General features: G+C 63.3%; 50 protein-coding genes and 1 pseudogene (1 of these 51 cut by a window edge). 17 read left to right on the forward strand and 34 right to left on the reverse strand.

Translation table 11 applies throughout. The features are described from left to right. Positions 1-172 precede the first annotated feature (172 nt). The 4 genes from AC0YKC_RS28400 to AC0YKC_RS28415 all read right to left on the reverse strand — a co-directional run bounded on the left by AC0YKC_RS28400 (position 173) and on the right by AC0YKC_RS28415 (position 2,698). Positions 173-664, reverse strand: coding sequence for an Lrp/AsnC family transcriptional regulator (locus tag AC0YKC_RS28400; RefSeq protein WP_006205209.1), 492 nt, complete (start codon positions 662-664; stop codon positions 173-175). Between the two features lie 108 nt (positions 665-772). Next, positions 773-1,390, reverse strand: a complete 618-nt coding sequence (locus AC0YKC_RS28405) for a uracil-DNA glycosylase family protein (RefSeq protein WP_488513483.1) — start codon at positions 1,388-1,390, stop codon at positions 773-775. Positions 1,391-1,418: 28 nt separating this feature from the next. Further along, complete coding sequence (locus AC0YKC_RS28410; RefSeq protein ID WP_320295664.1) at positions 1,419-2,030, reverse strand: glutathione S-transferase; 612 nt, start codon at positions 2,028-2,030, stop codon at positions 1,419-1,421. A 44-nt stretch (positions 2,031-2,074) separates the two neighbouring features. Further along, the gene (locus AC0YKC_RS28415; RefSeq protein WP_488513484.1) at positions 2,075-2,698 is read right to left on the reverse strand and encodes a thermonuclease family protein; all 624 of its coding nucleotides are present in this window, start codon (positions 2,696-2,698) and stop codon (positions 2,075-2,077) included. A 76-nt stretch (positions 2,699-2,774) separates the two neighbouring features. On the opposite strand from AC0YKC_RS28415, the gene AC0YKC_RS28420 reads away from it, so the two are divergent. Next, complete coding sequence (locus AC0YKC_RS28420; protein WP_488513485.1) at positions 2,775-4,298, forward strand: sensor histidine kinase; 1,524 nt, start codon at positions 2,775-2,777, stop codon at positions 4,296-4,298. Between the two features lie 17 nt (positions 4,299-4,315). On the opposite strand, the gene AC0YKC_RS28425 is transcribed toward AC0YKC_RS28420, so the two are convergent. Beyond that, positions 4,316-5,311: a nicotinate-nucleotide--dimethylbenzimidazole phosphoribosyltransferase gene (locus AC0YKC_RS28425; protein ID WP_488513486.1), complete on the reverse strand. Its 996-nt coding sequence runs from the start codon at positions 5,309-5,311 to the stop codon at positions 4,316-4,318. A 165-nt stretch (positions 5,312-5,476) separates the two neighbouring features. Here AC0YKC_RS28425 and AC0YKC_RS28430 point away from each other — a divergent pair, with 165 nt between their 5' ends. Together AC0YKC_RS28430 and AC0YKC_RS28435 are read left to right on the forward strand one after the other, a co-directional pair. Further along, entirely contained in the window at positions 5,477-5,707 is a 231-nt protein-coding gene (locus AC0YKC_RS28430; RefSeq protein ID WP_224667767.1) for a DUF1289 domain-containing protein, read from the forward strand. 10 nt (positions 5,708-5,717) lie between these two features. After that, positions 5,718-6,422 carry a TIGR02281 family clan AA aspartic protease gene (locus tag AC0YKC_RS28435; protein ID WP_320295668.1) on the forward strand — a complete coding sequence of 235 codons (705 nt, stop codon included), beginning with the start codon at positions 5,718-5,720 and terminating at the stop codon, positions 6,420-6,422. A gap of 89 nt (positions 6,423-6,511) precedes the next feature. Here the strand turns inward: AC0YKC_RS28435 and dusA are convergent, their stop codons facing one another. Then, positions 6,512-7,510, reverse strand: a complete 999-nt coding sequence (gene dusA / locus AC0YKC_RS28440; protein WP_488513487.1) for a tRNA dihydrouridine(20/20a) synthase DusA — start codon at positions 7,508-7,510, stop codon at positions 6,512-6,514. 116 nt (positions 7,511-7,626) lie between these two features. Here dusA and AC0YKC_RS28445 point away from each other — a divergent pair, with 116 nt between their 5' ends. Beyond that, positions 7,627-8,265: a tyrosine-type recombinase/integrase gene (locus AC0YKC_RS28445; RefSeq protein ID WP_488513488.1), complete on the forward strand. Its 639-nt coding sequence runs from the start codon at positions 7,627-7,629 to the stop codon at positions 8,263-8,265. A 248-nt stretch (positions 8,266-8,513) separates the two neighbouring features. Here AC0YKC_RS28445 and AC0YKC_RS28450 read toward each other — a convergent pair whose 3' ends face one another. Then, complete coding sequence (locus AC0YKC_RS28450) at positions 8,514-12,950, reverse strand: beta strand repeat-containing protein (RefSeq protein ID WP_488513489.1); 4,437 nt, start codon at positions 12,948-12,950, stop codon at positions 8,514-8,516. Positions 12,951-13,300: 350 nt separating this feature from the next. Between AC0YKC_RS28450 and AC0YKC_RS28455 the strand changes: the two genes are divergently transcribed. Together AC0YKC_RS28455 and AC0YKC_RS28460 are read left to right on the forward strand one after the other, a co-directional pair. Beyond that, on the forward strand, positions 13,301-14,392 hold the full coding sequence (locus AC0YKC_RS28455) for a helix-turn-helix transcriptional regulator (RefSeq protein ID WP_320295672.1): 1,092 nt from the start codon (positions 13,301-13,303) through the stop codon (positions 14,390-14,392). Between the two features lie 79 nt (positions 14,393-14,471). After that, positions 14,472-14,783, forward strand: a complete 312-nt coding sequence (locus AC0YKC_RS28460) for a DUF3303 domain-containing protein (RefSeq protein ID WP_320295673.1) — start codon at positions 14,472-14,474, stop codon at positions 14,781-14,783. Positions 14,784-15,336: 553 nt separating this feature from the next. On the opposite strand, the gene AC0YKC_RS28465 is transcribed toward AC0YKC_RS28460, so the two are convergent. Next, positions 15,337-15,639, reverse strand: a complete 303-nt coding sequence (locus AC0YKC_RS28465; RefSeq protein ID WP_320295674.1) for a DUF982 domain-containing protein — start codon at positions 15,637-15,639, stop codon at positions 15,337-15,339. A gap of 308 nt (positions 15,640-15,947) precedes the next feature. On the opposite strand from AC0YKC_RS28465, the gene AC0YKC_RS28470 reads away from it, so the two are divergent. Continuing rightward, the gene (locus AC0YKC_RS28470) at positions 15,948-17,405 is read left to right on the forward strand and encodes an NCS1 family nucleobase:cation symporter-1 (RefSeq protein WP_488513490.1); all 1,458 of its coding nucleotides are present in this window, start codon (positions 15,948-15,950) and stop codon (positions 17,403-17,405) included. Between the two features lie 79 nt (positions 17,406-17,484). On the opposite strand, the gene AC0YKC_RS28475 is transcribed toward AC0YKC_RS28470, so the two are convergent. The 5 genes from AC0YKC_RS28475 to tpiA all read right to left on the reverse strand — a co-directional run bounded on the left by AC0YKC_RS28475 (position 17,485) and on the right by tpiA (position 22,643). Continuing rightward, positions 17,485-18,030, reverse strand: coding sequence for a DUF1697 domain-containing protein (locus AC0YKC_RS28475; protein ID WP_488513491.1), 546 nt, complete (start codon positions 18,028-18,030; stop codon positions 17,485-17,487). Then, on the reverse strand, positions 18,030-19,667 hold the full coding sequence (gene pyrG, locus AC0YKC_RS28480) for a CTP synthase (RefSeq protein WP_140642644.1): 1,638 nt from the start codon (positions 19,665-19,667) through the stop codon (positions 18,030-18,032). Before pyrG ends, AC0YKC_RS28475 begins: the two co-directional genes overlap by 1 nt. Before the next feature lie 206 nt (positions 19,668-19,873). After that, on the reverse strand, positions 19,874-21,004 hold the full coding sequence (locus AC0YKC_RS28485; protein ID WP_434722674.1) for a L,D-transpeptidase: 1,131 nt from the start codon (positions 21,002-21,004) through the stop codon (positions 19,874-19,876). Positions 21,005-21,218: 214 nt separating this feature from the next. Further along, positions 21,219-21,713: a preprotein translocase subunit SecG gene (gene secG / locus AC0YKC_RS28490; protein ID WP_488513492.1), complete on the reverse strand. Its 495-nt coding sequence runs from the start codon at positions 21,711-21,713 to the stop codon at positions 21,219-21,221. A gap of 162 nt (positions 21,714-21,875) precedes the next feature. Then, positions 21,876-22,643, reverse strand: a complete 768-nt coding sequence (gene tpiA / locus AC0YKC_RS28495) for a triose-phosphate isomerase (RefSeq protein WP_320295679.1) — start codon at positions 22,641-22,643, stop codon at positions 21,876-21,878. 143 nt (positions 22,644-22,786) lie between these two features. Here tpiA and AC0YKC_RS28500 point away from each other — a divergent pair, with 143 nt between their 5' ends. Genes AC0YKC_RS28500 through AC0YKC_RS28520 form a run of 5 tightly spaced genes read left to right on the forward strand, consistent with a single transcriptional unit; the run spans position 22,787 to position 28,194 of the window. After that, positions 22,787-24,682, forward strand: a complete 1,896-nt coding sequence (locus AC0YKC_RS28500) for a peptidylprolyl isomerase (protein ID WP_488513493.1) — start codon at positions 22,787-22,789, stop codon at positions 24,680-24,682. Continuing rightward, positions 24,679-25,689: an anthranilate phosphoribosyltransferase gene (gene trpD / locus AC0YKC_RS28505; protein ID WP_488513494.1), complete on the forward strand. Its 1,011-nt coding sequence runs from the start codon at positions 24,679-24,681 to the stop codon at positions 25,687-25,689. Before AC0YKC_RS28500 ends, trpD begins: the two co-directional genes overlap by 4 nt. Before the next feature lie 5 nt (positions 25,690-25,694). Beyond that, the gene (trpC, locus tag AC0YKC_RS28510) at positions 25,695-26,507 is read left to right on the forward strand and encodes an indole-3-glycerol phosphate synthase TrpC (protein WP_488513495.1); all 813 of its coding nucleotides are present in this window, start codon (positions 25,695-25,697) and stop codon (positions 26,505-26,507) included. A gap of 2 nt (positions 26,508-26,509) precedes the next feature. Next, positions 26,510-26,989 carry a cyclic pyranopterin monophosphate synthase MoaC gene (gene moaC / locus AC0YKC_RS28515; protein WP_320295683.1) on the forward strand — a complete coding sequence of 160 codons (480 nt, stop codon included), beginning with the start codon at positions 26,510-26,512 and terminating at the stop codon, positions 26,987-26,989. Beyond that, a complete protein-coding gene (locus AC0YKC_RS28520) occupies positions 26,989-28,194 on the forward strand; it encodes a molybdopterin molybdotransferase MoeA (RefSeq protein WP_488513496.1) in 1,206 nt (401 codons plus the stop codon). Before moaC ends, AC0YKC_RS28520 begins: the two co-directional genes overlap by 1 nt. A 120-nt stretch (positions 28,195-28,314) precedes the next feature. Here AC0YKC_RS28520 and AC0YKC_RS28525 read toward each other — a convergent pair whose 3' ends face one another. Then, positions 28,315-29,145 (reverse strand): alpha/beta hydrolase, encoded by an 831-nt coding sequence (locus tag AC0YKC_RS28525; protein ID WP_320295685.1) that lies wholly within the window; start codon positions 29,143-29,145, stop codon positions 28,315-28,317. Between the two features lie 248 nt (positions 29,146-29,393). Here AC0YKC_RS28525 and AC0YKC_RS28530 point away from each other — a divergent pair, with 248 nt between their 5' ends. Then, on the forward strand, positions 29,394-31,019 hold the full coding sequence (locus tag AC0YKC_RS28530) for a benzoate-CoA ligase family protein (RefSeq protein WP_488513497.1): 1,626 nt from the start codon (positions 29,394-29,396) through the stop codon (positions 31,017-31,019). Between the two features lie 15 nt (positions 31,020-31,034). Here the strand turns inward: AC0YKC_RS28530 and kynU are convergent, their stop codons facing one another. After that, positions 31,035-32,282: a kynureninase gene (gene kynU, locus AC0YKC_RS28535; RefSeq protein ID WP_488513498.1), complete on the reverse strand. Its 1,248-nt coding sequence runs from the start codon at positions 32,280-32,282 to the stop codon at positions 31,035-31,037. A 456-nt stretch (positions 32,283-32,738) separates the two neighbouring features. Here kynU and lexA point away from each other — a divergent pair, with 456 nt between their 5' ends. Further along, entirely contained in the window at positions 32,739-33,473 is a 735-nt protein-coding gene (lexA, locus tag AC0YKC_RS28540) for a transcriptional repressor LexA (protein ID WP_320295688.1), read from the forward strand. Positions 33,474-33,513: 40 nt separating this feature from the next. Here the strand turns inward: lexA and AC0YKC_RS28545 are convergent. Beyond that, positions 33,514-35,969: pseudogene (locus AC0YKC_RS28545) on the reverse strand (ComEC/Rec2 family competence protein). 102 nt (positions 35,970-36,071) lie between these two features. On the opposite strand from AC0YKC_RS28545, the gene gltX reads away from it, so the two are divergent. Both gltX and gltA read left to right on the forward strand, forming a co-directional pair. Next, entirely contained in the window at positions 36,072-37,496 is a 1,425-nt protein-coding gene (gene gltX / locus AC0YKC_RS28550; RefSeq protein WP_488513499.1) for a glutamate--tRNA ligase, read from the forward strand. A gap of 183 nt (positions 37,497-37,679) precedes the next feature. Continuing rightward, positions 37,680-39,008, forward strand: a complete 1,329-nt coding sequence (gltA, locus tag AC0YKC_RS28555; RefSeq protein ID WP_320295691.1) for a citrate synthase — start codon at positions 37,680-37,682, stop codon at positions 39,006-39,008. Between the two features lie 66 nt (positions 39,009-39,074). Here gltA and lpxB read toward each other — a convergent pair whose 3' ends face one another. From lpxB to AC0YKC_RS28620, 13 genes are all read right to left on the reverse strand, one after another. Then, complete coding sequence (gene lpxB, locus AC0YKC_RS28560) at positions 39,075-40,262, reverse strand: lipid-A-disaccharide synthase (RefSeq protein ID WP_488513500.1); 1,188 nt, start codon at positions 40,260-40,262, stop codon at positions 39,075-39,077. Then, a complete protein-coding gene (locus AC0YKC_RS28565; RefSeq protein WP_488513501.1) occupies positions 40,252-41,169 on the reverse strand; it encodes an LpxI family protein in 918 nt (305 codons plus the stop codon). The genes lpxB and AC0YKC_RS28565 overlap by 11 nt, the downstream gene beginning before the upstream one ends. Next, complete coding sequence (lpxA, locus tag AC0YKC_RS28570) at positions 41,156-41,986, reverse strand: acyl-ACP--UDP-N-acetylglucosamine O-acyltransferase (protein WP_488513502.1); 831 nt, start codon at positions 41,984-41,986, stop codon at positions 41,156-41,158. The genes AC0YKC_RS28565 and lpxA overlap by 14 nt, the downstream gene beginning before the upstream one ends. Before the next feature lie 15 nt (positions 41,987-42,001). Beyond that, on the reverse strand, positions 42,002-42,463 hold the full coding sequence (gene fabZ, locus AC0YKC_RS28575; RefSeq protein WP_140642679.1) for a 3-hydroxyacyl-ACP dehydratase FabZ: 462 nt from the start codon (positions 42,461-42,463) through the stop codon (positions 42,002-42,004). Beyond that, a complete protein-coding gene (gene lpxD, locus AC0YKC_RS28580) occupies positions 42,456-43,511 on the reverse strand; it encodes a UDP-3-O-(3-hydroxymyristoyl)glucosamine N-acyltransferase (protein WP_320295696.1) in 1,056 nt (351 codons plus the stop codon). Before lpxD ends, fabZ begins: the two co-directional genes overlap by 8 nt. A gap of 79 nt (positions 43,512-43,590) precedes the next feature. Further along, on the reverse strand, positions 43,591-45,957 hold the full coding sequence (gene bamA, locus AC0YKC_RS28585; RefSeq protein ID WP_320295697.1) for an outer membrane protein assembly factor BamA: 2,367 nt from the start codon (positions 45,955-45,957) through the stop codon (positions 43,591-43,593). A gap of 218 nt (positions 45,958-46,175) precedes the next feature. Continuing rightward, a complete protein-coding gene (gene rseP / locus AC0YKC_RS28590; RefSeq protein ID WP_434722689.1) occupies positions 46,176-47,318 on the reverse strand; it encodes an RIP metalloprotease RseP in 1,143 nt (380 codons plus the stop codon). 101 nt (positions 47,319-47,419) lie between these two features. After that, complete coding sequence (locus AC0YKC_RS28595; RefSeq protein WP_434722690.1) at positions 47,420-48,235, reverse strand: phosphatidate cytidylyltransferase; 816 nt, start codon at positions 48,233-48,235, stop codon at positions 47,420-47,422. A gap of 12 nt (positions 48,236-48,247) precedes the next feature. After that, on the reverse strand, positions 48,248-48,967 hold the full coding sequence (locus AC0YKC_RS28600; RefSeq protein WP_320295700.1) for an isoprenyl transferase: 720 nt from the start codon (positions 48,965-48,967) through the stop codon (positions 48,248-48,250). Positions 48,968-48,998: 31 nt separating this feature from the next. Continuing rightward, complete coding sequence (frr, locus tag AC0YKC_RS28605) at positions 48,999-49,553, reverse strand: ribosome recycling factor (RefSeq protein ID WP_140642694.1); 555 nt, start codon at positions 49,551-49,553, stop codon at positions 48,999-49,001. A 90-nt stretch (positions 49,554-49,643) separates the two neighbouring features. Then, positions 49,644-50,366: a UMP kinase gene (gene pyrH / locus AC0YKC_RS28610; RefSeq protein WP_040987265.1), complete on the reverse strand. Its 723-nt coding sequence runs from the start codon at positions 50,364-50,366 to the stop codon at positions 49,644-49,646. Between the two features lie 166 nt (positions 50,367-50,532). Then, a complete protein-coding gene (locus AC0YKC_RS28615; RefSeq protein WP_488513503.1) occupies positions 50,533-51,642 on the reverse strand; it encodes an aldo/keto reductase in 1,110 nt (369 codons plus the stop codon). A 32-nt stretch (positions 51,643-51,674) separates the two neighbouring features. Then, positions 51,675-52,202, reverse strand: coding sequence for a nuclear transport factor 2 family protein (locus AC0YKC_RS28620; protein WP_488513504.1), 528 nt, complete (start codon positions 52,200-52,202; stop codon positions 51,675-51,677). Between the two features lie 114 nt (positions 52,203-52,316). On the opposite strand from AC0YKC_RS28620, the gene AC0YKC_RS28625 reads away from it, so the two are divergent. Continuing rightward, the gene (locus AC0YKC_RS28625; protein ID WP_488513505.1) at positions 52,317-53,243 is read left to right on the forward strand and encodes a LysR family transcriptional regulator; all 927 of its coding nucleotides are present in this window, start codon (positions 52,317-52,319) and stop codon (positions 53,241-53,243) included. Between the two features lie 54 nt (positions 53,244-53,297). Here AC0YKC_RS28625 and tsf read toward each other — a convergent pair whose 3' ends face one another. The 5 genes from tsf to AC0YKC_RS28650 form a co-directional block, all read right to left on the reverse strand. Further along, the gene (tsf, locus tag AC0YKC_RS28630; protein ID WP_320295704.1) at positions 53,298-54,218 is read right to left on the reverse strand and encodes a translation elongation factor Ts; all 921 of its coding nucleotides are present in this window, start codon (positions 54,216-54,218) and stop codon (positions 53,298-53,300) included. 121 nt (positions 54,219-54,339) lie between these two features. Continuing rightward, entirely contained in the window at positions 54,340-55,119 is a 780-nt protein-coding gene (rpsB, locus tag AC0YKC_RS28635; RefSeq protein ID WP_040994986.1) for a 30S ribosomal protein S2, read from the reverse strand. A gap of 175 nt (positions 55,120-55,294) precedes the next feature. Beyond that, positions 55,295-55,909, reverse strand: coding sequence for a LysE family translocator (locus tag AC0YKC_RS28640; protein ID WP_488513506.1), 615 nt, complete (start codon positions 55,907-55,909; stop codon positions 55,295-55,297). Continuing rightward, the gene (locus tag AC0YKC_RS28645) at positions 55,906-56,184 is read right to left on the reverse strand and encodes a DUF4031 domain-containing protein (protein WP_320295706.1); all 279 of its coding nucleotides are present in this window, start codon (positions 56,182-56,184) and stop codon (positions 55,906-55,908) included. Before AC0YKC_RS28645 ends, AC0YKC_RS28640 begins: the two co-directional genes overlap by 4 nt. 68 nt (positions 56,185-56,252) lie before the next feature. Then, a protein-coding gene (locus tag AC0YKC_RS28650) for a cell envelope integrity EipB family protein (protein ID WP_488513507.1) crosses the window boundary here: on the reverse strand, positions 56,253-56,839 show its 3' portion. It continues 244 nt past the right edge of the window; 587 of the gene's 831 nt are visible here — the last part of the coding sequence; the start codon falls outside the window, past its right edge; it ends in the stop codon at positions 56,253-56,255.

The raw sequence follows: 56,839 nt of genomic DNA on the forward strand, positions 1-56,839 counted from the left end.
CCTTCAACCTTGACCGCCGCGACAACCCGCTCGCGCAAATCCATCGAATATCCAGCCATCGATGCTGGCCTCCTGCCCAGCATCGATGTTGAATCAGATCATTGCTGATTTGGGAATCCAACGACTCCTACAAATCTCATCCCGCTCTAAGGCCTGTGATCGGGCACGGCGCTCACGCAGCGTTCGCGCCCGATTCCTTGTCCAGCACCATATAGTCGAGCGGGATCTCGGTCGTGTACTTGATCTGCTCCATGGCGAAGGACGAGGACACGTCGCGGATCTCGATCTTGGCGATCAGCCGCTTGTAGAAAGCGTCGTAAGCGGCGATGTCCGGCACCACCACGCGCAGCAGGTAGTCGACGTCGCCGCTCATGCGGTAGAATTCGACCACTTCCGGGAATTCCTGGATGACCTCGGAGAAGCGCCGCAGCCATTCATGGCTGTGCGAATTGGTGCGGATCGACACGAAGACGGTGACGCGCACATTGACCTTCTCATGATCGAGGATGGCAACACGCCGCTTGATGACGCCCTCCTCCTCGAGCTTCTGGATACGCCGCCAGCACGGTGTGGTCGACAGGCCGACTTTCTTGGCGACATCGGCGACCGCGAGCGTCGCGTCCTCCTGCAGGAGGCGGAGAATTTTTCTGTCGAGGCGATCCATGGGGAAGCTCCAGGGGAATAGTTTCGCTATAATCCCTTTTATCGAAGCCTTTCACAAGAAAGAAATTCTGCCGATGGCGGCAAAAGCGAGTGATTTCTTGCAGGATGCCTAATCGATGCGATAGCGGATTTCCGACCTCAGGAAGGGCAGCAAATCCATTTCAAACCAGGGATTCTTCTTCAGCCAGCCGGTGTTCCGCCAGGATGGATGCGGCAGCGGCAGCACTTTCGGCGTGGCCGGTCCGTCCCATATGGCGCGCCAGTTCCTGACCGTCTCGGTCAACGACGGTAGGCGTGTCGTGCCCATATGCCATGCCTGCGCATAACCGCCGATGGTCAGAACCAGTTCGATCCGCGGCATCAGCGCCATCAATTGAGCGCGCCAGGCCGGCGCGCATTCGCGGCGCGGCGGCAGGTCGCCGCCCTTTGCGTCCTGGCCGGGAAAGCAAAAGCCCATCGGAACGATGGCGAATTTTTCGGTGTCGTAGAACTCATCGCTGCTGACGCCGAGCCAGTTTCTCAGCCGGTCCCCCGAGGCGTCGGTGAAGGGCATGCCCGACACATGCACTTTTGTGCCCGGCGCCTGGCCGGCAAGCAGGATCCGCGCGGTGGAGGACGGCTGCAGCACCGGCCGCGGCTCATGTGGCAAAGGCCGGCCGAGCGGCTCCTCGACGCAGATGCGGCAGGTCCGCACCCTCGCGGTGAGGCGCTCCAGCGCATCTGTCATATCAGGCGGACTATCCAATCGTTGTCGCTCAGGCTGTCGCGCTCGGCCGGCTCGTCAGCGCCGCGTACCAGCGCGACACGTTCGTGCACTCCTCCGGCACCTTGATGCGGGCCGGCTTCATGAAATCGATGGCAATCATGCCGGTGATGTCGGCAACCGAATAGGCATCGCCGGCGGCGAATTCCCGCTCCGCCAACTCGCGGTCGAGGAGGTGCAGGAATTCGATCGCCTTCGGTTTGTTGGCCTCGCCCCATTCCGGGATTTGCGGCACTTCCCATTCCTTCATCGCCGGATGGATATGCCGGAACGCGGCGGCGACGCTGGCCATCAGGTTCAGTTCCATGCGTCGCTGCCACATCTCGACTTTTGCCTTGCCGAGCGCGCCCGTGCCGAACAGCGCGGGCTCGGGGTGCAATTCCTCGAAATAGCGGCAAATGGCGATCGATTCGGTGATGACGGTACCGTCGTCGAGCTCGAGCACCGGCAGGCGCCGCAGCGGATTGCGCTGCGCGACCTGCTCGCCGCGATGCTCCAGCGCACCCATGTCAACGGGCACCAGCGGAACCGTCAGCCCCTTCTCGGCAAGGAAGACGCGCACGCGCCGGGGGTTGGGCGCACGGCCGCCATCGAACAACTTCATTCCATCCTCCAGCTTCTCCACCGGATCATAGGCGGCTCCGCCCATCACCAGAAGCGAACAAATTCGCGCAACGCGTCCCCGAACGAGGCCAGCGTGCCGTGCTTTCTCTCGACCGGCGCATCGTGATGGCTGTCGCGCCATTGCCGCGGCTCCTCGAAGGTGCCAGCCCAGATGCCGGCCTTGGCTGCTCTCGCCACCGCCTCCTCGGTCTCGAAGTCGCCGAACGCAACCGCCCATCCGGCCTGCACCTGGGTCCGGTTCAGGTCGGTGTCGCCTGCCCTGCAATCGCCGAGCAGACGGCCGTAGCGGTCGCGTTGCCAGCCGCTGCAGGAAACAGGCCTGCCGGCGATCAGGCGCACCAGCGACTGCCGCGCCAGCTTGCCGCAGGGATAGTCGGCGCCGGCCTTCTGGCAGGCCTGCTGATACTCCGGAGCGTCGATGCCGCGCATGCGAATGCGCTCGGCCCCGAGCGTGATCGAATCGCCGTCATTGACGATCGCCGTGCCTTGCTCCTTGCGTGTCTCGAAGCGGTCGAGGCGCGCCGCCACCAGGATGAGCAACCCAAGCAAAAGGATGGCGAGCCCGTAGTCCAGCAGCTTGCGCAAGAGGCTTCGCGGCGCACTTGCCGCATAGCGTCGGCGCGGTCCTCGCGGCCCGAAACGGCTCATATGGCAAACAGTCTCTTAATCATTCGAACGTAGCTTAACGAACTGACAGTCGCTGCGCGCAGAAATTGAAGTCTGTATGCCTTTGCAACGCTCGAACACAGCGGATAAATTTATTGTGGACCGCCGTAAACCGCACCGCAACAGCGATGTGGCGCGCGCGGTGCGCAAGACGCGCGACCGCCTTTCGCAGCAGGCGGGCAGCCTCGATTTCGACCGTGAACTGCTGAAGCTGCATGCGCGCGCCATGGTGGTCAGCGCGGTTGCGATCCCGTTGCTCGTGCTTGCCGTGGCCGCCGTCGGCCGGCTGGCGGGACTTGGCAACCAGATCACCATCTGGGCCTTGGCGATGCTGCTTTGCTACGCGATCGTCGCTTTCATGTCGCGCCGCGTCGAGCGAACGGAAGCGGCCGAACTCGACCCGGCGCAGACGCGCCGCGATTTCCTGATCGGCCATTTCTTGTGCGGCCTTGGCTGGGCTTGGTTCGCCTGGATCGGCTGCGACACCTGCCAGATCGACCAGTTCCATGTGGCCAAGGCCATGGTGCTGCTGATCGCCATGGCGACGACCGCCGTGATGGCCTCCTCGCTTGGCGGCGCCTTGTTCGCGACCTTTGCCATTCCCGTTGCCGTCTACGTCTACACCATCCTGCGCCTGTGGACGCCGATCGAAGCCACGATGGCGGCCTTGCTTATCGCCGCACTGCCCTTCTTCGGCTACGTCGCGCGTCATCTCAATCAGGCGTCCTTGATGCTGCTCTCCTTCCGCTCCGAGAAGGATGCGCTGATTGCCGAGGTGGAGACGGCGAAATCGATGTCGGACGAAGCAAGGCGGCGCGCCGAGGACGCCAATCTGGCGAAGTCACGCTTTCTCGCTTCCATGAGCCACGAGCTCAGGACGCCGCTCAACGCTATCCTTGGCTTCTCCGAGGTGATGGCCAATGAAGTGCTGGGGCCGATGAACAATCCGACCTACCGCGACTATGCCCATGACGTGCACGAGTCCGGACAGCACCTGCTCGACCTGATCAACGAGATCCTCGATTTGTCGCGCATCGAGGCCGGCCGCTACCAGCTCAACGAGGAGCCGGTCGTGCTGGTGACCATCGTCGAAGACTGCTGCCACATGATGGAGCTGCGCGCCCGCAACAAGGACATCCGTGTCATCCAGGAGTTCGAGGAAACCCTGCCGCGTCTCTTCGCCGATGAACGCGCCGTCAGGCAGATCACGCTCAACCTCCTGTCCAATTCGATCAAATTCACCCCGTCCGGTGGCGAAGTGCGCGTGCGTGTCGGCTGGACCGCTGGCGGCGGCCAGTACATTTCGGTCAAGGACAACGGCCCAGGCATACCGGAAGAGGAAATCCCGGTGGTGCTTTCCGCTTTCGGCCAAGGCTCGATCGCCATCAAGAGCGCCGAACAGGGAACCGGCCTCGGCCTGCCGATCGTGCAGGGCCTGCTTGCCATGCATGGCGGCGAGTTCGAGCTGCACTCCAAGCTGCGTGAGGGCACCGAGGCGATCGCCATCTTCCCGTTGAGCCGGGTGATGGAGGAACTGCCGGCCTTGCCGACCAATGCGGTCGTGGCGCGTGGGCGCCGCTGAAGCAAGTTCCGTCGGCTCTAGAGCCGGACAGCCATCGCCATGCCCGAACTGGTCAATGCAGCGGCCTTGACGATGCCGGCGGCGAGAGCTGTCCCGACCCCTTCGCCATGGCTGATGCCGAAATCGAGCAGCGGCCGCAGCCCGAGACGTTCGGCCACCTTGGCGTGGCCAGGCTCCGGCGACAGGCTGGCAAGCAGGCAGTGATCGAGCGCGCCTGGATTGGCCGCATGAAGGGCGGCGGCCGCCGCGGTCGCCGCGAACCCATCGAGCAGCACAGGAATCTTCTCCATGCGCGCCGCCAGAATGGCGCCACAGATCGCCGCGAACTCGCGTCCGCCGACCCCGCGCAAGGCCTCGAGCGGATCGCCCAGGCTGGAACCATGGAATGCCAGCGCCCGATCCACGACCTCGGCCTTGCGCGCGATCATCGCCGCATCGGCGCCGGACCCCGGCCCGACCCAATCGGCCCCCTCGCCGCCGAACAGCGCGGCGCAAAGAGCGGCAGCGATCGTCGAATTGCCGACACCGAGATCGCCCAGGCACAGGAGATCGGCGCCGCCCGCGACCGCTTCCATGCCGAAGGCCATGGTCGCGGCACAGCCGCGCTCGTCGAGCGCGGCTTCCTCGGTGATGTCGCCTGTGGGGATATCCAAAGCGAGGTCGAAGACCTTCAGGCCGAGATCGTTGGCGACGCAGACCTGATTGATCGCGGCGCCGCCGGCGGCGCAGAGCTCGACTTCATTGGCGGTCGCCGCCACCGGCCGCGGCGAAATGCCGTGTCGCACCGCGCCGTGGTTGCCGGCGAAGATCGCCGTCAACGGCCGGTTGATCGCCGGCGGCGCGCGCCCGCTCCAGGCCGCAATCCAGGCCGCGATGTCCTCGATGCGCCCGAGCGATTCTTTCGGTTTGTCCGCTTTGGCAAACAGCGCGCGGACACGGGTCGCCGCCGCGTGATCGGCAGGCGGCAACGCCGCCAGAAGGTTTCTGAAATCGTCGAAAGGCGTTGTGGTCATCTATGTCGGTCGCGGTTCGTTGCGGACATCGCAAGCGGCATAGCCGCCTTCCCCAGCCGGCACAACCACTTGGCGATGCCGCGAACGCGTTGCCATGCGGCGCATTGCGGAGGGCTTGCATTGCTCCGGCGGTTGCACCATGTGGAATAAAGGCAAGAGAACAGCATGACCGCCATCGAATCCCCCTGCATCCTGGTTTGTTCGATCGATATGAAAACCGGCTTCTGCTTCGGTTGCGGCCGCACGCGCGACGAGATCTCCGGCTGGCTCACGATGACCCCCGAAACGCGCCGGGCGGTGATGTCCGAACTGCCGGCACGGCTCGAAACGGTCGAGCGGCGGCCGCGCCGCGAAACCCGGCGCACCCGCATGGCGCGCGAGCGCGGCGTTTTGTGAGAAAAAATCGATGAACCGGCTGTTCTGGATCGTCATGGCGGTGATCGGCGTCGGCGTCGTGCTGCTCATGCTCAACAATTCGGCCGGCCGCACTTTCGGCATGGACAACAATGATTTCGGCCGGCTGATCTGGGTCGGAGTGCTGGTGATGGTGATCGGTGCAAGCCTGCTCCGCTCCGGCCGGCCGATGGGCGACATGGCGCGCAACCTCGGCGTCTGGGCCGCGTTCGTGCTCGTGCTGATCGCCGGCTACCAGTATCGCTACGAACTGCAGGACGTCGCGAGCCGCGTGACTGCCGGCCTCGTTCCGGGCAGCCCGCTGGCGCTCGGCGTGGAGAATGGCCGCCCGACCGTCACGCTCGACAAAGCCGACAACGGCCATTTCGAAGCCCGCATCCTGGTCAACGGCACGCCGATACGCGCCGTGGTCGACACCGGCGCGACCAGCACGGTGCTGACGTCCGAGGATGCGCAGGCCGCGGGTTTCAACCCGGCGGCGCTCAGCTACAGCGTCGACGTCTCCACCGCCAACGGCATGGCGCGCGCGGCGATGGTCAAGACCGACGAGGTGGCGATCGGCGGCATCGTGCGCAAGGACATGTCGGTGATGGTCGCCGCGCCCGGCATGCTGGAACAGAGCCTGCTCGGCATGAACTTCATCGGCTCACTGTCGGGCTTCGACGTGCGCGGGGACCGCATGATCCTGCGGGACTAGAGCAATTTCAGGGAAAGTGTGAAACGGTCAGGCTCGGCGCCTTCGCCGTAGCCTTCCGTCCGAAATAGCGTCAAAACAAAGACTTATAGTCAGGCCGCCTCGGCTTCCGCCGCCGCGAAATCGATCGCCGCGAATGCGGTCCGCAGCACCTCCGGCCCCGCCCCCGGTTTGTTGGCGTCGGTGGAAAGAATCTGCCGGAAGCGGCGCGCGCCAGGCAGGCCGTGGAACAGTCCGACCATGTGGCGGGTGATGTGGCCGAGCCGCCCGCCCCGCTCGATATGGCGCGCGGCATAACCGGCCATGGCGTCGATCAGCGCCGCGTAGTCGAAGACGGCAGCCGCCTCGCCGTAGAAGGCGGCATCGACGCCGGCAAGGATGCCGGGCATGTGATAAGCGGCGCGGCCGAGCATCGCGCCGTCGACATGGCCGAGATGCGCCGATGCCTCGCCGAGCGATTGAATGCCGCCGTTGATACCTATGAAATCGTTCGGCTTTCTGGCCTTCAGCCGGTAGACGCGCGGATAGTCCAACGGCGGGATATCGCGGTTCTCCTTGGGGCTCAGTCCTTCCAGCCAGGCCTTGCGGGCATGCACCCAGAGCGCGTCGGCGCCGGCGGCGAGCACGCCATCGGCGAGCGTGTCGAGAGCAGGCTCGGGGTCCTGATCGTCGACGCCGATGCGGCATTTGACCGTGACGGGGATTTTCACCGAGGCCTTCATTGCCGCGACGCATTCGGCGACCAGAGCCGGCGTCTTCATCAGGCAGGCGCCGAATGTCCCCGACTGGACGCGATCGGATGGGCAGCCGACATTGAGGTTGATCTCGTCATAGCGGAAGGCTTCGCCGATGCGCGCTGCCTCGGCGAGTTTTGCAGGATCCGATCCGCCAAGCTGCAGGGCAACCGGATGCTCGACGTCGTCGAAACCGAGCAGCCGTTCACGCGCGCCATGGATGACCGCGTCCGCCACAACCATCTCGGTGTAGAGCAGAGCCCGGTGCGTCAACTGGCGATGGAAGAACCGGCAATGCCGATCCGTCCAGTCCATCATCGGGGCTATGGCCACCGTATGCTCTTGATTTTTCGCCATTTTTTTCTTTAACATCAAATCGTTAGAACCTGCCGAGTGCACACGAACTTACGCCAGAATACGACCCTTTTCGCCACGTTTCGATCTCTCAGTGCACACGGAGCGCACACGAAAAAATGGCCACCTACACAAAGCTCTCATCCGGCTCCTGGCGTGTCCAAGTTCGTCGCAAGGGTCGCTACGTCAGCGAGACCTTCCTGCGCCGAGACAACGCACGGCGCTGGGCAACCGAAACCGAGCGCCAGGTCGATCGGGGTGAAACGCCGACCCAGTCCCGCATAGCGCGCCTTAAAACCTTCGGCGAACTTATCGACCTCCATATCGACGACATGTGCGATGTAGGCAAGTCCCCTCGCCGCTCCAAGGCTGCGGCCCTCGATGTGCTCCAACGGCGTCTGGGGAAGTGCAACCTCGCAGCGCTCGATCGCGAACGGCTCATTCGTTTTGGTCGTGACCGCGCCGCCCAAGGTGCCGAGGAGCGGCGGACAAAGCGCAGCAATGACGATGATCGAATTTTCCCGTTCAACCACAAGTCGGTCGGCACCGCCTTCCGTCGAGGCTGTGGTGACCTAGATATCCGCGACCTTCATTTTCATGATTTGCGGCATGAGGGAACGAGCCGCCTTTTCGAAGCTGGGTTCACAATTGAACAGGTAGCGCTGGTTCCAGGGCACAAGGATTGGAAGATGTTGCGGCGCTATACGCACCTTAAGCCAGAGATGCTCCACACTATCCACGCGGCGAAGGTTGCATAGTTGAGGCGAGTGGCAGTATCAGTCCAAAATCTCGGGCGGAGTTGAACGCCATCGATGGATGGCACCATGCAAAGCCACCGCCCGCACCAAGCCATACTCTTGCCCGGCGCGTGCGGCATCGAAAGACGATGGAGAACTGCGGTGAAGGGCGGCACCGTTCAGTGCGGCGCCGCCGGGCCAGCTAGAGAAACAGTGATCCAAATCGTCGTCATAATGAGGCGCAAACGTTCTTCATTGCTCGAGAGCCCTCACGTGTGTTGAGGCAGGCTGAGCAGCATGTGTTGGCTGATCGCCGGCTGCGACGGATCGGTCAACGCGCCCCCATAGCCGCCACTGCTCATCGGGAAGGCCGAAGCCATGTAGTTCACCAGCAGTGCGACATCCGGGCCGATGTGCTCGTTCGCGCCTGCCAGCGTGTCCAGGATACTGTCGCCGTGTCTCGCGAAGCCCAGGATTGAATTCGGCCCCGAGGCATTGCTTAGGAGATCGAGCGTGCTAGATGCGACAAGACCCGGCTCAGGCCATGGAGTTTCGGTTGCGGGGTCGACCACTAATGTTCCCCCGCTGGCGTCCTTCGAAAGCGTCCAAGTGGAATGGGTGTAGTCCCCAAGGAGGTTGAGGCTGACGCTCTTGCTCCCGTTGCCGACCGTCAGCACGCCGCCCGCCGTGTTGCCCGTGTAAGAGGCGAGCATGTTCTTAGCCTTGGTATATGCAAGATCGGCAAGGTCCACTGCGTTGTTCGGTGTCAGTCCGGATATCTTGCCGGTGAACGTCGAGCTGTTGTCGAGCTTGAGCGTTCCGGATGCCCCGCTCGCGAACGTGACGTTTTCCGAGTCGGACGAGACGAATTCCAGACCGCCCCCCTTCATCAAGGTAAAGGAACCAGTGCCGCCGATCGCCTTCGTGATGATGGCCTTGGCGCTGTTGTCAACGGTGAATGTCTCGGATCCAGTGATCGTGCCGCTGAATGTGGCGACGGAGCTGTTCTTGACGGTCACTGAGCCCGATCCGCTAAGCCCTCCGGTGAAGCTCACCGTGCTCGTATTGGCTACGATCAGCGAACCGTTGTCGGAGAACGTCTCCGCGAGCGCGGCCGAACTCCCGACCAAGAACGTACCGCTGCTGCCGATCGAGACCGCACCTGCGTTCAGGCTCCCGCCGTTGAGTGCGAAGGTGCCAGCCGTGATCGTCAGCGCACCGTTCGAACCGCCCGCCCCAGCAAGCGTCAGCGCGCTGTTCTTGTCCGACACAGTCGCACCGGCGTCATTGACGATCAGCCCGTATGCGGCCGCTGGACCGGAAATCGTGACGGTGTAGGTTCCGGCTCGGTCGATCTCCGCGGCGACGCTGGCCGTTGGCACGCCGTTCCCCCAGTTCGAAGCCGTGCTCCAGCTTCCGCCCGCGGCGTTGGCCCAGTGGTCGTAGGTATCGACACTGAAATTCCCGGTGGTGCCCCCCGTCCCGGGATTGCCGTTGCCTTCCTGCCAGCTGTTCCCGGTCACGCTCACCGAGGCGTTGCCTGTCTGGGTGTTCGCGGCGGCGGTGAACGTCGCCGTATAGGTCGTGGCGTTGACCTTCTGCAGGTTGCTCAACGCGCCGCCGACGACTGCCGCGTTCGCCAGCGCGAAGGAAACAGGCGCCTCGCTGAAGGAGAAGGTGACCGTCGCTGTCCGCGCGGACAGGGTGAGGTTGCTGCTGCTGACCGACACCGCCACCGTCGGGGTTACCGTGTCGACCGTGAAGCTGCCGATGTCGCCGGCACTGCCCGCGTTGCCCGCCAGGTCCTGGTATCCGCCGGCGTTGACGCCCACATCCGCGTTGGCGACGTCGACGCCGTTCGCGGCGGTGAATGTCGCCGTATAGGTCTTGCCTCCGTCGCTGGTCTGCAGGTTGCTGAGCGAGCCTCCGCTCGCTGTGACGCTGGTCAGGCCGAAACCCGTGACCGCCTCGCTGAACGCGAACGTCACCACAGCCGTTTCGGCCGCGAGGTTCAGCTGGTTGTGATCTAACGACACCGTGACCTGGGGTGCGATCTTGTCGATGGTATAAGTTGGGCTTGCTAGGGTTGGCGGTGTATTGATCAAGACTGAAAGCGAACTGGAGCCAAAATCCGCCACAGCCAGGTCAGCGCCGCCGTCGCCGTTAAAATCGGCAGCCGTAACCCAACCCGCGCCAACTCCCGCCGCAAATGGCTGCGCCGGCTGGAGTGTCCCATCGCCATTGCCCAGCAGAACCGAGACAGCATTGGCGGCCCCGTTAGTGACCACAACATCCAATTTTCCGTCGCCATTGACATCGGTGACGATGGCCTCGCCACTACTGCTGCCAAACGCGTAGGAAATGGGCGCCTGGAATGTGCCGTCACCTTTGCCGAGCGCCACCGATACGCTGCCACTGGTGCTGGTGAATATTAGCTCCTCGCTGCCATCGCCGTTGAGATCGGCAATCGAGGCTGAATAGGTCGTTGTGGACGATGAGACGCTCGGTGCCTCAACGAAGGTACCATCGCCTTTTCCAAGGTAAACCTGAACGTCCTGTGCGCCGTTGGCAACGTTTGTAAATGCTACATCGGGGATGCCGTCGCCGTTGAGGTCGCCCACCGCAATGCCGCCCGGGTCGCCATCAGATGGAAGTACTGTCTTTGGGGCAAAAGTCCCATCGCCATTGCCGAGCAGGATCGAGACGCCGCCGCGGTTGGCGGTGTTGGAGACGATAAGATCTGGCTTGCCATCCCCATTGAGGTCAGCAAGCGCAGATGCCGCTGGATAGCCGCTGTCGGTTGCCGAAACGATTGCCGGCTGAAAAGTCCCGTCGCCATTGCCGAGAAGGGCCGAATCTGTTCCGTTCGCGACGTAATCAGAAACGACAAGGTCCGGAACGCCGTCGCCATTCAAATCGCCGACGGAAATACCGTTCGGATTGTCTCCAACGGCATATGTTACAGGCGCTTGGAACGTACCATCACCGTTGCCGATCATAACAGCCAATGCACCGCTTGGTGTCTCGGAAACAAGGTCTGGATGGCCGTCACCGTTGAGGTCGGTGGCAGTCACGTGGCCGGACACTCCAGAAATAGTCTGATCAGTTTGGAAGATGCCTCCTGACATGGGATTGCCGGCGAGGTCGTGAACGTTGCTTCCGGTGAAATCGAGGGCAAGCGTCCCGTCACCCGTCCCAGTATTGACCGTGACCGTGTAGTGGGTGGCATCGATCGCCGTGACACCCGCGATTGATGCCCCCTGGACGGCGGTAGAAGGGTCGATCACGAACTGGCTGGTGTCGACGCCGGTCACCGCTTCCGAAAAGGCCACGATGTAGTCGACCGTCGATGCGTTCGTTGTCGCCGGATCCGTCTGCGCGATACCGGACACGGTCGGGTCCGCGGTGTCCAGGGTTACGGCGTTGCCGTTGACCGGCGTGAAGCTATTGCCGGACGGATCGGTGGCGACCGCCAAGGACGTGGCTATCGCGCCGTCGGCGAGCGACGTCAGATTGGCCGTGTAGTCAGCCTGGCCGCCATTGACTCTGACCGTGACCGTATTGCTGTTCACGTCCGTGAACGTCACGGTTCCGGTGTCCTCGGAATCGAGCCCGGCGACCGTGAATTCCAGCGCGCCAGCACCCGACGACCCGATCGGCGTCGCCGCGTTGCCGTTGACCGTCAGCGAAAGCGCAGCCTGCTCACCGCTGTCATCGTCATTCACAGGTGTGGCGATGAACCCCACGTCATACGTGCCGTTGAAGAAGTAGCCGGTGACCTGTCCCGAATTATTGATCGAGGTCGGGAATGTATATCCGTTGGAGACCTGCCCCGAATCAACGAGCGTGGTGTAGCTGCCGTTTCTGTAGACGAAGCCCTCCCAAGCGTTGGTGCTGCCGTCGAGAAAATACCCTGTGACCTGTCCCGAATCATTGATCGAGACGGGTTGAGTGTATCCATTGGGGTCCTGCTCGGGGTCTTTCAATGTGGTGTAAACACCATCGCTGTAGATGAAGCCCTCAGGCATCGTGTGAGGCCCGGTCCGAGTGTTGAAATATCCGGTGACTTGTCCCGTGGCATTGATGGCGAGGGGGACTGTCTGTCCATCGGGCCCTGCGCCAGGGTCAGTTAGCGTGGTGTAGTTGCCACTGCTGTAGACGAAGCCCTCATAAGGGCCCCCGTTGTCGAAATATCCGGCGACTTGCCCCGTGGCATTGATAGAGGCGGCGGCTGTGAATCCATTTGGACCCTGCTCAGGGTCAATCAGCGTGGTGTAACTGCCGTCGCTGCTGTTGTAGACGAACCCCTCGGTCGTTGTGCCGTTGAAGAAATACCCGGCGACTTGTCCTGCATCATTGATCGAGGCGGTATATGTCGCCCCATTCGGACCCTGCTCCGGGTCGACCAACGTGGTGTAGACACCATTACTGTAGATGAAGCCTTCAGTGGTGCTGCCGTTCCAGAAATACCCAGTGACTTGCCCTGTGGCATTGATCGAGATCGGATACGTTGATCCATTGGTGTCCTGCTCCGGCTCGATCAATGTGGTGTAGCCGCCGTTGCTGTGGACGAAGCCCTCGTAAGTGCTGCCGTTCCAGAAATACCCAGTGACTTGCCCCGCGGCATTGATCGAGTAGGGGTATGTCGCCCCTACATTCGGGTCCTGCTCTGGATCAATCAGCGCGGCGTAGCTATAGGTTGTCATGACTATCCTCCGGCGGCCATGGTCACCGCGGCGAAATCTTTGCTCGCTGCGAAGAATTGGGCATCATCTTCACGGCCATGGGCGTAGCCCCCGATCTGCGTTAACGATCAGAGCGGGAAACTGGGTCTATGACCGGTGACGGCCACAGCGTGCATCACAGCCTCTCCCAAGGCGCACCGCTCCAAACCTGTGCCTGAGAGGATAGCGCTTCAGGGGGAATGCTCATGACCCAAATGGGCTATGGGCAGAAAAAACTCGCCGATTTCTCAACTGAATGGAGGAGGCGGAGCCCAAAATATTAGCGCATTCTTAAATAGCGCCATGCACGAGGCCCGTGGCCGGGAGTGGTGATGTCTGCAGCTTTCGATTTTGCGGCGATCGAAGCCAGCCTGGTCGAGGCGGCTGTCGATCCGACGCGCTGGGACGAGGCGATGGAACGGGTCGCACAGGCCACCGGAAGCTTCGGCGCGCTGCTGTTCGATGTAGATCGTCATCTGCCGATCCTGCCGCGCACCCGCTCGGTTGCTCGGTCTTTTGAGGTTTACGTCAAGGACGGATGGCTTGAGCGCGACGAGCGCTTCCGTCTGGTCCCGTTTCTGCGTTCCCGCGGAGTGGCGACGGACGAGGATCTTATGACGTCGGACGATGTCGCCAGGCATCCGTATTTCCAGGAATTCCTCGCCCCGTGCGGGCTGCGGTGGTGCGCCCTCGTCAAGATCGCGGCCGGCGACGCCTTCTGGTCTCTGTCCTTGCAGAGATCCATCGCGCAAGGGCCGTTCTCTCGAGAGGAACTTCAAGGCCTGAAGGTCCTGTCTGATCGTATCGGATCTGTTGCTGCGCTTGCCACGATGCTCGGCCTTGCGCGCGCGGACGCGGCACTGGACGCTTTCAGCGCGAGCGGCACGGCCGCCGTCATGATTGGCAACGACGGGACTGTGCTGCGCATGAACGGCGCTGCGGAGTCCCTGCAGGCCCGCGACCTCGTGACCAACGGCCGCCATTTGGCCTCGATCGACAAAGATGCGACGAACGCCCTGAACGCGGCGCTCCATGTGCTCTTGCGGAGTCCCCATCTCGCCTCATCAATGCCTCCTGCATCGTTGCCAAGGGCGCGAGGGCGCCCGCTGATTGCCTACCCCCTCCGCGTGGCGAACGTCACGTACAATTCGCTCGCTCCATGCCAAGCGGTCGTAATCCTGGTGGATCCAGACGCGAAGCGACAGCCGCCGGAGATTCACCTTCAGACGTCCTTCTCGCTGACATCGGCGGAAGCGAGGCTGGCAGCCATGCTTTCAAGCGGCGACACGCTGGAGGCTGCAGCCGCCAAATGCCAGATCTCGTACCAGACAGCGCGCAACCAATTGAAAGCGGTTTTTGCGAAAACCGGAACTCATCGACAGTCCGAACTGGTGTCGCTGCTGGCAAGGCTTGTGCCGAGCTGAGAAGGTATGTCCGGCACAAGCTGCAAACATGCGTTCCAAACAGAAGCTAACACACCAACACTAGAGAGAGGAGGAGATTATGAAATACCTCGTAAATTGGAGCGAGAGGCCACAGGGATCGGCGGTTGAATACGAGAACGTCCAAAAGCGCATCCTGAAAATCTTCCAGCACTGGGAGATACCCAGCGAAGTCAACGTGCATGCCTTCGTGGCGCGGGTGGGCGAATGGGGTGGTAGCATGCTGATCGAGGCAGATGACCCGTTGATAGTCCACAAAATGTGTTCGACCTTCCCGGCGTTCCAATTCGACGTCCATCAGGTCATTGATGTTCAGGACGCGGTCCGCGTCGAGATGGAAGCCATCAAATGGCGGGATGAACTTCCTTCATGAGCGGTGACAACGAGGCGGCGCATTCTGACCGCACGCTTCTCCTAGTGTCTGCTTTCAGTGGCGGGCAGGACTCGGTTCTACAGCTGACATGACGCGCATTGCAGACATTCTGGGTCTGACCACCGGGCGCGACTGTCATCTTATGCCCATCACATCGTGGAGCGGAGAAGAGCCTGCATGCGTTCATCGCGTTACGACCCGCATCAACTCCGGACGCCGCGCCGGCAGTCGGTTCGTGGCCGTCATATCGACGGCAATGGGTCCCGAATCGGTGTCTTGGCTCATATCGCCCACCAGTGTGCCCTTTGTTTCGGACTGTATCGCGGGTCGGGTGTGCTGAACAGAATGCTCAGGCGACTGCCCCGGTGCTGTTGATGGGCATCGCGCTCACATAAGCGATTTCGCGGCGATTTCCTACCGGGTGCCCAGGAACTGCACGGAACAGACAAAGCGCTGGGAGACATCCCGGCCCTGTCAGGACCGGTGCAGAACAACAGAATACCCGCCGCGCCAGTCAGGCGCGGCGTTGTCGATCTTGCGAATACCGGCTGCCCTAACGCCTCAAGGCGTAGACATTATCCGTCGACGCGCCGCCCAGCGGCAGCGCCATGTCGTCGTCGAGCAGCCGGGTGATACGGGCAAAGCCGACAAAGGCTTTCCGCGCTTCCTCGGCCGACATCTTGCCCGACATAGCTGCCGCGCAGCAATTCAGGGCGCATTGATACACCGGGCCGCGTCTTCCCGTTGGCCACTTCCGCAGGAACACCATCGCCTCGGAGACGCTATCGACTTCCTCCACAGGGTATCCCTGCCCACGCGCAATTCGCACTGGGGTAAAGAAATGCAAGCGATCCATGATTATCCTCCCGGTCGGCCGCAGAGCAGCCGAACTTCATTAAACGCACGTCTCGCGGATCGGTTCCAAACAAATTTGGTTGCTGTCGGAAAAGTTTTGGAACCGACCAACCAGCGCCCGCTATGCGGGAAAGAGCAACACAGCGACTCAAAATCGATGAGCCTCGGATCGGCGATAACGGCGATTCTCATTGAATATCTTTAAGGCGAAAGCCGGCAAATGGGTTGCTTGCCGGTTCCCCTGGGTCAGGCTTAACCTCCCCGGTCAAACGCGTGAGGGCGCGTTTTGCAAAAAGGGGAACACTTGCAATGACCATTCAAGGCGCATCGCCTGACCTCTACAATGAGGATCTGGCTCCCGCAACGGTCAGGAACTGGGGACCGTTTTCGATCTTCAACGTCTGGACCTCGGACGTCCACAGCCTCTGGGGCTACTACCTGGCGGCAAGCCTGTTTTTGTTCTGCGGCGGTTTCGTCAATTTCATCATCGCCATCGGCATCGGCTCGCTGATCATCTACGCGCTGATGAACATGGTCGGCTATGCTGGCGTGAAGACCGGCGTGCCCTACCCCGTGCTTGCCCGCGCCTCCTTCGGCATCTGGGGCGCCAACGTCCCGGCGCTGGTGCGCGCCATCGTCGCCTGCTTCTGGTACGGCGCCCAGACCGCCGCCGCCTCCGGCGCGATCGTGGCGCTGCTGACGCGGCTGCCATGGTTCGACGAGTTCAACAAGAGCTCGCATCTTCTGGGACATTCGACCCTGGAGGTGATCTGCTTCGTCATCATCTGGGCGCTGCAACTGCTGATCATCCAGAAGGGCATGGAAACCGTGCGCCGCTTCCAGGACTGGGCCGGCCCCGCTGTGTGGGTGATGATGCTGCTTCTGGCCATTTATCTCTGCGTGAAGTCGGGGACGTTCGCCTTCACCAGCGACATCCCGATGGACGTGCTTCTTGAAAAGACCAAGGATGCAGGCGTGCCGGGAACGCCGGGCTCCTGGACGTCATTGTTCGCGGTGGCGGCGATCTGGGTGACCTATTTCTCGGCGCTCTATCTCAATTTCTGCGACTTCGCCCGCTACGCGCCCGACCAGGCGTCATTGCGCAAGGGAAACATCTGGGGCCTGCCGGTCAACCTCATCCTGTTCTCGCTCGTCGCCGGCGTCACCACGATTGCCGCCTATGACGTCTACCACGAGGTGCTGCTCCACCCCGACCAGATCTCGGCCAAGTTCGACAGCTGGTTCCTGGCCGCTCTCGCCGCGCTCACCTTCGCGGTTGCGACGCTGGGCATCAATGTCGTGGCGAATTTCGTCTCGCCGGCCTTCGATTTCTCCAACGTCTTCCCGCGCCAGATCGACTTTAAGAAGGGCGGCTATATCGCGGCGCTGATCGCCCTGGTGCTTTATCCCTTCGCGCCGTGGGAAGGCAGCGCTGCTTCCTTCGTCAACATCATCGGCGCGACGATGGGCCCGATCTTCGGCGTCATGATGGTCGACTACTACCTGATCCGCAAAAGCGAGGTCGACGTCGAGGCGCTCTACCGCGAGGAGGGCGAATTCCGCTTCCAGAGCGGCTGGCACGTCAACGCCTTCATCGCCGCCGGCATCGGCGCCATCTTCTCCTCGATCCTGCCCAACTTCACCAACTGGCTGCCGTCCTGGTGGGGTGTCTATGGCTGGTTCTTCGGCGTGGCGATCGCCGGCGCCGTCTACTACGTGCTGCGCACCATGGCGCTCGGTGCCGGGGCAAAGATGGCGAAGGCTTGAAACAAGGCAGTAGGCAGTAGGAATTAGGCAATAGAGAATGCCACCTACTGCCTACTGCCTACTGCCTACTGCCTACTGCCTACTGCCTACTGCCTACCATCTCCGCCAGCCGCCGCACCGTGTTCCAGTTGCGCGACGTGCCGACGCCCATGCGCTTGTGATTGGAAGCGGCAAGCAACCGCGAACTCGGCCGCTCGCGCGAAAAGACGAGCCAGATATCGCCGTCGACCAAAAGCACTTTTTCATCTTTGGCGGCGTAGGTGGCAAGACTGGCTGCAGCTTCCTCAGGCACCCTTTCGCGCATCACGCGCACCGCGACCTGATCGGCAGCTTCCGCCGATTCAGCCGGGAATGGATTGCCGGCGGCAAGCTTCAGCCAGTCCTCGGCGCCGCGCACGATGATGTCGACATGCCGGCCGAAGGTCTTTTCGAAGGCTTTTTCCAGCCGCTGCTCGAGCTTCGGGACTTCGCCCGCCCGAGCCTCGAACACGAGATTGCCGGTCGCGACCAGCGTGCGGACGTTTTTCAGCCCGAGGCTTTCAGCCATGGCCTTCAGGTCGGCCATGACCACGCGCCGCCCCTCGCTCAGGATGATGCTGTAGAGCAGCGCGACATAGGTTTGCATCAAACGAGGCGGGACTGATCCACGGCGGCCGAAATAAAGCTCGCGAACAGCGGATGCGGGTCGAGCGGACGGCTCTTCAGCTCGGGGTGATACTGCACCCCGATGAACCAGGGATGATCAGGATATTCGACCGTCTCCGGCAACACGCCGTCGGGCGACATGCCGGCAAACACCAGACCGCAATCCTCGAGCCGCTGCTTGTAGTCGATGTTGACTTCGTAGCGGTGCCGGTGGCGCTCGGAAATCTGCGTGTCGCCGTAGATATCAGCTATTTTCGAGCCCTTGGCGAGCTCGGCCTGGTAGGCGCCGAGCCGCATGGTGCCGCCAAGATCGCCGGTGACCCTGCGCTTCTCGAGCATATTGCCCTTCAGCCACTCGGTCATCAGGCCGACGACCGGCTCGTCGGTCGGGCCGAACTCGGTCGACGAAGCATGGTCGACACCAGCCAGCGAGCGGGCCGCCTCGATGCAGGCCATCTGCATGCCGAAGCAGATGCCGAAATAAGGCACCTTGCGCTCGCGCGCGAACTTTGCCGCCAGGATCTTGCCTTCGGAGCCGCGCTCGCCAAAACCGCCGGGAACGAGGATGCCATGCACCTTCTCCAGCCACGGCGCGGGATCTTCCTTCTCGAAGATCTCGCTTTCGATCCAGTCGAGCTTGACCTTGACGCGATTGGCGAGGCCGCCATGCGACAGCGCCTCGATCAGCGATTTGTAGGCGTCCTTGAGGCCGGTGTATTTGCCGACGATGGCGATGGTCACCTCGCCTTCCGGATTGTGGATGTGGTTGGAGAGCTTTTGCCACGGCTCCATGCGCGGTTTCGGCGCCGGGTCGATGCCGAAGGCCGCCAGCACCTCCGAATCGAGGCCTTCCTGGTGATAGGCCAAAGGCACGTCGTAGATATGCGGCACGTCCAGCGCCTGGATGACGGCGCTTTCGCGCACGTTGCAGAACAGCGAAAGTTTCCGGCGCTCTTCCTTCGGGATCGGCCGGTCGGCGCGCACCAGAAGGATGTCGGGCGCGATCCCGATGCCGCGCAGTTCCTTGACCGAATGCTGCGTCGGTTTTGTCTTCAATTCGCCGGCCGTCGGGATGTAGGGCATCAGCGTCAGATGCACATAGACCGCGTTGTTGCGGGGCAGGTCGTTGCCGAGCTGACGGATCGCTTCCAGGAACGGCATCGCCTCGATGTCGCCGACCGTGCCGCCGATCTCGCACAGCACGAAGTCGTAGTCGTCATTGCCGTCCAGCACGAAATGCTTGATCTCGTCGGTGACGTGCGGGATCACCTGCACGGTCGCACCGAGATAGTCGCCGCGCCGCTCGCGCTCGATGATATTCTTGTAGATGCGGCCGGTGGTGATGTTGTCCTGCTGGTTTGCCGAGCGCCCGGTGAAGCGCTCGTAATGGCCGAGATCGAGATCGGTCTCGGCCCCGTCATCGGTCACGAACACTTCGCCATGCTGGTATGGCGACATCGTCCCGGGGTCGACATTGAGATAAGGATCGAGCTTTTTGATCCGCGCGCGATAGCCCCGCGCTTGCAGAAGAGCCCCAAGAGCTGCTGCGGCGATGCCTTTTCCGAGTGAGGAAACCACGCCGCCTGTGATGAATACATATCGCGCCATGGGAGTCATCGCTTAACGCGGCCTGATTGATTCCGCCAGAGAAAAAACCGCCGCGAAGGCTTTTTCCCAAAAATGGCGCCGGTGCTCCCGAGGAGCCTTTGCGAAGCATGTTGCCCAAAAGCACAAAGCGGTTTGGGGGAACGACATGCATCAAAACAAGATTCAAAACAAAAGGGCCGGCGATGCCGGCCCTTTCGGCAGTTTGATGAAGGTCGTTAGATAATCACAACCTTGGTGCCGATCCTGACGCGGCTGTAGAGGTCCATGACGTGCTCGTTGATCATGCGGAAGCAGCCGTTGGAGGCGCTGGTTCCGATCGACTGGGGAGCAATCGTGCCATGGATGCGCAGATGCGTGTCCTTCTTGCCGTCATAGAGGTAGATGGCGCGTGCGCCGAGCGGGTTCTGGCCACCGCCGTTCATGCCGTCCTTGTACTGGCCGTAATGCTTCGGCTCGCGCTTCTGCATGTCGAGCGTCGGGATCCAGCGCGGCCATTCCTGCTTGTCGCCGACAGCCACGGTGCCCTTGAACTGCAGGCCTTCGCGACCGACCGCGATGGCATAGCGCCGCGCCGTCGAAAAGCTCTCGACGAGGTAGAGGCGACGAGCACTGGTATCGATGACGATCGTGCCCGGCTCATAACCCGAGAACGCAACGTCCTGCGGCACGAATTCCGGCTTCACCTTGAAAGGCCGCTTGGCGTCCTTCTTGGCCAGCGCCGAATCGAGCGCGCGGGTCTCGGGCAGGTAGCTGATCGAAGTCGTCCGGGCGCCGCCGCCGAAGAGGCCGTCGAACAGGCCGCCGCTGCTCGTCTGCTTTTGGCCGGGCTGCTCACTGCGCAGTTCACCATCGTTGCCGGTGGTGGCGATGTTCATGGCCTCAGCCGGGATAGGCTCCTCGGCATTGACCGGGATGACCGGCGCGACCGGCTCCAGCGGCGCGATGATCTTGGTGGTCTTCTTGGCCGGCTTGGCATCGGCGACTTCAGCCGGCGCGGCCGTACCCTTCTTCGCGAGCCATTCCTGGCGCGCCGCGTCAGCCTTGGCCTTGGCAGCCTCGCGCATTGCCAATTTGCGAGCCTCGAGCGCCTTATCCTGCGCCGCCTGCTTGTCGGCGGCGATCCTGGCCTCGAGCTTGCTGATCTGCGCGAGATCGTCCGAGGAAGGGGTTTTCTTCTTCTTGAGAAGCTTCAGCTGCGACGCGTCGCTCTTGGCGGCGACAACGGGAATTGCGTCGGTCTTCTCTACCGACGGTGAAGAGACCATGTTTGCCGGTCCGGCGATGGCCGCGGAACCCATGCCGAGGACGGCACAGACTCCCAGAAGGATGAAGCTGCGAAGCTGCATGGCGAAGATCCGATCGTTCAAAAGCAAGTTGCCCACGGCGTCGCCCGGCGCCCCCCAAGGACGCCGAAAAGTGCCGCGCGCAATCTATAATCGATTAGCCGTCATCGCCTCAAGCTGAGGCAGGCGCTACGCCCGGTTGAATCTTCGTGATCGGACGCGCATTTGCCGCGACTGTGTTCAAAGAACAACAGATCGCGGCCCGGTGCTTTACCGGCTACTGGTTCGGAACCTGCGGGGTGACCGGCAAGGTGACGCCGTTGGTCGCCGGCGGCGTGGTTGGATTCGCGGTCGCCGGTGCTGCCGGGGCAGGCGTTGTGGCCGGAGCCGGCGCGGTGGTGCCATTGGCAAGCGGCGTGGTGGTCGTCGTGCCGCCGGCCGGAGCCGCTGACTTGGAGGTGCCCACCGGCCCATTGGAGCCCGGCAGCTGGTTGAGCACGCCGTTGCCCTGGCTCGACGTCGCCGGACGATCGAGGATGTCGATCGGCTTCTCGCCGTAGCGGGCAATGATCGACAGCGCCAGCGACGTCACGAAGAAGGCCGCCGCCAGGATCGCGGTGGCGCGGGTCAGCGCGTTGGCGGCACCCCGCGCCGTCATGAAACCGGAACCGCCGCCGATGCCCAGGCCGCCGCCTTCGGAGCGCTGCAGCAGCACCACGCCGACTAGGGCGAGCACGACCATGAGGTGGACGACGATCAGTACGGTTTCCATAATTTATCCTGGCGAGGCCTTGCGCGACCGCGCATACGACCGATGATTTGGAGGCGGCTCCTTACAATGCTTTGGCGGCATTTCCAAGCCCGTGGCCGGGAATATGGGAAGCAATGCGGCCATTACAACGATTTAGGCCGCGCCAGCCTGCGGAGACGGTCTCTAAGCCATGTTCATGTAAGCTTCCGCGATGGCTAGGAAGTCCGCTGCCTTGAGGCTGGCGCCGCCGACGAGCGCGCCATCGACATTCTCGACGCCGAGCAGTTCCACCGCGTTGGACGGCTTGACCGACCCGCCATAGAGAATGCGCATCCTGGCCGCGGCATCGCCGAGCAACCCGGTCAGCTTGCCCCGGATGTGCGCATGTGCCTCGGCGACATCGGCGGCGGTCGGGGTCAGGCCGGTGCCGATGGCCCAGACCGGCTCGTAGGCGATGATGGTGTTGGCGGGAGTGGCGCTCGCCGGCACGGAGCCGTCAAGCTGGCGCGACAGGACATCGAGCGTGGCGCCTGCCTCGCGCTCGGCGCGCGTCTCGCCGATGCAGATGATGGCAACCAGCCCTGCCCGCCAGGCCGCCGATGCCTTGGCATGGACCATTGCATCGTCTTCGCCGAACAGCTCGCGGCGCTCGGAATGGCCGACGATGACGTGGCTCGCGCCGGCATCTTTGAGCATCTCGGCCGAAATCTCGCCTGTAAAGGCGCCGCTCTCCTTGGGATGGCAATCCTCTCCGCCAGCCCGCACCGGCGTGCGCGACAGGATCTCGGCGGCGCGCTGGAGCAAGGTCGCCGGCACGCACACCACCGCTTCGGTCTCCGCGTCGAGTCCGCTCATGAACCCGTTGCCGATCGACCGCAGCTCATTGAGCGAGGCGCTGGTGCCATTCATTTTCCAGTTGCCAGCGACAAGCGGGCGGATTCCAGGGGTCATGGGGCGCGTTCTCCGAGCGACATTAAGCAGCGCCCTCACTACCAAAATCAGGTCACAAAGCAATCGACAGTGGACCGGAAGGGCGCTATTGCGCTTGTTTCAAACTCGGCGCACGCGAAAATGCGCAAAAATCGGAAGTATGCATGCTTGGTATATTGAGAAGCGCGGCGGGCACCTGGGTCGCGAAGGCGTTGCTGTCCTTGCTGGTGGTTAGTTTCCTCGCCTGGGGCGCCACCACGCGCATGGTGGGCGGCGTGCTGGGAGGCCATCACGCGGTGATCACCGCCGGCGGCACGGAGGTCTCGATCAACGAGTACCGCCTCGCTTATGACCGCCAGCTCAGCCTTCTGTCGCAGCAATATGGCCAGCGCGTCACCCAGGAACAGGCCAAGCTGCTCGGTGTCGACAACCAGGTGCTGGCGCAGCTCGTTTCGGGCGCCGTGCTCGACGAGCAGGCGCGCAAGCTCGGGCTCGGCCTTTCCAAGGACCGGCTGGCCGAACTGACGCGTGAGGATCCGGCTTTCAAAGGGCCCAACGGCCAGTTCGATCGCCGGACCTTCGAATATCTCTTGCGCCAGCTGGGCATGCGGCCTGAAGACTATCTCAAGAACCGTGCGCAGGTGGCCGTGCGTCAGCAGATCGTCGAGGCAATTTCCGACGGACTCAAGGTTCCGCAGACCTTCCTGAAGGCGGTCTCGCTCTATCGCGGCGAGGATCGCACCATCGACTATCTCGTGCTGCCGAAGACGCTGGCGCAGCCGATCGAGGCGCCGTCCGACAGCGCCCTCAACGCCTATTTCGACGCCAACAAGAAGAACTACGCCGCGCCGGAATACCGCAAGTTCTCCTACGTCCGGCTGGAGCCGCAGGACATCATGGATCCGTCCGCGGTGAGCGACCAGCAGGTAAAGGACGATTACAACAAGAACATCGCGCGCTACACGACGCCCGAGATGCGCACCATCGAGCAGCTGGTGTTCAAGACGCCGGATGCGGCCAAGGCGGCCTACGATTCGCTGAAGGCAGGCGCCACTTTCGACAAGCTCGTCACCGCCGAAGGAAAGACGCAGGCCGACACGGTGCTCGGCACGCTGGCCAAGGACAAGATCGCCGACAAGGCGGTCGCCGATGCGGCTTTCTCGCTCAATGCCAACGAGGTGAGCCACGTCGTCCAGGGCGCCTTCGGTCCGGTGCTCCTGCGCGTCACCGAGATCAAGCCGCAGGTGGTGAAGCCGCTTTCGGAAGTGTCGGACCAGATCCGCAAGGACCTGGCGCTCGGCGAAGCAAGCCGCATCCTGCTCGACGTGCATGACAGCTATGAGGACACCCGCGCATCGGGCGCCTCGCTTGCCCAGGCCGCCGACAAGCTGAAGCTCAAGGTCGTCACCGTCGACGCCATCGACCGTACCGGCCAGCGGCCGGACGGCACCATCGTCAACGACCTGCCGGAATCGGCGGAGCTGATCAAGTCTGTGTTCGCGGCGGAGCCCAATACCGAGAACGAGGGCCTGACTACCGCTGACAATGGCTTCGTCTTCTACGAAGTGCAGTCGATCACGCCGGCGCGCGACCGCACGCTGGACGAAGTCCGCAAGAAGGTCGCGGCCGACTGGACGGAGGCCGAGACCGACAAGCGGCTCGACGCGAAGGCTCAGGAACTGGAAAAACGCCTCAAGGCCGGCACCACGCTCGACGTCATCGCCGGCGAGCTTAAGCTCGACAAACAGACCAAGCGCGGCCTGAAGCGCGAAGCCGACGATGCCGATTTCGGCAAGGAAGGCGCCGCGGCTATGTTTGGCGTCGGCGAAGGCGGCACCGGTTTGATCCCCTCGCCCACCGGCGACGGCCAGATCCTGTTCAAGGTCGCCGAGGTCTTCGAGCCGGCAGGCGCCGATGGCAGCGCGGTGCCGGACGACGCGCAGAAATCCTTCGGCGCCGGCATGTCCGACGACCTGCTCGACCAGCTGGTGGCGCAGTTGCAGTCGCAATATGGCGTTCGCATCGATCCGAACGCCGTTTCGCAAGCACAGACACGATGAGCGCTCTGAAGACACACATAGCCAAGGTCGCCACCGGCACCGCGCTTTCCTTCGACGAAGCGCGCGAGGCGTTCGACATCATCATGTCGGGCGATGCGACGCCCGGCCAGATCGGCGGCTTCCTGATGGCGCTGCGCGTGCGCGGCGAGACGGTGGGCGAAATATCCGGCGCCGTCGCCACGATGCGCGCCAAGATGCTGAAGGTGGAGGCGCCGCAAGGCGCCATCGACATCGTCGGCACAGGCGGCGACAATTCGCATTCGGTCAACATCTCGACCGCTTCGGCCTTCGTCATTGCCGCCGCCGGCGTGCCGGTCGCCAAGCATGGCAATCGCGGCCTGTCCTCGCTGACCGGCTCCGCCGATGTGCTGACGGCGCTGGGCGTCAAGATCGATATCTCGCCTGAAATGATCGGCCGCTGCATCCACGAGGCCGGCGTCGGCTTCATGTTCGCGCCGGCGCATCATCCCGCGATGAAGCATGTCGGGCCGACCCGCGTCGAGCTCGGCACGCGCACCATTTTCAACCTGCTCGGGCCGCTGTCGAACCCTGCCGGCGTCAGCCGCCAGATGGTCGGCGTCTTCCTGCCTGAGTGGATCATGCCGGTGGCCGAGACGTTGAAGGCACTGGGCGCCGACCACGCCTGGGTCGTCCATGGCGACGGCTATGACGAGATCACCACGACGGGCGAGACCCAGGTTGCCGAGCTTGCCGGCGGCGAGATCCGCAGCTTCGCCCTGACGCCGGAAGCCGTCGGACTGAAGCGGCACACAAAGGAAGAGCTTCGCGGCGGCGACGCGGCCTACAATGCCAAGGAACTGCGCGATATGCTCAGCGGCGTCGCCGGCGCCTATCGCGATACGGTGCTGATGAATGCCGGCGCCGGGCTGGTCGTGGCCGGCAAGGTGACGACGCTGGCCGACGGCATTGCGGCGGCGGCGCAAGCGATCGATAGCGGCCGCGCGCTTGGCGTGCTCGATAAGCTGATCGAGATTTCGAACGGATAAGGCCCTTGTCGGACATCCTGCGCAAGATCGAAGCCTATAAGCGCGACGAGATCGCCGCGGCGAAGCTCGCCGCGCCGCTGGCCGAAATCAAGATGAAGGCCAGGGACGCCGAGCCGCCACGCGGCTTCCTCGCGGCGCTGGAAGCCAAGCGCCGGGAGGGCGGTTTCGCGCTGATCGCCGAAATCAAGAAGGCCAGCCCTTCAAAGGGCCTGATCCGCGCCGATTTCGATCCGCCGGCGCTGGCCAGGGCCTATCAGAAAGGTGGCGCGGCCTGCCTTTCGGTGCTGACCGACGCGCCGTCCTTCCAGGGCGCGCCGGAATTCCTGACGGCGGCGCGGGCAGCGGTACGCCTGCCGGCCCTGCGCAAGGATTTTCTGTTCGATCCCTATCAGGTATTCGAAGCGCGCGCCTGGGGCGCAGACGCGATCCTGATCATCATGGCGAGCGTCGACGACGCGCTGGCCAGGGACCTTGAAGCGACCGCCTTCGAACTCGGCATGGACGCGCTGGTCGAGGTGCATGACGAAAAGGAAATGGAGCGGGCGCTTCGCCTCTCGTCACGGCTGATCGGCATCAACAACCGCGATTTGCGGACCTTCGTGACCAGCCTCGATGTTTCGGAGCGGCTGGCGGCCATGGTGCCGGCGGACCGGCTGCTGGTCAGCGAAAGCGGTATCTTCACGCATCAGGACTGCCGCCGGCTGGAGAAGAGCAAGATCGCCACTTTCCTGGTCGGCGAGAGCCTGATGCGGCAGGCCGATGTGGCTGCCGCGACCGAGCTTCTGCTGACGGGCAAGGCGCCGGCCGAGGCCGTTTGAGGATGCCTGCCCTCACCCATCTTGGCGCAAAGGGCGAAGCCAACATGGTCGATGTCGGCGACAAGGCCGAGACGACGCGCACGGCGATCGCCGAAGGTTTTGTCTCGATGCGGTCCGAAACGCTGGAGATAATTCTCGCCGGCGACGCCAAGAAGGGCGATGTGCTGGGCACGGCCCGTATCGCCGGCATCATGGCCGCGAAGAAGACGCATGAGCTGATCCCGCTCTGTCATCCGCTGCTTCTGACAAAACTTGCCGTCGAGATCGAGCCCGACCGTTCGCTGCCCGGCCTCAGGGTCACCGCGCTTGCCCGCGTCACCGGCAAGACCGGCGTCGAGATGGAGGCGCTGACCGCCGCTTCGGTTGCCTGCCTCACCATCTACGACATGGCCAAGGCGGCGGACCGCGGCATGGTCATTTCCGGCATCCGGCTGGTCGAGAAGACCGGCGGCAAGTCCGGCGACTACAAGGTGGATGCCTGATGGCTTTGGTCCCGGTCGCCGAGGCGCTCGAACGCCTGCTCGATGGCGCAGCACCTTTGCCTGGCGAAAGCATTCCGCTCGCCGAAGCGGCTGGGCGGGTTCTGGCGGAACCGGTTGTGGCGCTGCGCACGCAGCCGCCGTTCAATGCCTCCGCTATGGACGGCTACGCCGTTCGTTTCGCCGATGTCGCTTCGGCGCCGGCTGAGCTCGAGGTCATGGGCATGGCGCCTGCCGGACGCGGCTTCTCCGGAACCGTCGGAAAAGGCCAGGCCGTGCGCATCTTTACCGGCGCGCCGCTGCCTGAAGGTGCCGACACCATTGTCATCCAGGAAAACGTCCGCGATCTCGGCAACCGCCGGATCGAGGTGATGGAGCCGACCGCGGAAGGACGCAATGTCCGTCGCCGCGGGCTCGACTTCGGCCAGGGCGACGTGCTGCTCGAAAAGGGCCGCGTGCTCGATGCCGCGGCCCTTTCGCTGGCGGCCTCGGCCAACCACCCGGCCTTGAGCGTCGTGCGCCGGCCGCTGGTTGCGATCATCGCCACCGGCGACGAACTGTTGCCGCCGGGCAGCACGCTTGGCCCCGACCAGATCATTTCGTCGAATGCCTACGGCGTTGCCGCCGCCGCCCAGTCGGTCGAGGCGCGCGCGCTCGACCTCGGCATCGCCGCCGACCGGAAAGAGGCGATCGCCGCGCTGGTCAGGAAAGCAGTCGAGGCAAAAGCTGATGTCATCGTCACGCTCGGCGGGGCTTCCGTCGGCGACCACGACCTGATCCATGATGTGCTGACCGGCGAAGGCATGAAGCTCGACTTCTGGAAGGTCGCCATGCGCCCCGGCAAGCCGCTGATGTTTGGCCGGCTTGGCAATGTCCGTTGCATCGGCTTGCCTGGCAATCCGGTGGCAAGCATCGTCTGCTCGCAACTTTTCCTGAAGCCGCTGCTTGCCAGGCTCGGCGGCCGCGATCACCGGCAGGACGTGCGAACGGCCAGGCTGGGCGCCGCGATGCAGGCCAACGATCTCAGGCAGGACTACGTGCGCGCCGTCGTGCGCGAGGACGCCGGCACCCTGGTCGCGACTCCTTTCGGCATCCAGGACTCCTCGATGCTCAGGATGCTCGCCGATGCCAACGGCCTGATCGTGCGCCAGCCCTTCGCGCCTGCCGCGGAAGCCGGCGCCGAATGCAGCGTGCTGATGCTGCGCTAATACGTCGACGCAGTCGATCGTTGATACGTCAGCGAAGCCGATCGTTCACACGTCGACGCAGTCGATCGTTCACACGTCGGCGAAGCGATCGTTGATCCATCGACGCAGTGGATCGTAGTTCTACTCGTCGACCAGCGTACGGGTCAGGGGATGATCCGGATCGGCGAGCCCATCCACAACATCGAAATGATGCCGGTCCGGCTCGACCACTGAACGGGTTGCAGCGCCGAGCCCGGTCCAGATGTTGGCGAGCAACGCGCTCTGTCGCAGGAATTCGGAGCGCTCGCCGCCGCCGACCCAACAGGTGATGCGGGTTCCTTGCATGGGCCGAAGCAATGCGGGGCTTTCGCTCAATGCTTCCCGCTCGTCGATGTTCAAGGTCTCGTTCAGCGCGGTGAACATCAGCGGCCGAAGGTCGTGCAGACCTGAAATCGAAACGACCTGGCGTATGCGTCGCGCCACATCGGATGACAGCGGCGAGGCCGCGGTCACCATGCGGCTGGCGAGATGTCCGCCGGCCGAGTGCCCGGTCAGCATCAGCGGACCATCGATCATCGCTGCCGCCCTCTCGATCGCGGCCGCAACCTCGTTGACGATGCCACTGATCCCGGTCCGCGGGCAAAGCGTGTAGGAGGGCATGGCGACGGCAAAACCGCGGCCGACAGCACCTCCAGCCAGATGCGACCAGGAGGTCTTGTGCGACTCCATCCAGTAGCCGCCGTGGATGAACGCGACGAGCCCCTTTGGCGCGGTGGTCGGGAGAAACAGATCGAACCGGTTGCGCGGCGCTTCGCCATACATGATGTCGAGCCGCGCCCTGCCTTCTGCCACCAGCTTGTCGCGGAATTGCTGAGCCGGGCCATCCCAGGCCGCCGGCCAGCGGTCGCCACCCGCGATGTTCGCGCCATTGGCATAGGCATTGTTCCAATCCGCGATGCGATGTTCGACCAACCGTGCCTCCCAAGACGCGCAGCTTCATCCAGCAATGGCCGGCTGCAGGGATCACGTCAATGCTCCGGAACCAAAACATTTTAGGCTTGAGACAAATTTGGGCCGGTGCGATCCTGCCTTACGAACGGCCGACGACAGGAGGTCTGCCGAACGCCCAAGCCCGCCCACGCTCGCCCCAAGGCGGTGTCACGAAGGTACGGCCGGGTACGGCAAACCTCCTTGGGCAAAGCAGGGAGGATGACGGCTACATGCTTGGACCTTCAGCGCATACCGACACGTTCACGCGCGATCACCTGCCGCCGCCCGAGCAGTGGCCGGATTTCCTTCTGGATGGGTTCGACTATCCCGAGCGTCTCAACGCCGGCGTCGAACTGACCGACAGGCTGGTCGAGAAAGGTTTCGGCGATCGCACCGCGCTCATCGGCAATGGCCGCCGCCGCACCTATAAGGAATTGTCCGACTGGACGAGCCGCCTGGCGCATGCGCTGGTCGAAAACTATGGCGTGAGGCCGGGCAACCGGGTGCTTATCCGTTCGGCGAACAATCCCGCCATGGTTGCCTGCTGGCTGGCCGCCACCAAGGTCGGCGCCGTCGTCGTCAACACCATGCCGATGCTGCGCGCCGGCGAACTGGCCAAGATCGTCGACAAGGCCGAGATCGGCATCGCGCTTTGCGACACGCGGCTGATGGACGAGATGACGGCCTGCGCCAAGGAGAGCGCCTTCCTCAAGCAGGTCATCGGCTTCGACGGCACCGCCAACCATGACGCGGAGCTCGATCGCGCCGCGCTCGACAAGCCCGTGACCTTCAAGGCGGTCGACACCGGCTGCGACGACGTGGCGTTGCTTGGCTTCACTTCAGGCACGACCGGCGTGCCGAAGGCGACCATGCATTTCCACCGCGACCTGATGATCATCGCCGACGCCTACGCCCGCGAGATCCTCCAGGTGACGCCCGACGACGTCTTTGTCGGTTCCCCTCCATTGGCCTTTACCTTCGGCCTTGGCGGGCTTGCCATTTTCCCGCTCCGCGTCGGCGCGGCGGCGACATTGCTGGAGCAGGCGACGCCGCCCAACATGATCCACATCATCGAGACCTACAGGGCGACCATCTCCTTCACGGCGCCGACGGCCTACAGGGCGATGCTCAAGGCCATGGACGAAGGCGCTGACCTGTCTTCGCTGCGCGTCGCCGTGTCTGCCGGCGAAACGTTGCCCGCTCCCGTCTTCGAAGAGTGGACGCGAAAGACCGGCAAGCCGATTCTGGACGGCATCGGCGCCACCGAGATGCTGCATATCTTCATCTCCAATCGCTTCGACGACATGAAGCCCGCATCGACCGGCAAGCCGGTGGGCGGCTACGAGGCGCGCATCGTCGACGAGGAGATGCGCGAGTTGCCGCATGGCGCGACGGGAAGGCTGGCGGTGCGTGGGCCGACAGGCTGCCGCTACATGGCCGACGATCGCCAGAAGGACTATGTGCGGGATGGCTGGAACCTGACGGGCGACACCTTCGTGCAGGACGAAGACGGCTTCTTCCATTTCGCCGCCCGCTCCGATGACATGATCGTCAGCGCCGGCTACAACATTGCCGGGCCGGAAGTCGAGGCCGCGCTACTGTCGCATCCGGATGTCGCGGAATGCGCCGTCATCGGCGCCGAGGACGCCGAACGCGGCCAGATCGTCGAGGCGCATGTCGTGCTGGCGCCGGGCGCGGCGCCGGATGCCGCGACGGTCAAGCGTCTGCAGGATCACGTCAAGGCAACGATCGCGCCCTACAAATACCCGCGCTCGGTGAAGTTCATCGCCGCCTTGCCCAAGACCCAGACCGGCAAGATCCAGCGCTTCCGCCTGCGCGCCGAAAAGCCCCATTGAGCGAGAAAGCCCGATTCAGGTGACGGCCTCCTTGACCGCGAAGCGCGCTTCCCGCCAGACGCCGGTGCGCAGGATGTCTTCCAGCACTTCGACGGCCTCCCAGACATCCCGATAGCCGACATAGAGCGGTGTGAAGCCGAAGCGGATGGTGTATGGCGCGCGGAAATCGCCGATCACGCCGCGCTCGATCAGGGCGCGCATCACCTGGTAACCGTGCGGATGGGCGAACGACACCTGGCTGCCACGCTCGGCGCCATCGCGCGGGCTTTCCAGTTCGAGGCCGAAGGCGCCGCATCGGGCTTCGACAAGCCGGATGAACAAGTCCGTCAGGGCGATGCTTTTGTCGCGCACGGCATTCATGTCGACCTTGTCCCAGAGGTCCAGCGCTCCCTTCAGCGCCCGCATCGACAGCACCGGCTGCGTTCCGCACAGGAACCGGCGGATGCCCGTGCCCATGGCGTAGCCCTGCTCGAACGCGAAAGGCCGGGCGTGCCCCCACCAGCCGCTGAGCGGCTGGCGAATGTCGCCGTGGTGGCGATTCGCGGCGTAGATGAAGGCGGGCGCGCCCGGGCCGCCATTGAGATACTTATAAGTGCAGCCGACAGCGAAGTCGGCACTCGAACCATCAAGATCCACCGGCAACGCGCCTGCAGTATGGCAGAGGTCCCAAACGATCAGCGCGCCGGCTTCGTGGGCCTTGCGCGTCAAGGCCGCCATGTCGCGCAACCGGCCGGACTTGTAGTTGACGTGGTTGACTAGGATGACCGCGACTTGGCTGTCGATCAGCTCCTCGATCGTCGGGGCGTCGACACCTTCGAGCCGCAGCACCGTGCCGGGGCGCGTGGAGGCCACGCCCTCCGCCATGTAGAGATCGGTCGGAAAACTGTCGCCCTCGGCAACGATCACGGATCGGTCGGGCCGCATCGCCAGCGCCGCATGCAGGACCTTGTAGATGTTGATCGAGGTCGTATCGCAAACGACGGTCTGTCCGGCCGCCGCGCCGATCAGCCGCCCGAGCCGGTCGCCCAGTTCGACCGGCATTTGGAACCAGCCCGCGGTATTCCAGGCGCGGATAAGATCATGCGCCCATTCGCGCGTTGCCGCTTTCTCGATCTCGTCGAAAACCTCGGAGGACGCCGCACCCAGCGAGTTGCCGTCGAGATAGATCACCCCTTCCGGCAGGATGAAGCGATCGCGCAGGGCGCGCAGCGGATCCGCGGCATCCATCGCCTCGACTTCAGCACGGCCAGGAATTCCCCTCATCGCGTTACCGCCTCCATCTCGACCCAGCGCCGCTCGCAAATCGCCAGACGGCCAACGGCGGTTGTCTCACCCCAGTCGGCGTCGGGGCAAGAACCTTTCGTCCTGTGTTAGATGGTCCATAGACCGCGAGAACAGAGAACCGGCAAATCGCCGAAGTTGGCATTTTGGGTTCGTTTCGTTCACGGTGCAGCATGCGCAAAGGGTGGTCCACGCGGTCCGACCCGCGCTTTCGTGATGGCGCTGCCTGCTGTTTCAACTTAGGCAGTGCTGCAAAATCGAGCGGAATCAATGCCACCGCCCTACTGGCGGCGGCTGGCGTCCTCGAATGCAACATTGTTTCGGCAGCCTTAAGAAATTCATTAAACTTTAAACGGTTGCGGAACACAACTGGAACAGATAGTGTTTGTTCTGGGTTTGTTTTTCCGATTCTGGTTTCAGAACCCGTGGGGGCCGCCAATGCTGACGCGCAAACAACATGAACTCCTGATGTTCATCCATGAACGCCTCAAGGAGAGCGGGATCCCTCCATCCTTCGACGAGATGAAGGAGGCGCTGGACCTTGCCTCGAAGTCCGGCATCCACCGGCTGATCACGGCGCTGGAAGAGCGTGGCTTCATTCGCCGGCTGCCGAACCGGGCGCGCGCCCTCGAAGTCTTGCGCCTGCCCGACTCGATCGCGCCTGGCCTGAATGCCGCGAAGAAGTTCTCGCCAAGCGTCATCCAAGGCGGCCAAGGCAATCTCAACCGCCAAGTCAAGCCGGCAGCGCCTTCGCGCACGCCGACACCCAGCAATGACGACGACGCTGTTTCGGCCGTATCCATTCCGGTAATGGGCCGCATTGCCGCCGGCGTGCCGATCGACGCCATCCAGCACCAGACGCACTCGATCTCGGTGCCGCCGGACATGATCATGGGCGGCGAGCACTATGCGCTGGAGGTCAAGGGCGACTCGATGATAGAGGCCGGTATCTTCGACGGCGACACCGTCATCATCCGCAACGCCAATACGGCAAGCCCGGGCGAGATCGTGGTGGCGCTGGTCGACGACGAGGAAGCGACCTTGAAGCGGTTTCGCCGCAAGGGTGCCTCGATCGCGCTCGAGGCCGCCAATCCGGCCTATGAGACCCGGATCTTTGGACCGGATCGGGTCAAGGTTCAGGGCAAGCTCGTCGGACTTATCCGTCGCTACTGAGCAGGACCGCGCGGCGGTCTTCGCCGGAAATGCGTGACATCTATTCTGTCGGCTGCGGCGCGGCCGCCGGCTTTTCCGGTCGTTGATAGGGCGGCAGCCCCCTCGCCTCGCGTGTGTATTTCCGCTGCTCGTGCCAGGGACGATATGGTTCGTCGACCGCGTAGCGAACGGTTGGCCGGGCGGTCGCCGATTGCGGATCGAAGAAGATGGCGGCGCTGCCGTCGCGCGCCAGCTGCCGCTTGGTGACGACAAGCACGCGCGGATCGCGGCATGGGTTGTAGGCCGTTGCATCGTTGATGACGATGAGATCTGCGAACCCGCAGGCCGGTCGGGCGCTGCCGCGGTTCTCGGCAAGCGCGACGATGGCGCCGGAAGGATGCCGGCCGATGCAGAGGTCTCCGGTGCAGTAGAAGGGCGAGCCAAGCGGCAGGTCGACGGGATCGGCGATGTCGAGGGCGTCCTTGGCGAACGTCTCCGGCGGCACGATATCCTCGGCTTTCAGCGCTCGTTTCCAGTTGTCGGTGGTGAACTCGTTGGAGCGCGCGCGGTTGATCGCAAGCTCGCCGCCTCCGATCGGCATCGCCACCAGATGCGCGTCCTCCGAGACAAGCACATCCGGCGTGCGGACATGGGGAATGGCCAGCAGCGCCGCGAGCGCGAAGGGTACCGCGGCACAAGCCTGAGCCACGTGGTCGCCATCGTTGCGATGACAAGCGCGACCGTCGCCAGCAGCACCGACTGGATCGAGATCAGCCCGACGGCGTCGACCGGTGAGCGCTCGGATATCCACGCCGAAATAGCGATCATCGCCATCAGGCCCTTGCCCATGACAAAGAGGAAGGGACCGTCGAAGCCGAAGGGCATGGCCAGCGCGCTCAACACGGCGAACGGCATGACGATCAGCGAGACGATCGGCATGACCGCCAGATTGGCCAGCAGGCTGAGCGGCGACACGCGCTGAAAATGCCAGATCGCAAACAGCAACGTCGCGCTGCCCGCGATGAGCGACGTCACGGCGGCGCCACCCACTCCTATAGCCAGTTTTCGCGATACGAAGCCGAGAAACGAACGCTTTGCCGGCGCGGTCGTTTTGCCGGCGCGATAGTCGGCAAAGCCGGCATAGGCGCCAACGAGAGCCGCGGTGGCGGCGAAGGACATCTGAAAGCTCGGGCCGACCACTTCGTGCGGCGAGACCAGGATGACGGCGATGGCAGAGATCGCCAGGTTGCGCATGGTCAGCGCCGCGCGGTCGAAAAGCACGGCGACCAGCATCACGGCCAGCATGATGAAGCTTCGCTCGGCCGCGACCACGATGCCGGAGATCACCAGATAGGCGGCAATCGAGGCCAGCGCGATTGCAGCGGCATATTTCTTCACCGGTCGGCGTGACGAGAAATCCGGAAACAGCGCGAAGGCGCCGCGCAAAAGGACCATGATCGTGCCCGCGACAAGTGCCATGTGCAGGCCGGAGATCGAGATGATGTGGTAGATGCCGGTGCGCCGCATCGACTCGTTGATCGCTTCCGGAATGCCGGCGCGCACGCCGACGATCAGCGCCGCCGCGATCTCGCCTTCGGACCCGCCGATGGCGCTCCTGATATGGTCGGCAATGCCTTCGCGCGCGTTTTCGACAGCCGATGCGACGCGCGCTCCGAATGGCGCTTCTGCCGGGGCAATCAGCTTTGGATCGCCCAGGAAAAAGCCGCTGCCACCGATGCCGGCAAAGTAGCTGTCGAAGGAAAAGTCATAGCTGTCCGGCCGAACCGGGCCTGTCGGCGGCAGCAGCTTGGCATAGCCGGTCAGCATCGACCCGGCGATCATCTCTGGCGGGATTCTGCGTGCCGACAGCCTGACGCGGTTCGGCGCATAGCGCAGCTTGGGATGCTGCGTGGAAATCAGATCGATTGTCAGCCGGATGCGGCCGTTGGCCATCGCCTCGGCGGTGACGAGGCGCCCCGTCAGCCGCGTCTGGATTTCGGAACCCAGCATCGGGGTCGCCATCCGCAAGGTCTCCACCTTGGCCGCGAGAAAGCCCAAGGCGCAGAAAAACGCCGCCATGAAGACAAGGTGCGTTCTGTGCCGGGAACGCGAAACCGCCGCGCAGACAGCCACCAGGGCCACCGCCGCGAGCGGCCTGTAGAGATCGGGCTCAGTGTTCAGCGAGAAGTAGTAGATGACGCCGGCTGCCAGGAACACCGGCACCAGCAGGAAGCCGATGCCGCGGTCGAGCTCGGTGGCCGCCGCGGTGCCGACGCTTCGGTGGAGTGCAGGAAGCGAGGCGCGGCCAAGCTGTTTGCGGATCCGGCCGATGGTGGCTGTTGGCGAGACCGGCTGTATCCCGCCGTCACCGGACGGCAGAAGCTCGACTGGTGCACGCGGCTCCGGAAGCAAAACCGGCGCTATCTCTTCGGGCGCGGCATGGGCAAACATCAGGCGTTCGCTGACGCCAGCTGTCGTTCCCCCGCCCTCCTCCGCGCCCCGGCCACATCCAGCCATCGGGTCTGCCCCTTGCGCCCCAGACCGCCTATGCTACATGAACGCCGGTCGCGTGGAAGTCTGCGCGACACATGCATTTTTCAGTGCTTCCTCGAGAGTTCCATGTCCGACAAGGTCGTCACCCGCTTTGCCCCCTCGCCCACAGGCTACCTGCACATTGGTGGGGCGCGCACGGCGCTGTTCAACTGGCTCTATGCCAGGCACACCGGCGGCACGATGCTGCTGCGCATCGAGGATACCGATCGCGAGCGCTCCACCGAAGCCGCCACGGCCGCCATTCTCGACGGGCTGACCTGGCTTGGCCTCTCCTGGGACGGCGACGCCGTCTCGCAGTTCCAGCGCGCGCCGCGTCATCGCGAGGTGGCCGAGGAACTCGTGCGCATGGGCAAGGCCTATTACGCCTATGAGACGCCGGCCGAGCTCGAGGCAATGCGCGAGGCGGCCCGCGCCAAGGGCTTGCCGCCGCGTTACAACGGCCAGTGGCGCGACCGTGACCCGTCCGAGGCGCCGGCAGGCGTCAAGGGTGCGATCCGCATCAAGGCGCCGACCGAAGGTGTGACGATCGTCAACGACCGCGTGCAGGGCGAAGTGCGCTTCCCGAACAAGGATCTCGACGACTTCATCATCCTGCGTTCCGACGGCGTCCCGACCTACATGCATGCCGTCGTCGTCGACGATCACGACATGGGCGTCACCCACATTATCCGCGGCGACGACCACCTGACCAATGCCGCGCGCCAGACGGTGATCTACAACGCCATGGGCTGGGACGTGCCGTCGATGTCGCACATCCCGCTGATCCACGGCGCCGACGGCGCCAAGCTGTCGAAGCGGCACGGCGCCCTCGGCGTCGAGGTCTATCGCGCCATGGGCTATCTGCCCGAGGCTTTGCTCAACTATCTGGCCAGGCTCGGCTGGAGCCATGGCGACGACGAGGTGATGTCGGTCAAGGACATGGTCGCCTGGTTCGACATCGGCGACGTCAACAAGGGCGCGGCACGCTTCGACTTCGCCAAGCTCGAGGCGCTGAACGGCGTCCATATGCGCAAGATGGATGACCAGGCCCTGTTCGACATCTTCGTCGCCACCTTGCCCTATCTCGAAGGCGGGCCGGCGCTCGCGGCCAAGCTCGACGGCGGGCGCAAGGCGCAACTGCTTGCCGCCATGCCCGGCCTCAAGGAGCGGGCAAAAACCCTCGTGGAACTGGTCGACGGCGCGGCGTTCCTGTTCGCCGAACGGCCATTGCCGCTCGACGAGAAGGCGGCGGGCCTGCTCAACGCGGATGCGCGCGCGATCCTGCGCGGCGCGCATGGCGCATTGTCAGCCATCGAAGGCGACTGGAGCGCTGCCTCGGCCGAGGCTTCGATCCGCGACTTTGCGCTGGCCGGCGGGCATAAGCTCGGCGCCGTGGCACAGCCGCTCCGCGCCGCGCTTACTGGCCGCAGCACCTCGCCCGGCGTGTTCGACGTGCTTGCCGTGCTGGGCCGCCAGGAAAGCCTGGCGAGGATTGGAGATCAAATCGATTAGGAGCGAACTGGCCTAAGAAGATTGGCATTGAAAGGTGCGTTTCGCAGTGCAACATTAGGCCTTGGCCCAATCTGGCACGCACCTCCTAAAATGCGATTGGCAAGTTCGCGCATTCCGGTGATTTCGACGTGTCGTTTGCAGGAATTGCCTTGCCGGCATGAGGAAACATAAAGGAGTTTGGGAATGAGCGAAGCTGCGACAAAACTGGAACCGAGCGGCAAGGCGCATGAGTCGACCGCCAGGCTCGAACTCGCCGGCAAGACCCATGAATTCAAGGTGCGAAGCGGGTCGACCGGGCCTGACGTGATCGATATCGGCGCGCTCTACAGCACGACCGGCGCCTTCACCTACGACCCCGGCTTCACCTCCACGGCAAGCTGCGAATCGGCGATCACCTTCATCGACGGCGATGCCGGCATCCTGCTGCATCGCGGCTATCCGATCGACCAGCTTGCCGAACATGGCGACTTCCTCGAGGTCTGCTACCTCCTGCTCTACGGTGAACTCCCGACCAAGGCGCAGAAGGAAGACTTCGACTATCGTGTGACGCGCCACACCATGGTGCATGAGCAGATGTCGCGCTTCTTCACCGGCTTCCGCCGCGACGCGCATCCGATGGCTGTGATGTGCGGCGTGGTCGGCGCGCTATCGGCCTTCTATCACGACTCGACCGACATCTCGGATCCCTACCAGCGCATGGTCGCCTCGATGCGCCTGATCGCCAAGATGCCGACCATCGCGGCGATGGCCTACAAGTACCATATCGGCCAGCCCTTCATTTATCCGAAGAACGAGCTGAACTTCGCCGCCAACTTCCTGCACATGTGCTTTGCGGTGCCTTGCGAGGAATACAAGATCAATCCGGTGCTGGCGCGCGCCATGGAGCGCATCTTCATCCTCCACGCCGACCACGAGCAGAACGCCTCGACCTCGACCGTCCGTCTTGCCGGCTCGTCAGGTGCTAATCCCTTCGCCTGCATCGCCGCCGGCATCGCTTGCCTGTGGGGCCCGGCGCATGGCGGCGCCAACGAAGCGGCGCTCAACATGCTGGGCGAGATCGGCCATGTCGATCACATTCCGGAGTTCATCGCTCGCGCCAAGGACAAGAACGACCCGTTTCGGCTGATGGGCTTCGGCCATCGCGTCTACAAGAACTACGATCCGCGCGCCAAGATCATGCAGAAGACCGCGCATGAGGTGCTGGGCGAGCTCGGTATCAAGGACGATCCGCTGCTCGACATCGCAATGGAGCTGGAGAAGATCGCGCTGACCGATGAATACTTCATCGCCAAGAAGCTCTATCCGAATGTTGATTTCTATTCCGGCATCACACTGAAGGCGCTCGGCTTCCCCACCACCATGTTCACCGTGCTGTTCGCGGTCGCTCGCACCGTCGGCTGGATCGCCCAGTGGAAGGAAATGATCGAGGATCCGCACCAGAAGATCGGTCGCCCGCGCCAGCTTTACACCGGCGCCACGGAACGCGATTATGTGCCGATTGCCAAAAGGTAGGAATTAGTGAGTAGGCAGTAGGCAATAGGAAATGACACCTACTGCCTACTGCCTACTGCCTACTGCCTACTGCCTACTGCCTACTGCCTTCCTGATACACCCCATCACCACCTCCGCGGCGATCTCGCCGGAGGGCCGCTCGGTCGCCATGCGCCGGGCGATCTCGGCAAAGCCGGCCTTTTGCCAGGCGCGCATGCCGGTGTCGGCAAACAGGGCTTCCAGCTGCCGGGCCAGATTCTCCGGCCTGATATACTGATCATAAAACTCCGGAACGAGAGCACGATCGGCAATCAGGTTGGGCAGCAGGGCCGACCAGACGGTCACCAGACGCGGCACAAGGAGGTGCGCAATCGGATCGAGCTTGTAGCAGGACACCATCGGCACGCCGGACAGAGCCAGTTCGAGCGACACCGTCCCCGAGGCGATGAGGGCGGCATCCGCCTTGCCGAAAGCCTGCCATTTGCGCTCGGGATCGAGGATGATCTCCGGCTTGTCGTCCCAGCTTGCGATCGATGTCCTGACCAGATCGGCGACATGCGGCACGGTGGGCAACAACAGGCGCAAGCGATGTCCGCGTTGGTGCAGGATCGACATCGTCTTGCCGAACGGCTCGATCAGCCGGCGCACTTCACCCTGTCGCGAGCCCGGCAGCACGAGCAGCGTCTTTACACGGTCATTGGAAAGGTCTCGCGACAGGCTTTGCGCCTTGGCGGCGCCAAGCGCGAAAGGGTCCTTCGCCAGGCGATGCCCGACATAGGTGCCGGGTGGCCCGCCGAGACGAGCGAGCGCCTTCACCTCGAATGGCAGGATGCATAATATGTGGTCGACATAGGGCTTCATCGCCGCCGCCCTGCCCGGCCGCCAAGCCCAGACGCTCGGGCAGACATAATGGACAATGGGGATCGCCGGATCGGCGGCGCGCACTTTCCTGGCCACGCGTAGCGAGAAGGCCGGGCTGTCAATGGTTACGAGACAATCGGGTTTCTCAGCCGCGATCGCGCTCGCGGTCTGTCCGATTCGCCTGACCAGGCGCGGCAGATCGCGCAGCACGTCGCTGAACCCCATCAGCGCGATTTCACTGCCGTCGAACAAAGATGCCAGTCCGCGTGCCTGCAGATGACGGCCGCCGATGCCTACAAGCCTGATGTCGCGGCCTGTCGTCCGTTTCAGCGCCTCGACGATGTCGGCGCCGAGCAGGTCGCCCGATTCCTCGCCGGCGACGATCGCGATCTTGAGCGGCTTGTCAGAGACCATTAGCCGGCTCCCCATTTGCCGGCTGCATTGCGGGCAGACCGATGACAAACAGGCCGAGCGCATTGGCGCGCGCCAGCGTTTCGGGCCCTTCGAGAATAAGCGAACGGCCGGCCTCGACGGCTATGCCGGCAAGGCCTGCCGCATGCGCAGCCTCGACCGTCTGCGGGCCGATGGTTGGCAGGTCGGCGCGCAATTCCTGGCCGGGCTTGGCGCATTTGACCAGCACGCCGCGCGCCTTGCCGGCCAGCCTGCCGTGGCCGCGCAGCTCGCGCATTCTGTCGAGCAGGCCGGCGGTGCCTTCAATGCCTTCCAGCGCGACGGCTCGGCCTCCAATCGCAATCGCTGCCTGGCCGATATCGAGCGCACCGATGGCCTTCGCCGCCTTATGGGCGGCCTCGATGTCGCGCCAGTCAGACCGGTTTGGCTCGGCCGTCGTCAACGAGCCTTCGCTAGCCGTCAGTTCCGGAACGACCTCGTGCGCGCCAACGACCTTGACGCCTCGCTTTTCGAGCGCCTGGGTCAACATCTTCAGCAGGCCATCGTCACCGCGTCGCAAAGCTCTGACCACGGCGGGAATTATCGCCAGCAGACCAAATGTCGGCTTTATCCTGCTCAGCCGCGGCCGTCGCTTGATCTCGCCGGCAAGGACAAGGTGCGTGATGCCCCGCCGCTTCAGCAACGGAAACAGCAGCCCGATGTCTTCCAGCGCGAGTTTTTCCTGATCGTAGGCCGCGAAGTCCGCCTCGCGGTCGACCTCACCGGCGGCGATGATGATGAAGGGCACAAACCCGTGCTTGACCAGGCCATCCGCGACTTCGACGGGCAGGCTGCCACCGCCGGCAATGATGCCGACCCTGGAGCCAGGCGCGAGTACAAGGCCTGCCTTGGCCGGCTCAGCCCTCGTCATCGCCATTGTCATCGTCACCCTTGAGTGACGGCACGGCAAAGTGCCGTTTGCCGCGACTGGTGATGAAATCGATGATCTTCATGGCCGTTGGCGACCCGGCGAACTCCGCCTTGGCGAGCTCGACATTCTCGCCGACGGTGCGGGAACGATCGAAGATCGTCCTATAGGCCTTGCGCAGCAGGTAGATCTCGGAACGCGGCAGACCGGCGCGTTTGAGGCCAATGATGTTCAAGCCGCGCAGGCTGGCGCGGTTGCCAACGGCAATGGCGTAGGGGATGACATCGCCGACAACCGCCGAGCAGCCGCCGATGAAGGCGTTGTCGCCGACGCGCACGAACTGGTGAACGGCGGTCAGGCCGCCGATATAGACATTGTCGCCGATCTCGCAATGGCCGCCCAGCGTCGCGCCGTTGGCGAAGGTGGCGTTCTTGCCGACGACGCAATCATGGGCGATGTGGGCGTAGGCGAGGAAGTTGCCGTTGTCGCCGACAGTTGTCTCGCCACGGCTGGTGTCGGTGCCGACATGCATCGTGACGCCTTCACGGATGGTGCAGTTCTCACCGATGACCAGAGTGGTGCGTCCGCCCTTGTGCTTGGTGTTCTGCGGCGGCGCGCCGAGCGTCGCCATCGGATAGACCTTCGTCCCGGCCCCGATGGTCGTGGCGCCCATCACCGATACATGGCTGGCCAGTTCGACGCGATCGCCGACGATCGAATCGGCGCTGATATGGCAGAAGGGCCCGATGCGGACGCCTTCACCGAGCCGGGCTCCTTCTTCGACGACCGAGGAAGGATGGATGGATGTCTCGACTTTCATGAGCATTTCGAACCGTCAGCCGGTAACCATCATGGCCGAAACCTCGGCTTCGGCGGCTTTCGCGCCGTCAACCATCGCCTCGCAGGCGAATTTCAGCAGGTTGCCGCGCTTCTTGATCTTTTTGACGTGGATCCTGAGCTGATCGCCCGGAACGACCGGTTTGCGGAATTTCGCGTTGTCGATGGTCATGAAATAGACCAGCGACGGCTTCTCGGTGTTGAGGCTGCGAATGCAGATCGCGCCCGCGGTCTGGGCCATGGCCTCGATGATGAGCACACCGGGCATGACGGGCTGCTGGGGAAAATGGCCCTGGAAATGCGGCTCGTTGATGGTCACGTTCTTGATGCCGACAGCGGACTCGTCGCCGTCTATGTCGACGATGCGATCGATCAGCAGGAACGGATAGCGGTGCGGCAGGAGCTTCATAAGCCCCATGATATCGACCGCGTCGAGTGTCGTTGCCACCATGTCAGCCATTTCCGTCGCCTTGCTTGCGCGTCCTGGCCATCCTGCGCAACATCGCTATCTCGCGCATGGCTTCCGCCATGGGCTGCGCCGGGTAACCTCCCCAGATCTCGCCTGCCGGCACGTTGTTCATGAATCCACTTCTCGCAGCAAGTTTGGCCCCGGGTCCGATGGTCAGATGATCGGCGAGGCCGACACCGCCACCCATGGTGACGTTGTCGCCGACGACGACGGAACCGGAAATACCCGAAAGCCCGGCTATAATGCAATTGCGGCCGATGCGAACATTGTGGGCGATCTGCACCAGATTGTCGATCTTGGTGCCTTGGCCGATGATGGTGTCGGACATCGCGCCGCGGTCGACGGTCGAGTTGGAGCCGATCTCGACATCGTCCTGGATGACGACGCGGCCGATCTGCGGCACGCGTTCAGGTCCCTTGGCGCCGCCGACGAAGCCGAACCCGTCCTGGCCGATCCGCGCGCCGCCATGGATGATCACGCGATTGCCGACAAGCGCATATTGAATGCTGGCGCCGGGGCCGATGAAGCCGTCGCGGCCGATCTGGCAGGAACGGCCGACAACGGCGTGAGGCGCAATGACCGTGCCGCTGCCGATGGATACGCCGGGGCCGATCACTGCGCCGGCCTCTACGATCGCCCCCTCTTCGACATGCGCCGACGGATCGATGAACGCATGCGCCGATATGCCGGTTTCTCCGGTCATTGGCCCTGGAGTGGCGGCCTGCGGAAACAACAGCCGCCCGACCATTGCGAAAGCCTGTTGCGGACGTGGATGCATGAGCACCGCGATGCCCGGCGGCGCCTTGCTGGCAAAATCGACGGGGCACAGGACCGCGGCCGCCCTGAGCGACTGCATCAAGGCGAAATTGCGCTTGCCGTCGACAAAGACGAGCGCGCCATCGCCACCCTCGTTGGCGGGAGCCAGCGCCTCGATAGCAATTTCGGCCTGCGCGGAATCGAACAGGCTGGCGCCGGTCAGATTCGCGACCTCGCCAGCCGTATACCGGCGTGAAGGCGCGAAGAACACCGGATCGGTCATTCCAGAAGCAATATCCAGCTGGGTCGGATCAGTCCACTCCGGGCCGTCAGCCGGCCCGGAACCATTCGCAACCACGAAATCAGAAGCGGGTCGCGATACCGAAGTTGAATTCCTGCACGTTGTCGGTCGACTCTTTCTTGACCGGGATCGCATAGTCGATGCGGATCGGGCCGAACGGGGAAGCCCACATCAGGCCGACACCGACCGACGCGCGGAGCTTCATGCCGACGGAATCCGGGTTAACGCCGGCAAGTTTGTTGCCATAGAGCGTCGCCGCATCAGCGAACACAGCACCGCGCAACCCGAAGCTCTCCGGAATAACCGGAAGCGGGAACTGGGCTTCTGCCGAGGCATTGAAATAAGTCGTGCCGCCAAGGTGATCACCACTGCTGTCATTGGCCACAGGACCCATGCCGCCATACTCGAAGCCGCGGATCATGCGATCGTTGCTCTGGAAGAGATCGAAGATACGGAGATCGCCATTGCCGTAGCCCGCAATGTAGCCTGCTCCGCCCGAGACCAAGCCGACAAGGTCAAGCTGTTCCGACAAGGTCTGGTATACGCTCGCACGCCCGGTCACCTTCACCCATTTGGCGTCGCCGCCCAAACCAGCGAACTCGGTCGTGCCGGTGACATAAAGCCCTTCATGCGGGTTCTTCATATCGTCGATGGTGTTGTAGACCAGACCGAGGCTGACCGACGACTTGAGCCAAGGGCTTTCCGCAACGCCGTCGACGATCGCCTGCGAGATCGTGCACGGGCTGCCATTGGTGAAGACGCCACCTACCAGACAGCCATCGGCAATCGAATATTTCTCTTGCGATATATTGTACGCCAGCTGCGTCGAAATGTTGTCGGTGATCGGCAGACCGAATCGGACGGTCGCGCCGGTGGTGTCCGTATTGTAGTGATTGTACTCGCGGGTCGACTTGTAGATGTCGAAACCCGCCGCGATGCGCCGGCCGAGGAAATAAGGCTCGGTGAAAGAGATGGCGAAGTCGCGCGAATGCTTGCCGCCGCCGGCGGACAGCTTGATGTACTGGCCGCGGCCGAGGAAGTTGCGCTCGGTGATCGAGCCCTCGATGGATGGGCCAGGCGTGTCGCCGCCGGTCGAATAGCCGGCGCCGACCGAGAACTCGCCGGTCGACTTCTCGACCACGGTGACCACGAGCACGACCTGGTCAGGGGCCGAGCCAGGCACGGTCGAAATGTCGACGGACTGGAAATAATCAAGGTTTTCCAGCCGCTTCTTCGCGCGCTGGATGAGAACCTGGTTGAAGGCATCGCCTTCGCTGACATCGAATTCGCGACGGATGACATAGTCGCGCGTGCGGTCGTTGCCGCGGATCTCGATACGCTCGACATAGGCCTTGGTGCCCTGGTCGATGGTGTAGACGACCGAAATGGTGTGGTTCTCGAAATTACGGTCGCCGCGCGGCGTCACCTGGGCGAAGGCATAGCCCGAACCCGCGACCTTTTCGGTCAACGCGACGATCGAATCCTCGACGTCCTTGGCGTTGTAGACGTCGCCCTTGTGGGTTTCGACCGCGGACTCCAGCGACTTCGAGTCGACTTCCGGGATGGTGCTTTCCACGCTGACGTCGCCGAACGTATAGCGGTCGCCTTCCTGCACGGTGATGGTGACCGTGTATTTGTTGGTGGTGTCATCAAGCTCGCCGACGGCCGAGACGACCTGGAAGTCGGCATAGCCGTGATTGTAGTAGAAGCGGCGCAGCAGTTCCTGGTCGGCGCGCAGCTTGTCCTCATCATAGACGTCGTCGCGCAGCACGAAGGACAGCCAGGACGAGCGCTTGGTGTTGATGACATCCGACAGGCGGCGGCTGGAATAAGCGTGGTTGCCGACGAAATTGATCGCCGCGATCTGGGTGCGACCGCCTTCGTTGATGTTGAAGACCACGTTCACGCGGTTGTCGCCGAGATCCATGATCTGCGTGGTCACGGCGGCGTCGTCGCGGCCGATGCGCTTGTAGGCGGCCTTGACCGCCTCGACGTCGGCATCAAGCGCCTGCTGAGAGAAGGTCGCGCGCGGCTTCAGCTGGATGGCGGCCTGGAGCGCGTTGTCCTTCAGCTTCTTGTTGCCCTGGAACAGGACCTGGTTGACGACCTTGTACTCGGAAACCTTGACGACCAGGCTCGAACCGACCTGGTTGATCTGAACGTCCGAGAACAGACCGGTGCCAAACAGCGCCTTGACGGCGTCGTCGATATCGGAGCTGGAGAAGGGCTTGCCCGGCTTGATCGAGATGTAATTGCGGATGGTTTCCGCATCGACCCGCTGGTTGCCGCTGACCTCGACACGCGAAATGACCGCGGCCTCAGCCACGGACGTGGCAGCGAACTGCACTGCGAGCGCGCCTGGCACGACCAGAGCGGCGGACAAAGCCGCCGCGGATGCGGCGCTCAGAAACTTGGATGCTGCCTTCATCGGGCTTTTGTACCTTTTTCTCGTAGTCCCCACGGCGAGAAAACCGGACGTGCGGTATTTTCCCTTACCGTATTAACCGGATTTTCCCTACACGCAAGGCTCCCGGTTAATTTGTATTTACTTAACCGTACCGCGTGGCTTTCGCGTCACGCATATCCCCACGCATGGTAAACGGCATCTCAATGCGACCGGGTCTGAAGCCAAATTTCTTCATGATTTCAGCATCCAAACAGATCATTCCAAAACACGAAGCCCATGAAGCCGAGCACCAGGAACAGCCCGGTCCTATAGGCCATCTCCATCATTCGCTCCGAAACCGGTCGCCTTATGACGGCCTCCACGCCGTAGAACAAGAGGTGGCCGCCGTCGAGAGGGGGAATCGGCAGGAGATTGAGAAAACCTATCCCGACTGACAGAAATGCAACAAGCTGCACCAACCACTCGAAGCCGAGTTTGGCCGCCTGTCCCGACATCTTCGCGATCTTGATCGGACCGCCCAGTTGGCATTTGTCCTCGCGTCCCAGCGCAAAGCGCTGCAGGAACTGGCCGGTGCGCTCGATCACATGCCCGGTTTCCTCCACCGCCGCCACCACGGCGCCGGCCGGCGTATAGGAGATCAGGCGCGGCTGGCCGAGTTCGGCGTTGTTGACGACGCCAATAACCGCGACCTTGATCTTGTTGCCCAGCGCATCCTGCTGCTCCATGGGCTCCGGCGTGGCCGTAACGTCGATTTCCTTGCCGTCGCGCAGCATGGTGAAGGTGATGGCGTCGCCCGCCCGGCCCGAAACCAGCCGCTGCACGTCGGCAAAGGTCTCCACCTTGCTGCCGTCGACTTTGACGAATCGGTCGCCTGGCTGGATTCCAGCCTTTTCCGCCGGGCTGCCCTTGGTGACTTCGGCGACTGTCGGCTCCAGGACTGGACGGCCATAGAGGGAAAACAGCACCGTGAACACGGCGATCGTCAGCAGAAAATTGAACAGCGGCCCGGCAACGACGGTAGCAGCCCGCTTCCATATGGGTTGCGTATGAAAGGCGACCTCGCGCTCGGCTTCCGTCAGCGATTCGAGCTCTTCGGTGCTCGGCTGGCTCGACGTCGCGTTCATATCGCCGACGAATTTGACGTAGCCGCCAAGCGGAATGGCGCAAAGCTTCCAGCGCGTGCCGCGGCGATCGTAGAAACCGAAGATCTCAGGGCCGAAGCCGATGGAAAAAGCCTTCACCCCGATGCCGCACCAGCGGCCGACCAGATAGTGGCCCATCTCGTGGACGAAAACGACCACGGTCAGCACGAACAGGAACGGCACCAGCGTGCCAAGGACGAAGCCTTGTGTGCTGAAGACCGCGTGAAAAATGTCGTTCAAGTCATGCCCTCAAATTCGCCCACGCGCGACATTCCACCGCGACTGTGGCATCAATCCGGGCGAATCCGTGGCTCGCGCCATTTTTCGCCTTACCGCGTCGTTCAGTTCGGAAACAGCCCCAATGCCGGATGCTCGGCGCCCGCCGCGATCCAGCCCATGACGTACAGCGCGAACGCGGCCGCGACAAGCCCGTCCACCCTGTCCATGACGCCGCCATGGCCGGGAATGAGGTTGCTCGAATCTTTGGCGCCGTGCCGGCGCTTGACCCATGATTCGAACAGGTCGCCGATCTGCGAAACGATCGAAAGAGCGAGCGCCACGAGGCCAAGCTGGACGAGATTGCCGGCCCCGGCCGCAACTGCCAGCAGCAATCCGGCAACAACGCCGCCTGCCGCGCCGCCAAGCGCGCCGCTCTGCGTCTTGCCGGGTGAGATCGACGGCGCGAGCTTGGGGCCGCCGACCGCGCGGCCGACGAAATAGGCCCCAATGTCGGTCGCCCAGACCACGGCGAACAGGAAGAGAATCGCAATCAGCCCGGAATGATTGTCGTCACGGAGAAAAGCGAGCGAAAAGCCGGAAAGAGCCGCATAGGCAAGTCCAGGGGCTTCCCAGGACGCAGCCCCCTTGATCCGAGCGGCAATGGCCGCGACCGCCACAAGGATCGCGACGAGCAAGAGCAGCCACAAGGCTGGCAGCCCAGCGATCAGCGCGCCGATGAAGACCAGAATCAGGGTTTCCGGCAGGAAGCCGAGAGCCGCGCCGCTCCCGGCGCGCGCCATGCGCGTCCATTCATAGAAGATCAGCGCAGCGATTCCCGCGCTAAACAGCCGGAACGGCAACCCGCCGAGCCAGGTGAGCGCAAGCGTCAGCGCCGCCATCACGATTGCCGAGATGACGCGCTGCTTGAGGTTGCTCATTCGTGGCGGCGCCTAAAGCGCGACATCGCGGGCGGCAAGCCCGCCGAAGCGTCGTTCGCGGCCGGCAAAGTCGCGCAAGGCGTCGGCCAGGTGCTCGCGGCTGAAGTCCGGCCAATAGCAAGGCAGGAAGACGAGCTCGCTATAGGCCGCCTGCCAGAGAAGGAAGTTCGACAGCCTGAGTTCGCCGCTGGTGCGGATCACCAGCTCGGGATCGGGAATGCCCTTTGTGTCGAGCGACGCGGCAAAACTTTCCGCCGTGATCGCGTCGCTCGCCATGTCGCCGCGCGCGACGGCATCCGCTAGCTTGCGCGCCGTGCGCACGATCTCGTCACGGCCGCCATAGTTGAAGGCGATCACCAGCGTCAGCGACTCGTTGCCGGCGGTCAGCGATTCGGCCTCCTGCAGCAGTCCCCTGATGTCGGGCTGCAGCCCCTCCTTGTCGCCGATCACCCTCACCCGCACGCCGTTCTGGTGCAGTTCGGCGAGATCGCGGCGGATGAACAGCTTCAACAGACCCATGAGGTCGCTGACCTCGGTTTTCGGCCGCGACCAGTTCTCCGAGGAAAAGGCGTAGACGGTCAGGTAGGAGATGCCAAGCTCGGGCGCGGCGCGGACCGTCTTGCGCAGGGCCTCGACGCCGGCGCGGTGTCCGGCAAGGCGCGGCAGGCCGCGCGCCTTGGCCCAGCGTCCGTTTCCATCCATGATGATCGCGACATGCGCGGGCGTTGCCATGGTCTCGCTTTCGAGCCGGAAAACCCGACCCCTAAACCTGCATGATTTCAGCTTCCTTATCGGAAAGCAGGTGATCGATGGTGCTGATCGTCTCGTCGGTCAGCTTCTGCACCTGGTCGGAGCGCTTGCGCTGATCGTCCTCGCTGATGGTGCCGTCCTTTTCCGCCTTCTTGAGGAAATCCATCCCGTCGCGACGGACATGGCGCGCGGCGACACGGGCATTCTCGGCATAGCCGTGCGATATCTTGACCAGTTCCTTGCGGCGTTGCTCGTTGAGCTCGGGCAACGGAATCCGCAGATTGGTGCCGTCGACGATCGGGTTGAAGCCGAGATTGGCTTCGCGGATGGCGCGGTCGACCGCGCTGACCATCGACTTGTCCCAGACCGAGACCGAAATCATGCGCGGCTCAGGCACTGTCACATTGGCCACCTGGTTGATCGGCATCGTCGTACCGTATGCCTGCACCTGGACGGCGTCGAGCAGGTTGCTGGACGCCCGGCCGGTGCGCAGCGAAGCCAGATCGTGCTTGAAGGCGGCGATCGCCCCGTCCATGCGTCGCTTCAGGTCTTCGAACTCGCCACTCATGATCATCTCCTCGACCCGTTCGCCGGGTTCACTGCTTCTATCGTTATTTGGTCCAGGATTCCGTAGCCGCGTAACGGATCCCGGCGCCTGTTACTTGTCCGTGACGACCGTGCAATGGCCGCCGCCCCTCAGAATATCGCCGAAACCACCTTTTTCGTGGATCGAATAGACGATTATCGGAATGTTGTTTTCGCGCGCAAGTGCAATCGCGGCGGTGTCCATGATCGCAAGCCCGCGTTTGATGACTTCCGCATGGCTGATACGATCGAAACGGACCGCATTCGGGTCCTTCTTGGGGTCGGCCGAATAGACCCCGTCGACCTGCGTGCCCTTGAACAAGGCATCGGCGCCGATCTCGGCGGCGCGAAGGGCCGCGGCCGAATCGGTGGTGAAGAAGGGATTGCCGGTGCCGCCGGCAAAGATGACGACCTTGCCCTGGTTCATGTAGGCGGTCGCCTGGCGCTGGGAAAAGCTCTCGCAGAGCTCCGGCATGGCGATCGCCGAAAGCACGACGGCGTCGACGCCGATCTTGTTGAGCGAGGTGCGCAGCGCCAGCGAGTTGATGACGGTGGCGAGCATGCCCATGTGATCGCCGGTGACGCGGTCGCCGCCCTTCGAGGCCACGGCGACGCCGCGAAAGATGTTGCCGCCACCGATGACGACGCCCACTTCCACGCCTAGCGCGCGCGCCTCGGCGATGTCGGCGGCGATGCGGTCGACGACCGAGACGTCGATGCCGAAATGCTGCTCGCCCATCAATGCTTCGCCGGAAGCTTTCAGCACGACACGTCGATAGAGGGGCTTCACCGTCATCTCATTCCTCGAAATCTCGGCGCGGCAATTTTGGAGGCGAAACCGCCCCCGCTTCATCCGGCGATGCTGTCATGACGGGTTGACCCGATACACGAAGGGCGCGGCGATGTCACGCCGCGCCCTCGTGCAAAATTCCAGGCTTTTTGGGTCAGTTGCCGCCTTTTGATCAGTTACTTGAGATGCTGACCGCCTCGCCTTCGATCATGACGGGAGGCGAATAACCGGCCGGCTTGTCGCCGGTCACGGCGCCGCCGGTCACCCGGACCTGAATCTCGGAGCCGAAATAGGAATGCGGGAACGGCGCAGGCGTGGCGCTGACCTTTTCCAGCCGGGCGCGAAGTTCGGCGGGAATCGAAAAATCGAGCGCGCCGAGATTATCCTCGATCTGCGCAGGCTTCGTCGCTCCAAGGATGACGGAAGCGATGCCCGGCTGCGTCGCCGCCCAGTTGAGCGCGACCTGGGCCATGCTGCGGCCGAGCTCGGCGGCCACCTTCTCGAGTTCCGCCACGATCGCCCAGTTGCGGTCGCTGAACTTCTGGAAGCCGGGATGCGTGGTGTTGCGGAAACCGTCGAGCCGCCCGGCGTTTCCGGCTTGCGTCGGTCTGTATTTGCCGCTGAGCAGGCCGCTGGCCAAAGGGCTCCACGCCATGATGCCTGCGCCATGACGGGTGGCGAACGGCACGTATTCATGTTCGATGGCGCGCTCGGCCAGCGAGTATTCGAGCTGCAGCGCCGAGACCGGCTCGTAGCCGCGCAGTTCGGCGATCGCCTGGGCGCGACCGGCATACCAGGCCGGCACGTCGGAGAGGCCGATATGGCGCACCTTGCCGGCGCGAACGAGGTCGTCCAGCGTGCGCAGCACCTCCTCGGCCGGGGTGATCCTGTCCCAGACATGCAGAAGGTAGAGGTCGATATAGTCGGTGCCGAGCCGTTTCAGCGACGCCTCCACGGCGCGCATGACGTTCTTGCGGCCGTTGCCGCCGGCATTCGGATTGCCGGCATCGGAATTCATGGTGAATTTGGTGGCGATCACTGCCCTGTCGCGCAGGCCCCGCTCGGCGACGAACTCGCCGAGCCAGGTCTCGGCGGTGCCCCCGGTGTAAAGGTCGGCTGTATCGAAGAAATTGCCGCCCGCTTCGACATAGGCGTCGAACATCGCGCGGGCGCTCTCTCGGTCCGCACCCCAGCCCCATTCGGTGCCAAAGGTCATGGTGCCGAGAGCCAGCCGGCTGACGCGCAACCCGCTGTTGCCCAACGTGTAATAGGTCATGGTCATCGTCGTGTCCGTTTCGATCCGGTTGCCGCCGCTTACTGGCCGAGGGTCGCCTTGACCCAGGGATTGCCGCGCTCATGCGTCATGCGGAAGGTGAAGCCGTCGACCTTCCAGCCGGACGCCGAGCGCGTCAGGTGGTGCTCGTAGGTGCCCCAGACTTCCCACAGCGGGTCGCCGTTGCCTTCCATCCGGTTCCAGGCATAGCCGTTGGAACGGACAGTCGCGGCGTTGGCTTCAAGCGCGACCTGATGGTTGGTGCGCAGATGCAGGCTGGTCTTGCTGCCCTTGAGGTTGCCCGCCCAGGCGCCGATCAGATCGTCGGAAGCGATGTTGGCTGCGGGCTGCCCGGACAGGCTGCTGAAATCGGCGGTGGCACGCTCGGCGAAATAGCTGCGGGCGAGCTTCCAGTCCTGCGCGTCCACCGCGCGGTCGATGGCGTCGGCGATACGGATGACGGTACGCTCGTCGGCAAGGGCCTGCCAGCCACCCGGCTCGGCTCCGCCGGCACCGGCCGGCGCCAATGCCATGCCGGCTGCAAAAGTTACATGTCTCAATGCGTTCATTTCTTCTCTCCTTGAGCATCAGCCCGCCGCCGATGTGTTGACGCCAATATGAGCTGGCTCAGGAGCATCGATAAGATTGCATTGTTCGCATGGACTGTGCGATATCATTCATGAATGGATCGCGATTTGCTCACGCACCTGCCGGTCATCGTCGCCGTGGCGCGGCGCGGCGGCTTCGCGCTCGCCGCGGCTGAGCTCGGCATGAGTCCGTCTGCCGTCAGCCATGCGGTGCGGCTGGTGGAAGAGCGCATCGGCCAGCCGCTCTTTGCCCGCACGACGCGCAGCGTCTCGCTGACCGAAGCGGGCAAGGCGCTGGTGGAGACGGCGGCCCCTGCCCTGCAGGACATCGCCGAGCGGATGGACCGCATCCGCGGCGTGAAGGGAAGGCCTGCCGGCCTGCTCAGGATCAACGCCTCCAACATAGCGATCCCCCTGGCGGTGACGCCGGTGGTTGCGGCGATGGCGGAACGCTACCCCGACGTGACGGTCGAGATCGTTGCCGACCAGGGACTTATCGATATCGTCGGCGAAGGCTTTGACGCCGGCATCCGGCTGGGTGAAATGATCGCGCAGGACATGGTCACCGTCAGGATGACGCCGCCGTTCAAAGCCGTGATCGTCGCCTCTCCCGCCTATATCGCTAAGCACGGCCGTCCGCACGACGTGGCCGATCTCGCCAATCACAACTGCATCGGCTACCGGCTGGTCCGATCGGGCGCGCTTTACCGCTGGGACCTGAACGACAACGGCAAGGATGTCGTCGTCGAAACGCGCGGCACGGCCATCGTCACGGATTCGCTTGGCGCCATCGATCTGGCGCTGGCCGGGGTCGGGCTCGCCTACGTGTTCGAGCCGCTGGTGCGCGCCGACCTGGCGGCCGGCCGCCTCGTCCAGATCCTGCCGCAGATGGCGATCGAGGAGCCCGGCCTCTTCCTTTACTTCCCGCGCCGCGCATCGATGGCGCCGAAGCTCAGGGCTTTTATCGACACCGCACAAGAAATCGGCCGAGCATCCATGCGGACACCCGGCCGAGTCGCCTGAGCTCGTGAGCTCGTCACCTTAAGGGAAACGCTGGGCGCTCCCTTGGGATCAGAGCTATTTCTTGACCGCGGCAGCGACTTCCGCCGCAAAGTCGGTCGTTTCTTTCTCGATGCCTTCGCCGAGCGCGAAGCGCAGATAGGCAGTGATCTTGGCCGGAGCACCGATCTCCTTCTCGGCATCCTTCAGCGCCTTCTCGACGGTGATGTCGGGATTGAGCACAAAAGCCTGCTTCAGAAGGACGACCTCTTCGTAGAATTTGCGCAGGCGGCCCTCGACCATCTTCTCGATGATCGCTTCCGGCTTGCCGGTCTGGCGCGCCTGGTCGGCAAAGATCGCCTTCTCGCGCTCGACCGCTGCCGGATCGATTTGTTCCGCTGTCAGCGCCATCGGATTGGTGGCAGCGACATGCATGGCAACCTGGCGAGCGAACGCATTGGCTGCATGTTCATTGCCCGTGGTCTCGATCGCGACCAGCACGCCGAGCTTGCCGAGGCCGTCGGCAACCGCATTGTGGACATAGGTCGCCACCGCGCCATGCGGCACGGTGAGCTTGGCCGAACGGCGGAAATTGATGTTCTCGCCGATGGTGCCGACAGCGTCCTTGACGGTCTCGGTGACCGTCTTGTCGGAGCCCGGATACTTGGCCGCGGCAACCGCGTCGGTGGTGCCATAGGCGAGCGCGACCTTCGCGATGTTGCGGACCAGTTCCTGGAACTGCTCGTTGCGTGCGACGAAGTCGGTCTCGGAATTGACCTCGACGATGGCGGCTTCGCGTACGCCGGCGTCAACGCCGATCAGGCCCTCGGCGGCAGTGCGCCCGGCCTTCTTGTCGGCCTTGGAGATACCCTTCTTGCGCAGCCAGTCGACGGCCTCTTCCATATTGCCGTTGGTTTCGTTCAACGCCGCCTTGCAGTCCATCATGCCCGCGCCGGTCAAGTCGCGGAGTTCTTTGACCTGTGCAGCCGAAATGCTCATTGTCGCCTCTTGGTTCAAAATGCGCCGACGCACCAACCGGGACTCGGGTGATGCGCTCGGCAAAAGCGCTTTAGCGCGCCAATTTATTGGAAAGATGAAGGCCGGGACCCGGCCTTCCTTATCAAGCTTCCGGAGCTTCGGCAGCCGGAGTGTCGAGCGCCGGCTCGACCGGAGCCTCGGCCGAGGCGCCGATATCGACGCCGAGCGCGCCCTGCTGGCGGGCGATGCCGTCGATGGCGGCCTTGGCGATCAGGTCGCAATAGAGCTGGATGGCGCGGGCCGCGTCGTCATTGCCGGGGATCGGGAAGTCGATCTTGTCCGGGTCGCAGTTCGAATCGATGATGGCCACGACCGGAATGCCGAGGCGCTTGGCCTCGAGGATGGCGATCGCTTCCTTGTTGGTGTCGATGACGAACATCAGGTCCGGCGTCGAGCCCATGTCCTTGATGCCGCCGAGAGCCTTGTTGAGCTTCTCGCGCTCGCGGTCGAGGTTCAGCCGCTCCTTCTTGGTGAGGCCCTGGGCCTCGCCGGCCAGCGTCTCGTCGAGCTTGCGCAGGCGCTGGATCGAGTTCGAGATCGTCTTCCAGTTGGTGAGCATGCCGCCCAGCCAGCGCGAGTTGACATAGTACTGGGCCGAACGCTGCGCGGCGTCGGCGACGATGTCGGACGCCTGGCGCTTGGTGCCGACGAACAGCACGCGGCCGCCCTTGGCGACGGTGTCGGACACCTGCTTCAGAGCCTGGTGCAGCAACGGCACTGTCTGCGACAGATCGATGATGTGGATGTTGTTGCGGGCGCCATAGATGTAGGGCGCCATCTTCGGGTTCCAGCGGTGGGTCTGGTGGCCGAAGTGAACACCAGCTTCCAAAAGCTGGCGCATGCTGAAATCTGGCAGAGCCATTCTTTATTTCCTTTCCGGTTGGCCTCCACGGACACAGGCATTTCGGACATGTGTCCTGATGCCACCGGAGGTTTCAGCCGGATTTCTCCCGGGCAGACACCAAAGTCCGTGTGTGGAATGAGCGCGCATATAGAGGGGATGCGTCATAAACGCAAGCCATGCATCGCTTCACGGCTCAACGTGCGGCAATCAGCGCACCTGTGCCGATCATCGCGCCGCCGGCAAGCCTGTGCATGAGGCGTATGCGCTTCGGGGTCCGGAACCATCCGGCCGCCCGCCCCGCCATCGCGGCATAGAGCCCCATGACGACGATGTTGACGCTGATCACGACAAGGACCACGAGCAGGCCATCGGCGAAAGTCATCGCATCAAGGTTCAGGATCAGCGGCATGATGGAAGCGTGGAACAGCATCGCTTTCGGATTGCCGAGCGCGATCGATGCGCCGAGAAAGAAAGACCGCGACAGCCGGACCGGTGTTTGATGGGATCCATCCGATTGCGCGGCAACAGCGGCTCTCCAGATCCTGACGCCGAGAAAGATCAGGTAAGCAGCACCGGCATATTTCAGCAAAAGAAAAATCCATTCGAAGGTCTGGGCCAGGGCCACAAGGCCGGCCAACGTCAGGGTGACCAGCACGGCGTCGCCCGCAGCGACCCCCACGCCGGCCATGAACGCGCGCACGAAGCCGCGCGAGATGCCATTGGTGATGACAGCGAACATCGCAGGACCAGGTGTGGCGGCGGCAAGTGTGATTGCGGCGCAATAAGCCAGAAATGCCGTCACGGTCATCGTTTCACCTTCCCATTTGGCACTCGAACGCGGCGGAAGACGGCAACGATCTCCTCGCGGCTGCATTCGATAGCGCCAAGCCGCACGGCGCGGGTGCGCTCGAAACTGGTTATATCGTAATGCGGCGCCGAGGTCTTGGGCGGTCCCTGATAGGTCGAGTGCTTGAGGCCAAGCTGGGCGGCGAAGCGGTGCAGTTCCTCGGTTTCGTCGGCGAGCAGATGGCACCAGCGGCGGCCTGCCCACTTCCAGATCGCCGCATCGACATAAACCGCCATCAGGCCTGCCGCATCCCATGATCCCCACACACGACGTCTAGCGATTGGGGTTGCAAGCGAAAGCGCTGCTATTTCGACGCCGGGCAAGGCTTGGTCTGGTCGAACAGCGACAGGTTCACCAGCTTGCCTGTCATCGAGAAGTCGCCATAGTCCATGACGAGGTCGCGGGTGATGCCGTTCTCGTGCAGCTTGAAGCTGATCCGGTATTCCGGCACCTCCTCGCCGCTTTTGTCGGTATCGTCGAAATAGGCAATGTCGACCGGCCAGTATTTGTCGGAGGCGAGCTTGGCCAGCGCCGGCGCTTCCGGATCCGTCTTGTTGGCTTCCGTCTTCTTGCCGACGATGACGGTGGTGGTCATCACCTTGTTGGCGTCCTCGGAGCCGTCGAACAGATTGGTCTGGTAGAAATTCTCGCCTTTTTCGGCCTTGCCGATCAGCTCGACCAGATGCTGGGTCGGAAACTGCGTCGCCGCGAGTTCGAGGCTGCTCTTCTCCGGCTTGTCGATATCGACCTTGAGGCCCTTTGCTTCCCTGGTGGCCGTGCCTTTGACTTCCTTGTCGAGATTCTGGTCGACAAAGGATTTCGTCACGAAGGAAAAGGTCTTGCCCTCGGCGTCCTCGAAAGTCGTCGTCTGCTGGTCGGTCAGCCTGGTGT

The sequence above is a fragment of the Mesorhizobium sp. CNPSo 4661 genome (assembly GCF_057784215.1).

What these genes read in the sequence shown, in the direction of transcription:
- AC0YKC_RS28400 (WP_006205209.1), bottom strand. Translation starts at nt 664, where the DNA reads ATGGATCGCCTCGACAGAAAAATTCTCCGCCTCCTGCAGGAGGACGCG.
- AC0YKC_RS28405 (WP_488513483.1), bottom strand. Translation starts at nt 1,390, where the DNA reads ATGACAGATGCGCTGGAGCGCCTCACCGCGAGGGTGCGGACCTGCCGC.
- AC0YKC_RS28410 (WP_320295664.1), bottom strand. Translation starts at nt 2,030, where the DNA reads ATGAAGTTGTTCGATGGCGGCCGTGCGCCCAACCCCCGGCGCGTGCGC.
- AC0YKC_RS28415 (WP_488513484.1), bottom strand. Translation starts at nt 2,698, where the DNA reads ATGAGCCGTTTCGGGCCGCGAGGACCGCGCCGACGCTATGCGGCAAGT.
- AC0YKC_RS28420 (WP_488513485.1), top strand. Translation starts at nt 2,775, where the DNA reads ATGCCTTTGCAACGCTCGAACACAGCGGATAAATTTATTGTGGACCGC.
- AC0YKC_RS28425 (WP_488513486.1), bottom strand. Translation starts at nt 5,311, where the DNA reads ATGACCACAACGCCTTTCGACGATTTCAGAAACCTTCTGGCGGCGTTG.
- AC0YKC_RS28430 (WP_224667767.1), top strand. Translation starts at nt 5,477, where the DNA reads ATGACCGCCATCGAATCCCCCTGCATCCTGGTTTGTTCGATCGATATG.
- AC0YKC_RS28435 (WP_320295668.1), top strand. Translation starts at nt 5,718, where the DNA reads ATGAACCGGCTGTTCTGGATCGTCATGGCGGTGATCGGCGTCGGCGTC.
- dusA (WP_488513487.1), bottom strand. Translation starts at nt 7,510, where the DNA reads ATGGCGAAAAATCAAGAGCATACGGTGGCCATAGCCCCGATGATGGAC.
- AC0YKC_RS28445 (WP_488513488.1), top strand. Translation starts at nt 7,627, where the DNA reads ATGGCCACCTACACAAAGCTCTCATCCGGCTCCTGGCGTGTCCAAGTT.
- AC0YKC_RS28450 (WP_488513489.1), bottom strand. Translation starts at nt 12,950, where the DNA reads ATGACAACCTATAGCTACGCCGCGCTGATTGATCCAGAGCAGGACCCG.
- AC0YKC_RS28455 (WP_320295672.1), top strand. Translation starts at nt 13,301, where the DNA reads ATGTCTGCAGCTTTCGATTTTGCGGCGATCGAAGCCAGCCTGGTCGAG.
- AC0YKC_RS28460 (WP_320295673.1), top strand. Translation starts at nt 14,472, where the DNA reads ATGAAATACCTCGTAAATTGGAGCGAGAGGCCACAGGGATCGGCGGTT.
- AC0YKC_RS28465 (WP_320295674.1), bottom strand. Translation starts at nt 15,639, where the DNA reads ATGGATCGCTTGCATTTCTTTACCCCAGTGCGAATTGCGCGTGGGCAG.
- AC0YKC_RS28470 (WP_488513490.1), top strand. Translation starts at nt 15,948, where the DNA reads ATGACCATTCAAGGCGCATCGCCTGACCTCTACAATGAGGATCTGGCT.
- AC0YKC_RS28475 (WP_488513491.1), bottom strand. Translation starts at nt 18,030, where the DNA reads ATGCAAACCTATGTCGCGCTGCTCTACAGCATCATCCTGAGCGAGGGG.
- pyrG (WP_140642644.1), bottom strand. Translation starts at nt 19,667, where the DNA reads ATGACTCCCATGGCGCGATATGTATTCATCACAGGCGGCGTGGTTTCC.
- AC0YKC_RS28485 (WP_434722674.1), bottom strand. Translation starts at nt 21,004, where the DNA reads ATGCAGCTTCGCAGCTTCATCCTTCTGGGAGTCTGTGCCGTCCTCGGC.
- secG (WP_488513492.1), bottom strand. Translation starts at nt 21,713, where the DNA reads ATGGAAACCGTACTGATCGTCGTCCACCTCATGGTCGTGCTCGCCCTA.
- tpiA (WP_320295679.1), bottom strand. Translation starts at nt 22,643, where the DNA reads ATGACCCCTGGAATCCGCCCGCTTGTCGCTGGCAACTGGAAAATGAAT.
- AC0YKC_RS28500 (WP_488513493.1), top strand. Translation starts at nt 22,787, where the DNA reads ATGCTTGGTATATTGAGAAGCGCGGCGGGCACCTGGGTCGCGAAGGCG.
- trpD (WP_488513494.1), top strand. Translation starts at nt 24,679, where the DNA reads ATGAGCGCTCTGAAGACACACATAGCCAAGGTCGCCACCGGCACCGCG.
- moaC (WP_320295683.1), top strand. Translation starts at nt 26,510, where the DNA reads ATGCCTGCCCTCACCCATCTTGGCGCAAAGGGCGAAGCCAACATGGTC.
- AC0YKC_RS28520 (WP_488513496.1), top strand. Translation starts at nt 26,989, where the DNA reads ATGGCTTTGGTCCCGGTCGCCGAGGCGCTCGAACGCCTGCTCGATGGC.
- AC0YKC_RS28530 (WP_488513497.1), top strand. Translation starts at nt 29,394, where the DNA reads ATGCTTGGACCTTCAGCGCATACCGACACGTTCACGCGCGATCACCTG.
- kynU (WP_488513498.1), bottom strand. Translation starts at nt 32,282, where the DNA reads ATGAGGGGAATTCCTGGCCGTGCTGAAGTCGAGGCGATGGATGCCGCG.
- lexA (WP_320295688.1), top strand. Translation starts at nt 32,739, where the DNA reads ATGCTGACGCGCAAACAACATGAACTCCTGATGTTCATCCATGAACGC.
- gltX (WP_488513499.1), top strand. Translation starts at nt 36,072, where the DNA reads ATGTCCGACAAGGTCGTCACCCGCTTTGCCCCCTCGCCCACAGGCTAC.
- gltA (WP_320295691.1), top strand. Translation starts at nt 37,680, where the DNA reads ATGAGCGAAGCTGCGACAAAACTGGAACCGAGCGGCAAGGCGCATGAG.
- lpxB (WP_488513500.1), bottom strand. Translation starts at nt 40,262, where the DNA reads ATGGTCTCTGACAAGCCGCTCAAGATCGCGATCGTCGCCGGCGAGGAA.
- AC0YKC_RS28565 (WP_488513501.1), bottom strand. Translation starts at nt 41,169, where the DNA reads ATGACGAGGGCTGAGCCGGCCAAGGCAGGCCTTGTACTCGCGCCTGGC.
- lpxA (WP_488513502.1), bottom strand. Translation starts at nt 41,986, where the DNA reads ATGAAAGTCGAGACATCCATCCATCCTTCCTCGGTCGTCGAAGAAGGA.
- fabZ (WP_140642679.1), bottom strand. Translation starts at nt 42,463, where the DNA reads ATGGCTGACATGGTGGCAACGACACTCGACGCGGTCGATATCATGGGG.
- lpxD (WP_320295696.1), bottom strand. Translation starts at nt 43,511, where the DNA reads ATGACCGATCCGGTGTTCTTCGCGCCTTCACGCCGGTATACGGCTGGC.
- bamA (WP_320295697.1), bottom strand. Translation starts at nt 45,957, where the DNA reads ATGAAGGCAGCATCCAAGTTTCTGAGCGCCGCATCCGCGGCGGCTTTG.
- AC0YKC_RS28595 (WP_434722690.1), bottom strand. Translation starts at nt 48,235, where the DNA reads ATGAGCAACCTCAAGCAGCGCGTCATCTCGGCAATCGTGATGGCGGCG.
- AC0YKC_RS28600 (WP_320295700.1), bottom strand. Translation starts at nt 48,967, where the DNA reads ATGGCAACGCCCGCGCATGTCGCGATCATCATGGATGGAAACGGACGC.
- frr (WP_140642694.1), bottom strand. Translation starts at nt 49,553, where the DNA reads ATGAGTGGCGAGTTCGAAGACCTGAAGCGACGCATGGACGGGGCGATC.
- pyrH (WP_040987265.1), bottom strand. Translation starts at nt 50,366, where the DNA reads ATGACGGTGAAGCCCCTCTATCGACGTGTCGTGCTGAAAGCTTCCGGC.
- AC0YKC_RS28615 (WP_488513503.1), bottom strand. Translation starts at nt 51,642, where the DNA reads ATGACCATGACCTATTACACGTTGGGCAACAGCGGGTTGCGCGTCAGC.
- AC0YKC_RS28620 (WP_488513504.1), bottom strand. Translation starts at nt 52,202, where the DNA reads ATGAACGCATTGAGACATGTAACTTTTGCAGCCGGCATGGCATTGGCG.
- AC0YKC_RS28625 (WP_488513505.1), top strand. Translation starts at nt 52,317, where the DNA reads ATGGATCGCGATTTGCTCACGCACCTGCCGGTCATCGTCGCCGTGGCG.
- tsf (WP_320295704.1), bottom strand. Translation starts at nt 54,218, where the DNA reads ATGAGCATTTCGGCTGCACAGGTCAAAGAACTCCGCGACTTGACCGGC.
- rpsB (WP_040994986.1), bottom strand. Translation starts at nt 55,119, where the DNA reads ATGGCTCTGCCAGATTTCAGCATGCGCCAGCTTTTGGAAGCTGGTGTT.
- AC0YKC_RS28640 (WP_488513506.1), bottom strand. Translation starts at nt 55,909, where the DNA reads ATGACCGTGACGGCATTTCTGGCTTATTGCGCCGCAATCACACTTGCC.
- AC0YKC_RS28645 (WP_320295706.1), bottom strand. Translation starts at nt 56,184, where the DNA reads ATGGCGGTTTATGTCGATGCGGCGATCTGGAAGTGGGCAGGCCGCCGC.